Raw genomic sequence first — 57,671 nt, 5'->3', positions numbered from 1 at the left:
CCGTCATCGCTCGCCAAAAACAACGATCGAAATTCTGACACCTGATTTCCTGAAATGTGATGACTCTGTTTTGGAAACCGTCGTTGCTGCAAAGCCAGACGTGTTTAACCACAACCTTGAAACCGTTCCGGGCCTCTATCCAGAGGTACGCCCGGGTGCGCGTTATTTCCATTCTTTGCGGTTGTTGCAGCGCGTGAAGGAGCTGGACCCATCCATTTTCACCAAATCCGGTATCATGGTTGGCTTGGGCGAGGAACGTCAGGGCGTGTTGCAAGTCATGGATGACATGCGCGCCGCAGACGTGGATTTCATGACCATCGGTCAATATCTACAGCCAACACCAAAGCACCATGCGGTTGCGCGTTTTGTAACGCCAGACGAATTTGCGTCCTATGAAAAGGCTGCTTGGGGCAAGGGCTTCTTGATGATTTCCTCAACACCGCTGACGCGTAGCTCGTTCCATGCAGGTGATGATTTCGCCAAACTGCGTGACAATCGGATGCAGAAACTGGGCAAAGCCTAAGTCATCTACGACGTTTTGAAAGATCAACCGCGCAGGCGATCCCTTGCGCGGTTTTCTTTTGTTTGCAGATGTTTAGGGCAGGGCCTTAATGTAGGCCGCAATCGCTGCGCGATCCGTTTCAGGAAGCCGCGCCATGTTTTCAACGACATGGGTCATCGCGCCACCCGCACTGTCAAAATCAGGTGTGAACCCAGTTTCAAGGTAATAGGCCAAGTCTTCGACAGACCAATCCAACTCACTCGGCGCTATGCCGGGAACTTTGCCTTCTCCGGGTAGAAACGCACCCGTCAGCCACGCGTTTTTCTGCAATCCGCCCAATGCATTTCGGGGTGTATGGCATTCACCACAATGCGCCAAAGCCTCAACCAAATAGCGGCCTCTGTCCAGTTCTGGTGTGTCTACGGATGTGACAACCCAATCGTCAGATGCAAATAGGAACTTCCAGCCACCTAATGTCCGGCGGATGTTAAACGGAAAGCCAACTTGATGGGGCTGGCTAGGCGTATCCGACGCTGGCAACCTATCCATGAACGCTTTTAAATCCGCCACATCTTGCGGCGTCATATGGGCGTAGGCTGTATAGGGAAAGGCCGGATAATAATGCGCGCCGTCTGGCGAGACGCCTTTTTGAATCGCATTGGCGAATTCGATTAACGTCCATCCACCAATACCATGTGTCGGATCGGGCGAGATATTAGGCGCAACAAACGTCCCGAAATCAGATGGAAATGTTTGGCCCCCCGTCAGAATAGGATGATCCACGGCCTCTGCTTTTGGTGCCGCGTGACAAGACGCACATCCAGCGGCGTGAAAAACCAACGCGCCGTTGTCCGCATTACTTTGCAGATCGCGAAACAGTTCCGCCTCGACAGATTTCGGGGCGGTGACAAAATAAAACGCTGCAAGGCCCGCAAGGACCAATACACAAAGAACACGAATAATGCGGGCCATGCAGCTATCCTACGCGTAGGATTACTTGCTGCGATAGGCTTTGTGGCACGCGCCACATGCACCGCCAAGCGGACCCATTGCCGCCTGAAGCGACGCTAAATCCGATCCGGCCGCCGCCGCCATCGCTACCGATGCTTCAGCCATGGCACCCGCTTTTGCGCCGACATCCGGGAAATTAGACCAGATTTCCGCCTTGGCTCGTGTTCCTTCCATGCTTGTGCTGTCAGAGCCTTGCGGCCACATGGTCATGGCATTCAGCCCAGACACTGCAACAAGGTTATCCGCCGCAGCCTGAGCCGCCGCCGCGTCATAGGCCACATCGCCTTTTGCCATGGCACCAAGAACACCAAGATTGTGCGCATAAAGCTGCATTTGGCCCTGACGTGCTTTGACAGCACCCATCAAAGCTTTGGAATGGCCATCGGCCATAACGGCGCTTGCACCTAATGCAACAACCAGCGCTGCAGTCGAAATCAATTTGAAGGTCATAATCGCTCTCCCAGATAAACTGTTGTTTGTATAATGCCTGTGCTAATTTAGAAGTACATTTATCATTATCGAAGAAACCCCTGCGATTTATGCACAATAAGAACTGGGATGATATCCGCTATGTTTTGGCGGTTGTTGATGCGGGCACCGTCAGCGGTGCCGCGCGCGCGCTTGGCGTCAACCATGCAACGGTTTTGCGTCGCATCGCGAGCTTTGAACAGCATCACGGCGTGCAGATATTTTCCAAATCTGCACAAGGATATTCCGTTTTGCCCGAATATCTGCCCGTCACCGAAGCGCTGCGCAGCGTGCAGCACGCGATGGAATACGTGGATACCTCGTTGATAGGGCAATCCTCTGGCATGAAAGGCGTCTTGCGAGTCACCTCAACCGACACAATCTGCGAACGGATTCTGCCAGAGGTCTTAGGCAAGGTCGCAGAAGAGCTGCCCGATCTTAGGATCACGGTGATCAGCGCGAACAATCACCTAGACCTCGCACGCTCACGCGCCGATCTAACAGTGCGCCCGACAACAAAGCTACCGGATGAGCTTTTCGGCCAAATGGTCGGCTTCATGCCCTTCGGTGTCTATGAACGCGAAGGCGGACGCGACGCTTGGATTGGCATGACAGGTGATGTCGGTCGCGGCCCCATAGGCCAACGCATATTGAACATTATCGGAAATGACACCCTGTCAGCCAAAGCCGATACCTTTGTTGTTGCCGCTGCCTTGGCCTCGCGCGGCATCGGACGCGCGGTTTTGCCCTGTTTTGTCGGGGAAACCAAATCCGACTTAAAACGCGTATGCTCAGAAACAGAATGGCCGTCCGTTCCAATCTGGGTGGCCAGCCACGTTGACCTCGCAGATTCCCCCCGCGTGCGAACGCTGCAGAAAAAACTGGCAGAGGAACTCGAAAAGGTGATCTTGGACCACCCCGGACTAACACCGCGCATGGGCTAGGGGCGCAGCCCCTTGCGCTCCATTCCATTGGTTGTCGCCCAGTCAGGCCAGCCCACAAAATACTCATAGGCCAGCAAAGCCGTACACATCCCTAAAACCGTCAAAACCAGATAAACCCGTTTCTTAGACGGCGGATTGCGCGCCCATAACGCCGCACGCCAAAGCCAACGCAGGTTCATTCCGTGAACCGAACCTTGCCGATATAGGGCAGGTTGCGATTGCGCTGCGCGTAATCGATCCCGTAACCCACCACAAATTCATCCGGGATTTCAAACCCAATCCAATCCGCGCGAATATCCGCCTCGCGACGGCTCGGCTTATCCAGCAAGGCAATCGTCTTCATCTTACGGGGCGAGCGGCTTTCCAACAGATGCGCCACATGGCTCAGCGTGTGACCCGTGTCCACAATGTCCTCAACAACCAGCACGTCACGATCATGAATTTCGCCCCGCAGGTCCTTTAGAATACGCACCTCGCGGCTGCTTTCGGTCGAATCCCCATAGGAAGACGCCTCTAGGAAATCGACCTCAACGGGCATGTCCAGCTCGCGCACAAGGTCCGCAATAAACACAAACGACCCCCGCAACAGGCCAACCACAATCAGCTTTTCAGTATCCGCAAACTCCTGACGAATGTCATCGCACAGCTCTTCAATACGGGCTGCAATGCTCTTGGCCGAAATCATTTTGTCGATCACATAGGCTGGTTGTGACATGCTACCCCCTTGATTTTCCCTGCGTACCATACGAAATGGTCGCCTTGTGTCCATGCGAAAACGACCAAACCAAGAACGAGCAGCCAAATATGCCCACGCATTCCGAAACACGCGCTTTGCCGTATAAAGCCCAACAGATGTACGATCTGGTAGCGGATGTGGCGTCTTATCCGCAGTTCCTGCCGTGGTGCTCGGCCGCCCGCATCCGCTCACGCGAAGCACAAGACGAGGCCGAAGTCATGCTGGCCGATCTTGTGATCTCCTTCAAAGTCTTCCGCGAACGCTTTGGCTCTCGCGTTGTGTTGCATCCCGCGGACATGAGCATCGACACAGAATACCTAGACGGCCCGTTTAAGTTCCTAAAATCCACCTGGGATTTCAAAGACACAGAGGACGGCTGCGAAGTCTCTTTCTTCGTCGACTTCGAATTCAAAAACGCGATCCTACAAGGCATCATCGGCGTGGTCTTCAACGAAGCCATGCACCGCATTGTCCGGGCGTTTGAGACACGCGCGGCGGAGTTGTATAGCTGACGGGGGGCGAGTGGTTTTAAGGGGGCGGTTGGCAGGATTGAGCCCATTTTACGGAATGCTGCGGTTCGCGCCAGCGGCATCGAAGCGCAGAAAGCGTACTTTGCAAAATTCTGTGATCGGTTAAAATCCGACTCTTAAGACACGTTCAACAAAAAACTGATCTTAGGAACAAAGCCAATTTTAAAAATAGATACTAGATCTACAATTTTACTGAAGCTCATGGATTTCGCACGTTGAAGTTGCATGTATATGGTTCAATGAGACCTCAACTTTGAGGCTTGAGCTGGAGAGGTGTGGAAAAACACTATGACGCGAATTATCGATTTGGACGCGAAGACTGCAAAGGCCTACTTAAAGAAGCCAGAATGTTACTTTCGGTCTGATTTCCCGCCATACATTAGCTTTGAGACAATTTTGAAAGACACAGCCACCGCCATGGGTGGACAAGCCTACACAACTTTTCAAAAGGCTAAACCAGAGCGTGCAATGGATATGGCTGGAGTCAATTACGAACTTCTTAGTACAAAAGACGGACGCTTTGCGTGGCGACCGTTTGAACTCATTCATCCAGCGATCTATATGACGATGGTGCAGCTAGTCTGCGAGCCGGTCAATTGGGAGCTGCTTCAGAAGCGTTTGAAAGAACTGCACGAAGGTGTGGTGGAATGTACCAGCTTTCCGATGGCATCTGGCGACGATGACAAACATGACGCAGTTCAGGTGCGGAATTGGTGGCTGCGTTACGAACAGCGCTCCTTAGAATTATCGATGGAGTACACTCACCTTCTGAAAACTGACGTTTCGAACTGTTACGGTTCGCTATACACACACAGCATTCCGTGGGCCTTGCATGGGTATGAAACAGCCAAAGAAAAACAACACGACAAAAACCTTCTTGGGAACCAAATAGATTTTCACATCAGGAACAGCCGTTATGGTCAAACGAACGGAATAACCCAGGGTTCCGTTTTGATGGACATTATTGCCGAACTAGTTTTGGCCTACGTCGATCATCAGATCACCGATCATCTAGCAGACGATAAGGATTTCCACATCCTAAGGTATCGAGACGACTATAGTATTTTCACATGCAGTGACCAACATGCGTCTGAGATTGTCCGAGTAATTAGTGATTGCTTAAGAAAGGTTGGCATGCAGTTAGGGGCAGCAAAAACTTCCGTAAGTACGAACATCGTTGAGGGAGCAATAAAGCCCGAAAAGCTGGCGGGAATTCAACTTCAAGATATGGATATCACGCAAGCCAAGACCATCCAAAAGCAGCTTCTTCGCCTACACTCTTTTGCCCGTGAATATCCAAACACAGGGGCCGTCAAGCGACTAGCTGACAACGCATTTCAGAAAATATCGAAGATCACCGAGGTGCCAGACGATCTGGGTGTGCAGGTGGCGATTGTTTGTGATATCGCGGCGATTTCGCCAAGCGCATTTCCGGCATTGTCTGGTATCCTTGCCAAGCTGATTTCATTGGCCCAAGAAGATGCTCGACCTGAGATGTGGAAAAAGGTGGCTGAAAAGATGAAGCGGATACCACACAACGGCCATCTTGAGGTTTGGTTGCAACGCGTGACTAAAGCAAAAGATGTAAACTTGAACTTCGAGAGTTCGGAGCCAATCTGTCAGGTTGTGAATGGGCAGGATACAAAGCTGTGGAACAATGACTGGATCAGTAGTCAAGCACTAGTGCAAGCGCTGGATGTGGCTAAGCTCGTTATCAGTAAACCAGAAGATCTCGACCCTGTTCCTAAAACCGAGGAACTGTCCCTTTTTCGAGAGTATGCCGAATTCTCATAATGTGGCAGTCACCAACGTTTGGTTCCCACCTGACGTATCGAAAGATCATGTCTGCTCAGTGCTGTGTGCAGCTTTTGCTCCCCCAACAGGCGATGGACAACTCCTAACACCCAAAACCCCACCCACTCTTCATCTTTCCAAAAATACTCTGGGGGAATTGCCCATCCCGTAGGGTGGGCAAGGGGGCAAAGCCCCACACAAATCCAACCGTACGTTTCAACCCGTGAATCGTACGAATTTCCACATTAACCAGATGTTCGGTATCCGTGCGCAGGACGCGCAACCGTTTCGTGGCGAAACCTGAACGAAAAAAGGCGACCCGTGGGGCCGCCTTTGAGATCAGTTATGGGATCCGCTTATGAGCCGAAATCGTAAGCCCGCTCGCCGTGAACCGTTAGGTCCAGACCATTGGTTTCTGTCTCTTCGTCAACACGCAGCGGTGTGATCATGCCAACGACTTTGATCAGGATCAGCGTCACAACAACGGTAAAGATACCAACGATTGCAAGCGAACCAAGCTGCGCCGCCCAAGTGCCCGCGCCGAAGACTGCGATCATGATGGTCCCAAAGATACCGCCCACACCGTGAACCGCGAAAACGTCCAAAGTATCGTCGATTTTCAAGCTGTTACGGATCAAGTTCACGCATTCTTGGCACAAGATGCCTGCGATTGCGCCGATGGCCAAAGCCTCAACAGGACCAACAAAACCGGACGCCGGCGTAATAGATGCCAGACCCGCAATTGTGCCGGTAACCATGCCAACCAAAGAGGCTTTTCCGTATTTGAACTTTTCCCAAAGCGCCCAAGTCAAAGAGGCTGTCGCCGCAGAGATGTGCGTTACGGTCAACGCCATCGCCGCACCACCGTCTGCTGCTAGCTGAGAGCCGCCGTTAAAGCCGAACCAACCAACCCAAAGCATCGCCGCACCAATCATCACCATCCAAGGCGCGTGTGGCGGGGTCGTTTTGTTTTTGCGTGGACCAAGCACAACAGCAATCAACAACGCTGCAATACCCGCAGTTTCGTGAACCACGATGCCACCCGCAAAATCTCTGACGCCGGTTTCCCCAAAGATACCGCCATCCGCCAAAAAGCCACCGCCCCAAACCCAGTGAACGACAGGTGCGTAGCACACCAACATCCAAAGTGCAGAGAAGAGAAGAACAAAACCAAAGCCAATACGCTCAACATAAGCACCCACAATCAAAGCCGGTGTGATGATCGCAAAGGTCATTTGAAAGGCAAAGAATAGAACCTCGGGCAGAGTACCCGACAGGCTATCAACAGTGACGCCAGCAAGGAACATCTTGCCCAGACCGCCCCAATACCCAGAGCCACCGTCGCCAAAGGCGATGGAATAGCCAAAGATGAACCACAAAACGCTCATCAAACAAGCGATGGCATAGCAATGCATGAAAACGCTCAGCACATTGCGTGCGCGTACGAGGCCGCCGTAGAACAATGCCAAACCTGGCAATGTCATAAATAGCACGAGTGCTGTGGCAACGATGATCCAGGCGGTGTCCGCTCCGTTCATTGTCCCTATCCTTTTCCTGTTGTCCGTTGGATAGGGGTCAAAGCGGATGGGCTGCTTAAAACAAAGCCATACGTGTGCGAAAGGCGCTTAATTAGTGGTCAAAATACGAACTGATTAAAATTTAGGCGCGAAAGATGGTTGAGTGATGAATTTAGCGTCACAGTTTAGAAAGTGCAGTCTTTAGCATCGAAAGGGCATGATTCTGGGCTGCCACACGCACATTTTTTCGGCCCAACGCCCCAAATTCGACCGTTTCGGTAAGTGTTTCGGTTTTGCTTTTGATGCCAAAACAGACGCGGCCTTCGGGTTTGAACTCTGATCCGCCGGGGCCTGCGATGCCTGTGATCGAAACGGCGACATCGGCTTTGCTGTGTTTTAGGGCACCATTTGCCATTTCTGCGGCGACCTCTTCAGAGACCGCGCCGACCGCGTCTAGCGTGTCTGGGCTAACGCCAAGCATCTCTATCTTGGCGTCGTTGGTATAGGTGATAAAGCCGCGCTCCATTACGGCGGATGAGCCTGCGATGTCTGTCAACGCGGCAAAGACCATGCCGCCGGTACAGCTTTCTGCTGTCGCGATCCGAATGGATTTGGCTTTGGCTGCGTTCAAGACGTCCTCGGCAAGGCTCATAAGATCACCAGATGATAAAGCGCGCCTAGAATGCCGGTACAAATGGCGGCGTAAACACCTGCGATGACGTCATCCAACATTACACCAAGCGCATCGCCGCGACGGTCGGCCCAACCGATGAGGTTTGGTTTTGTGATGTCAAAGAAGCGGAACAGAACGAATGCTGCGATCCAACCAGGATACAATGCTAGCGGATCAAGCCCCATGCGGTAAGCGCCGTAGCTTGTGATCCAAAGGGCAATCCATTGGCCAGCAACCTCGTCGATGACAACTTCGCTGGGGTCATGGTCTGCTTGGCCGCGGGTCACGTTGGCTGTGGCCCACCAGCCCACAAAGAACACGACGAAGGTCGCGACAAACAACAGTGGAAACCCGCCGATATAGTGCAGGGCGAGCGCAAGGAGGACACCAACGGCTGATCCCCAAGTGCCCGGAGCCGGACGCATGTAGCCCGTACCGCAGACGGTTGCGATTAGGCGGCTCATGGTTTCACCAAGGTGGCTGTGGCGATAGAGGCGATGCCTTCTTCGCGGCCAGTGAACCCAAGGCGTTCGGATGTGGTTGCTTTGACCGATACTTGATCCATGCGCAGGCCCATGATCTCTGCCATGCGGGTCATCATTGCTTCGGCGTGCGGGCCGATTTTGGGGCGCTCGCAGATCAGCGTGCAATCGATGTTAGAGATTGCGTAGCCTTTTGATGTCGCCAGATCGACGGCATGTTTTAGGAAGATCGCGCTATCTGCGTTTTTCCATTCCATCTCGCTTGGTGGGAAATGGCGGCCAATGTCGCCCTCTGCCAATGCGCCATAAATGGCATCGGTGACAGCGTGCATGCCGACATCTGCATCGGAATGTCCTTTGAGCGCTTTGTCATGGGGGACGCTGACGCCGCAAAGTACGACGTGATCGCCGTCTTCGAAGGCATGCACATCAAATCCGTTGCCTAGCCGTATATCCATATGTCCTCGCAGGATTTTTTCCGCCCGAGCAAAATCTTCGGGGGTCGTGATTTTTAAATTGTCTTCGGAGCCGGGCACAATGGCAACCTTTAACCCAGCGGCGCGGGCGACTTCGACGTCATCTGCGGCGGGTGTGGTTTGCGCACGATGTGCGTCAAGGATCGCGGTAAACTTGAAGCCTTGTGGCGTTTGCGCGCGATAAAGCTGTTCGCGGGATTGTGTTCCTGTGACGTGGCCGTCTTGTCCGCGCCAAAGCGCATCTGTGACGGGCAGGGCAGGTGCCGCTCCTGTGCTGGTTTTTAGGGCGTTTATGACATCTGTTATGCAGTGATCCGGCACCGTGGCGCGGGCAACGTCGTGGATCAGAACGTTATCGAACCCTTTGCCAACCAACGCCTCTAAGCCATTGCGGACCGAGGCATCGCGGGTATCGCCGCCAAAAACCACATCTACATCTAATGTGTCGTAATGCGCTGCATCGTCTGGATGAACGACAAGCGCGACGTGATCAATGCCCGGGTGATTGCGAAAACGTGAGAGAGTCCAATCAGCTACACGCTTTCCAGCTAATGCACGCCATTGCTTTGGAAGGCCTGCCCCGGCGCGTGTGCCACGGCCTGCGGCGACAATCAGGGCGGCTGTTTTTTCAGCGGTTTGAGTCATGGGAACTGTCTAAGACCTGCCATGGAAAGACGCAATCTACCCCTTGTGTGTGATTAAAATTTAGGCATATGCGTAAATCTAGGACGATTTATTGGGTGATTTCGTTGTGGGTGCGACGTAATAGGCCTAATTTGACAGCACTGAACAAGGAAATGACCGTTGAGTATTCGACTCGGAGATTTGACATTAGACCCACCCGTGTTTCTTGCCCCATTGGCCGGAATCACGGACCTGCCGTTTCGCGAGCTTGTTGCACGATTCGGGGCAGGGTTGGTCGTGTCTGAAATGATCGCCTCGCAGGATTTGCTGAACGCAAAACCTGGTGTGCGTGAAAAGGCCGAGTTGGGCTTTGGCGTTGAAGGGACCGCAGTTCAGATTGCTGGATGCGAGGCCTATTGGATGGGTGAAGCGGCGCGCATGGCAGAAGCGAATGGCGCGCGGATCATTGACATCAATATGGGATGCCCTGCCAAAAAAGTGACCAGCAAGAGCGGGGCTGGCGCGTCTGGGTCAGCCTTGTTGCGCGACTTGGATCATGCATTGACCTTGATCGAGGAAGTCGTGGCCGCTGTTAAAGTACCCGTGACTTTGAAAACGCGCCTTGGTTGGGATGATAACCTGCTTAATGCAGCGGAGCTTGCGCATCGCGCCGAAGCCGCAGGTGTGCAAATGATCACGATCCATGGACGTACGCGGTGCCAGTTTTACAAAGGGCATGCCAATTGGAATGCCATTCGCGCCGTCAAGGACGCGGTGTCTGTTCCGGTGATTGCGAACGGTGACATCGTGGATACGGCGACTGCACGGAATGCTTTGGGGCAGTCAGGTGCGGATGGTGTGATGATGGGGCGCGGTGTTCAGGGGCGGCCTTGGATGCCTGCGTTGGTTGCATCTGATTTATATGAAACGGCCGCGCCATCTATTCCACAAGGAAGCGATTTTTCTGACATGGTTTCAGAGCACTACGAGGCGATGTTGGCGTTTTATGGCGTTGATCTTGGCCTGCGTGTCTCGCGAAAGCATTTGGGTTGGTACATGGATGTGGCCAACACGGACAAACCGCTGCGAAACGAAGTTTTAACCGCAAAGACGGCGCAGGATGTGTTGCGACTTTTGCCTGATGCATTGCAATCACAACCGGAAAGGTCTGTGGCATGATTAATGAAAACGCATTGTGGGCGTCCTTGCCAGTTCCGGCGGTTCTGGTGAACGCCGGTGACGAGATCGTGGATTTGAATGGCGTTGCAGAGAACTTTCTGAATGCCTCTGCACGGACCTTGCGCGGCATGCCGGTTTGGGATCGGATTGCCGTGGATGCGCCGCTTGAAGAGGCATTTGGCCGAGCGCGGGCCAATGGCACACCATTGTTTGTAAATGACGTTGATGTTGGCACGGGAAATGCACCGCCTATGCAATGTAACGTGCAAATTGCACCGGTCGTTGGGTCAGATGGGGACATGATATTCCTGATCTCTCCCAGAGAGTTAGCAAGCCGCGTTACGAAATCTGATAGCGTTAAGAGTGCAGCAAAATCCGCAATCGGTATGGCGGAAATGCTGGCACATGAGATCAAGAACCCACTGGCGGGGATCACGGGTGCGGCACAGTTGCTGTCGATGAACCTGTCACAAGAAGACTTGGAACTGACGGACCTGATCGTTGAAGAAAGCCGCCGCATTGTGAAGCTGCTTGAGCAGGTTGAGCAATTTGGAAACCTGCAACCACCTGCGCGCGAGGCGATAAACATCCATGATGTTTTGGATCGTGCACGCCGCTCTGCTTTGCTGGGGTTTGGCGCGCATATGACGATCATCGAGGATTATGATCCGTCGCTGCCACATGCATTGGGTGATGCGGATCAACTGCTGCAGGTTATTCTGAACTTGTTAAAGAACGCGTCAGAAGCCGCTGGTCGCAAAGGAACTATTCGAATTCGGAGCTATTTCGAACATAGCTTTAAATTAAAACGCAACGATGGCTCGGGCCTCGCGTTGCCGTTGCAAATCGAGATTATTGATGATGGTCCCGGATTACCGCAGGACATTAAGGGCGATATTTTTGATCCCTTTGTGTCAGGCCGAGAGAACGGCACGGGCCTTGGGCTCGCCTTAGTTAGCAAAATTATATCCGATCATGGTGGTTGGATTTCAGTCGATTCAGTGCCCGGACGAACTGTTTTTCGGATTTCCCTGTCGCGCGCACCCAAAGACCTAATTCCCGAAGAGGAGAATTGATTCATGGATGGAACCGTCCTTGTTGCGGATGATGACCGTACTATTCGCACAGTTCTGACACAGGCCCTGACGCGGGCCGGTTGCAAAGTGCATGCGACCAGCTCTTTGACGACTTTGATGCGTTGGGTAAATGAGGGCAAAGGTGATGTTGTCATCACCGACGTGATGATGCCGGATGGCAATGGTCTTGAGATGTTGCCAAAGATCTCAGAGGATCGGCCCGGATTGCCGGTTATTGTGATCTCTGCGCAGAACACAATCATGACAGCCATTCAGGCGGCCGAGGCCGAGGCCTATGATTATCTGCCAAAGCCGTTTGATTTACCGGATTTGATGAAGCGGACGGGCAAAGCTTTGAGCCAAAAGCGCCGTGTGGCTCCGTCGACCTCGTCGGATGAGGCTGATCGTCCAGAAGATCTACCGTTGGTGGGCCGTACACCTGTGATGCAGGCGCTTTATCGCGTTGTGGCGCGGGTTATGAATACGGATCTACCTGTTTTGATTTCTGGTGAATCTGGGACAGGTAAGTCATTAATTGCAAAAGAAATTCATGACTTTTCCGACCGCCGGACATTGCCATTTGTCACAGTAACTGGCGCTGATATTGCCGATATTGAAGGGCCTGCACGGGTTCTGGCACGTGCCAAGGGCGGTACGATCTTGTTCGATGAGATTTCTGATTTGGATGATGATGATCAGGCCCGCGTTGTGCGTATGATCGACAATCCCGGCGATCACGCACCGCGCTTTATGGCAACCAGTCAGCAGAACCTGATGGATTCCGTTGAAAAAGGAACGGTTCGGCAAGATTTGTTCTATCGCTTGAACGGGGCGGCTTTGCACGTTCCTTCGCTGCGTGAACGTGTCGATGATATTCCGCTGCTTGTTGATTACTTCCTTGCGCGCTCTGAACGAGAAGGCGGCCCATTGCGGATGTTTTCTGCAGAGGCACGTGAATTATTCCGCGCCTATAGCTGGCCTGGAAATGTGCGGCAGCTTGAGAACGCGGTGAAGCGTTTGATCCTGACTGCGCGTGGTGACGAAATCACACGATCCGAAGCCGAAGCGATTATCGGGAATCAGCCAGAGGCGGTTCCATTGCTTGGGGGTAACGAAAGCGAGAAACTTTCGGGGTCAGTAGAACGTCATTTGAAGCGTTACTTTGATTTGCACGGCAATATGTTGCCGCCTCCTGGTCTGTATTCGCGGATTTTGCGCGAAATTGAGCTGCCTTTGATCGAGATCGCATTGGACGCAACAGGCGGAAATCAGGCGAAATGTGCTGATCTTTTGGGAATCAATCGCAATACTTTGCGCAAAAAGATCACTGAACTAGATATTCACGTGACACGCCGCCGCAAGTTGATGTAAAACTGCCACAGAGCGTGGCGCGATGGTCGCAAGCCGATCTCGCGCCACTAAATAGGGCGGTCTGTCACGCGAGTGGCACAATATCAATTGGGGTCTGCGGGTGAGCACCCGGGCAAAAACAACACATTGGGTTCGGCTTCGGCGCTTGCAACGGCAGCGCCGCGTGCAAAATTTTGCGACGTTTGGGCTGGTTGTTCTTGGCCCCGTGCTTGCGATGGCGACATTTCTGGTTCTTGGTCCGTTAGATCAAAGCGCGTCGTCTGTTTCGCTTCGCGCTATTCTACTGGCCGATCTTGTTTACGTTCTATTGATCGCAGCCTTGGTCTTACAACGCGTGGTGCGCATGATCGCATCGCGGCGCGCACGCTCTGCAGGGTCACGGCTGCATTTACGGCTGACGGGTGCCTTTGCCTTCATGGCGTTGGTACCGGCTGTCACAATGGCAATCTTTGCCGGTCTGACCATTAATATCGGTCTTGAGGGCTGGTTCTCGGATCGCGTGAGTAAAGTTATCCGTAGTTCTGTCGCGGCGGCGGAGGCCTATGAGGCCGAGCATATTCGCGACCTTGAAACCGATACGATGTTGATTGCGAATTTCATCAACGCGAGTCGCGAAGCATCTTCTTCTATATTTGGTCCCGGTGATTTCCGAGAATTGCTGCAACGCGCACAGCCACAAATTCAACGTGGATTACGCGAAGCCTATATCGTTGATGGCAGCGGAGAAATGCGGGCCCGTGGTGATCGGTCTTATCTGTTCGATTTTGACCGTCCGACGGAAACCCAGCTTAAAGAAGCGGAAGAGACCGGTATTGTCTTTATTCGTGGGTTAGAGCAGGGCGAATTACGGGCCTTGGTTCACCTTGAGGCTTTTGTAGATCGGTTCCTTTATGTCAGCCGTGATATTGATGCCGATATTTTTGCTCTGCTTGATGAAACGCAAGAAACGGCAAAGCTATACGCGCAGCTGGAAAATGAACGTGGCGAAGTGTTGATCCGATTTGGCCTGATCTACATGGGCTTTGCCGTGATCCTAATCTTGGCAGCGACTTGGATGGGATTGTGGTTTGCGGAACGCCTGTCACGCCCGGTTGGCCGATTGACGGGGGCCGCGCAAATGGTTGGTGCCGGCGATTTGGATGTGCAGGTGGTCGAAGAAGAGGGCGATGATGAAATCGCCATGCTGGGCCGTTATTTCAACCAAATGACCAAACAGCTAAAGGTTCAGCGCGCCACCTTGTTGGAAAGCACAGAACAGATTGAGCGACGCCGCCGGTTGTTTGACTCGGTCCTTGGGTCGGTGACCTCTGGTGTTGTGGGCTTGGATGAGGATGGTCGCATTACATTCCTAAACCGTTCCGCACAGCGTTTGTTGGATCGGCCGGATGATCAGAACCTGATCCCGCTAGAAGTTGCCATTCCTGAGTTTGGCGGGATTTTCCATTTGCTTAAGCAAAGCGGCGATGAAGTTGCCCAAGAAGAGATCAAGGTGGTTCGAAATGGTCAGCTTGAAAGTCTACTGGTCCGCATTGCAACGCGTCGCAGCGAAGATGGTGATCTAGAGGGCTATGTGTTGGCCTATGACGACGTGACCGATTTGGTGACGGCGCAACGGATGGCAGCATGGGGTGATGTTGCACGACGGATTGCGCATGAAATCAAGAACCCGCTGACGCCGATCCAATTGTCTGCGGAGCGCATCAAGCGCAAATTCTCACCTCGCGTTGGCGATGACTCCGAAAAGCTTGATCAAATGACGGATGTGATTGTCCGTCAGACGAATGATCTGAGGCGTATTGTGGACGAATTCAGTAAATTCGCGCGCATGCCAGAACCTGAGCGGCGCAGTCTGAATGTAACGCAGTTGGTAAAAGATGCTGTGTTGTTGCAAGAGTCTGGTCAGCCAGATGTGACATTCAAGATTGATATTCCTGATCAGGACATCACGGCACACGCGGATGACACGATGCTGTCGCAGGCGTTGACGAACCTGATTAAGAACGCGGGCGAGGCGATCGAAAGCCTTGCGCAAAAGGGTTCTGTTGAAAACCTTACACCAGAAATTCGCGTTTCACTCGAAGCGCAAGAAGAGCGATGCGTTATTCGCATTGCCGACAATGGCATTGGTTTGCCAGAAGACAGGGCAAAGCTGTTTGAGCCCTATGTGACAACACGCGACAAGGGGACCGGACTTGGTCTGCCGATCGTGAAAAAGATTATCGAAGAGCATGGTGGCAGCCTTGGGCTGGTGGATGCTCCGGTGTTTGACGGAAATTCCCACTTTGGGGCAATGGCAGAGGTCACTTTGCCGGTAACAAGTACGGCGCAAGCCGGTGGTATTGAAAATTAATTGGGGGATATGGTGATGGGCGATATTCTAATCGTAGACGACGAACGCGACATCCGAGAGCTGATTTCGGATATTTTGGAAGACGAGGGATATACCACGCGTCTTGCCGGAACCAGCGATGATGCGATGCGTGAAGTGACGTCAGAACAACCCGCTTTGATGATTTTGGATATTTGGCTGAAAGACAGCCAGATGGACGGGATTGATATTCTAAAGGCTGTGAAACGTGATTACCCGGATGTGCCAGTGGTGATCATTTCCGGCCACGGGAATGTTGAGATTGCGGTCGCCGCCATTAAACAAGGCGCTTATGATTTCATTGAAAAACCATTCAATATTGATCAGCTGCTTGTTGTTATCCGCCGTGCGATGGAAACCAGCCGTCTGCGTCACGAAAACCAAGCGCTGAAACGTCAGGACGTGAAAGCGACCGAGATGATCGGGCAAAGTTCGGCTTTCCGCACTTTGGTGTCGCAGTTGGACAAGGTGACCAAATCCAATGGTCGCGTGATGCTTTTGGGGGCTGCTGGTTCCGGTAAAGAAGTTGCCGCACGTTATATCCATGCGGATTCCAACCATGCGAATGGTCCGTTTGTGTCTGTGAATTGCGCGGGTGTTGAACCTGACCGGATGGAAGAGGTGCTATTTGGGCGCGAAACCTCTGATCGCGGTGTTGAGCCGGGCTTGTTAGAGCAAGCGAACGGTGGCGTTGTTTACTTTGACGAAGTCGCTGACATGCCGCTTGGCACGCAATCAAAAATCCTGCGTGTCTTGGTTGATCAGCGGTTTACGCGCGTCGGCGGATCGGAAAGTGTCAGCGTTGATTTCCGGGTGATTTCGTCGACCAGCAAAGATTTGGATGCAGAAATTGCAGCCGAGCGGTTCCGTCAGGAATTGTATCACCGCTTGGCTGTTGTTCCGATTGCTGTGCCTTCGTTAGAAGAACGCCGCGAAGACATTCCGATGCTGGCGAGCCATTTCATCAATGATTTCAATCAAAGTCAGGGCTTGCCGATGCGCGAGCTGTCTGACGAAGCGATTGCATTGATGCAAACGATGACATGGCCGGGCAATGTTCGACAGCTTAAGAACTTGATCGAACGTGTCTTGATCCTTGGTGATGGGACTGGCCAGATCGAAGCAAAAGAATTGCCTGGGGATGAAAGCCCTGCATCTGAAGACGGACGCGTTGTTTTGTCTGGCGCTTTGGCGACGTTGCCATTGCGGGAAGCGCGCGAAGCTTTTGAGCGGGAATATCTGTTAACACAGATCAACCGCTTTGGCGGCAACATCAGCCGGACGGCCTCATTTGTTGGGATGGAACGGTCAGCGTTGCACCGTAAGCTAAAGTCCCTGGGAGTTGTCACATCGAACAAGGCGGGAAGCCGAGTTGCGAGTGTGGATGCCGATTGATGTCTGCGGATAGTATTTGACGCTGTTTAACAGTTCTGCCACACCAAAGTTCGGACGAATGCGGAGACATCCATGAAGGTCATCATTTGCGGCGCAGGGCAGGTCGGTTGGCAAATTGCGCGTCATTTGTCGAGTGAACGCAATGACGTAACTGTCGTCGACAACAATGCCGATTTGGTGCGCCGGGCAACAGACACGCTTGATGTGCAAGGGGTTTCTGGGTTTGCGAGCTATCCTGATGTGCTTGATCGGGCTGGTGCGCGCGATGCAGATATGATTATCGCGGCCACGCATTCTGACGAGGTCAATATGGTGACCTGTCAGGTGGCCCATTCTGTTTTTGATGTACCTCGCAAAATTGCGCGATTGCGGGCGCAATCTTATTTGGATGTGATTTATTCCGATCTTTATCGCCGCGATCATATGCCGATCGAGGTTGTGATCAGCCCCGAGCGCGAAGTCGCGGCAGCGGCATTGAAACGTTTGGCAGCGCCAGCTGCATTTGATACGGAATTTTTCCTCGACGGTAAGTTGCAGCTTTTGGGCATTATGCTGGATGAAGAATGCCCCGTGGTGAACACGCCTTTGCGGCAACTGTCAGATTTGTTTTCTACATTGCGTGCTGTTGTTGTCGGCGTTCGCCGTGAGGGGACTTTGTTTGCGCCAGAGCCGGGCGACCAGCTTTTCGTCGGTGACGACATTTATGTCATGACCAATATCGAAGACGCACAGCGTGCGCTTGAGATTTTTGGTAAAACATCTGCAAAGCAAGAACGTGTGATTTTGGTCGGCGGCGGGAATGTCGGCCGGATGGTCGCGCAGGAAATCGAAGCCCTGCCTGGGCGTACAATCCGCGCGAAAATGATCGAAAAGAACCGCAGCATAGCTGAGAAATCTGCCGAAGCTTTAGAGCGAACCATCGTTTTGCATGGTGACGGTTTGGATGCGGCGCTTTTACGAGAAGCGGGAATTGATCGCGCTGACGCGGTTCTTGCAGTCACAGATGACGATAAAACCAATATTCTGTGTGCTGTTCGTGCGAAATCACAAGGTTGCCCATTGGCCATCGCGTTGATCAACGATCCGACATTGGTGCCTTTGATGGCGCCGTTGGGCATTGATGCCTACATCAATCCGCGCGGTACGACAGTTAGCTCGATTTTGCGGCATATTCGACATGGTCGCGTGCGTGATGTGTATTCACTCGGCGATGCTGAAGCCGAAATTATCGAAGCCGAAGTGCTTTCGACCTCTCCAATTGCAGGCCAAGAAGTGCGCGACATCGACTTCCCAGAAGGCGTTTTGTTGGGGGGATTGTTGCAAAACGGAGAGCTGGTTAAGCCTGTTGGCTCAACGCGTATCAACGAAGGTGACATTATTGCGTTGTTTGCTTTGGCCAAGGATATTGGCGAAGTCGAACGGCTACTCCAAGTCTCAATAGATTATTTCTAGGTTTAGATGTTATACCGCATCCAAAACATGTCTTTGTTCCTGCAACTCTCTGGAATTGCAGGATTTTCCATGTTTGTCCCGTCGGTATATGCGCTGTCACTTGAGGACTTTCACACCTCGCGTAGCTTCCTTTATGTGGGTGTTCTAACGCTTCTTGCGGTGATGTTGATTGGTATTGCAACAGCGGAAAGTGAAAAGAAACAGTCGGTTAGGTTGCAACGTTACCTTCTTGCGTTACTTGGCGCCTTTACGCTTTTGCCCGCACTGCTGGCATTTCCTTTCTACGAGGCATTGCGCACCACTAGTTTTGTAAATGCCTACCTAGAGATGGTCAGCAGTCTGACAACAACGGGCCTGATCCTGTTTGAGGACCCAAATCGGTTATCTCCGGCACTTCATTTGTGGCGCGCGCAAGTGGCTTGGTTGGGTGGTCTTGTCATGTGGATTGCCGCTGTTGCGGTGTTTTCGCCGCTCAGTTTGGGCGGGTTTGAGGTATCCGCGCGGGCAGACTTTGGCCAATTCAAAGATGATGCCACGCGCCTTGGGCAACTTGACCCCGCCCGCCGTTGGCGGCGCACGGCTGCCTATTTAACCCCAGTTTATGCAGGTCTCACCCTGGTTTTGTGGATTTTGCTTGTCATGATTGGCGAGGATTCACTGACGGCTCTTACACATGCGATGTCAGTTCTCGCGACCAGTGGTATTTCAGCGGTTGGTGGCGTGGAAAATGCCCAAACGGGTCTTGGCGGCGAAGTCCTAATCTTTCTGTTTTTGTTTTTCGCTTTATCTCGCCAGACCTTTGCAACGGACTTAGGGGCAACACGGCGCGAGGGGTTGCTCGACGATCCTGAATTTCGATTTGCTATGCTGCTATTGCTGACTGTGCCCGTGTTCTTGTTCACGCGGCATTGGATCGGCGCAATTGATGTGAACGAGGACGATAACATTTTCGCCGGTTTGCGCGCGGCGTGGGGGTCTTTGTTCACGGTACTTTCATTTCTTTCGACGACTGGCTTTGAAAGTGCAGAATGGGAAACGGCTCAAAACTGGTCAGGGTTGGGAACATCGGGTCTTATTCTAATGGGGCTTGCGATGATTGGGGGCGGCGTTGCCACGACGGCTGGCGGCGTAAAGCTGTTGCGCGTTTATGCGCTGTATCTTCAAGGTCTTCGTGAAATGGAACGCTTGGTTCATCCGAACTCTGTAAGTGGCGCTGGAAGTAGAACGCGCCGCATTCGCCGTCAGGGTGCGATTATCGCATGGGTCTTTTTCATGCTCTTTGCGCTTTCGATGACAGGCGTCACATTGGTTCTGACTGGGCTTGGGATTCCGTTTGAAGATGCGCTGGTTCTTGCAATTTCCACGCTCTCAACAACCGGACCGCTTGCACATACCGCCGTTGCTGTTCCCATCGAAATTCTGGCCGAAGGCGCAGCAGTTAAGCTGGTGCTTTGTGTGGCGATGGTTTTAGGCCGCCTAGAGACCTTGGCGATCATCGCGCTTTTGTCACCGAACCTTTGGCGCCACTAGCCGAAAAAATGGCGAACTAAGTGCGATTGCAGTCTTTTTTGGGGTGGAAACTTGCGCCAGAGCATTCCATACTTGCGATAAGATACCATACACCCGTGGCAATAATTAAGAAAAAAGGCGAACAAGCAATGGCTTCGGATCGACAGAACCTTCAGGACGCATTCCTGAATCACGTACGTAAGACCAAGGTTCCGGTCACAATCTTTCTGATCAACGGTGTAAAGCTGCAAGGCGTTATCACTTGGTTTGATAACTTCTGTGTATTGCTGCGCCGCGATGGGCAAAGCCAATTGGTGTATAAGCACGCGATTTCTACAATCATGCCAGCACAGCCGATCAGCCTATACGAGGGTGAAGACGCCCAGTGATGGAGCATGAAACGCATGTCACCCGCGCATGGGTGCTGCGACCTGAACTGAAAAATCCGAACGCTCGACGTGAGGCCTCTTTCGCATTGGAAGAGGCCATTTCCTTGGCGGACGCGTTACCGAACCTAGAAGTTGTCGGCGCGGATATTGTAAAGCTGCAGAAATTGCTGCCCGGCATGTTGTTTGGCAAAGGCAAAATCGAAGAGCTGAAAACCAAATTCAAAGCCGAAGAGATCGAGTTGGTCTTGATTGATGGCTCGGTCACGCCCGTACAACAGCGCAACCTTGAAAAAGAGTGGGGCGTTAAGCTGTTGGATCGCACAGCTTTGATCCTAGAGATTTTCTCGGATCGTGCGCGGACCCGCGAGGGTGTTTTACAAGTCGAGATGGCGGCGTTGTCTTATCAACGGACCCGCTTGGTGCGGGCTTGGACCCACCTTGAACGTCAAAGAGGTGGATTAGGTTTTGTTGGCGGTCCGGGTGAAACCCAGATCGAGGCTGACCGCCGTGCCATTGACGATCACTTGGTTCGATTGCGTCGGCAATTGTCCAAAGTCGTTAAGACGCGCGAATTGCATCGCGATGCACGTGCAAAGGTGCCTTATCCGATTGTCGCGCTTGTCGGCTATACCAACGCCGGTAAATCCACGCTGTTTAATCGGGTGACCGGTGCAGATGTCATGGCCAAAGACATGCTCTTTGCCACATTGGATCCAACAATGCGACGGCTGGAAATCGAAGAAGGGCCAGAGGTCATTTTATCTGACACCGTTGGTTTCATTTCTGACCTACCAACAGAGCTGGTGGCCTCCTTCCGTGCGACATTAGAAGAAGTGCTGGCGGCTGACCTTATCCTTCATGTCCGCGATATTTCGCATTCTGAATCTGATCTGCAGGCAGAGGATGTGAATGAAATCCTGTCATCTCTTGGTGTGGCCGAAGATACGCCACAGCTTGAAGTCTGGAATAAGATCGACCTGCTAGAGGGTGATGACGCCAAGGCCAAACAAGCAACGGCTGAACGCAGCGAAGACATCTTTGCGATCTCAGCGATCACTGGCGTTGGCATCGAAACCTTGATGCAGGAAATCACCACGCGTTTGCAGGGCGAAATCATGACAGATAGCTTTGTCTTGCCCTTCGCCGCGGGAAAAGAACGCGCATGGCTCTTTGCTGAAGGTCTTGTTGAATCTGAAGAGCAGGCCGAAGATGGCTTTGCTTTGACGGTACGTTGGACCGCAAAACAAGCGGCTCAATTTAAGCGCCTCTAATCCAAAGTATTCCGTGGAAATGACCCATCCCATTGGGGTGGGCAAGGGCGCATGACCTTAAAATGAATCGTACGTTTCAGCCCGTGAATCGTACGAATTTCCACATTAACCAGATGTTCGGTATCCGTGCGCAGGACGCGCAACCGTTTCGCCGCGAAACCTGCGCATTAAAAAGCGCCCCTCCATTTCCCTCACTATGGCAACAGTCGTGTCACACCCACGGCTGCCGCGCGTGCTAATTCTTCATCCAAGGACATCGGCACATATTCACCCCGACGCCAAAGCTGTGCCATGTCGTCATAGTAGCGGCTTAAGAAATGCCCTGATTGACCGGTAGAGATAATAAACACCGAGCTGTCCGGATCAGCAAAGTCATAGACGCCACGATACCCAGCGGCATGAACGTTCTGAAACGGATCGTCCCCGCGGCCAGAGGTTTTGCCGCGTTGCAATGTGTTGTCACCACCGCTTGTCGATTGGCGGATGTTCACGAAATGCTTTAAAAACGGCAGTTTTCCAAGGACTTGGTGATCATGTGTCGCTTGGTGCGCATCGCCCCAGCGTAAGGATTCCAGGTTGCTGCCGTATTTCTCTTCGATCCAGATCAGCGCGTCATCTAAGGCAAGGCGCGCGACATCTGTACAGGTCTCAGTCGGGGCGCTTTGTACAATGTCACACCAGACAGAAGCACCATCAACATCGCGGAATACACGTTCCACAAACAATGCGTCCACATGTGAGAACTCTGGTGCCAATGGGCCCAGTTCATCTTGGATCAAACGCGTTTGCAGTGCACGCATCCATGCAGAGTAAATTAATGGCTCTGGCAAATGCTCATTCATTTCGCCATTCCACTCTGCCAACAGGGCAAGTGCTCTTTGGCGCTGGCGTTCCCGCGTGCCTTCAGCGGTTGTTTCCCCGGTGTACCAGAGGTCAGCCGCAACAAGCGGCAATAGGCTACGAGCGGTAAAGCTAACAGTATCAAGCTGTGCTTCAATAAAGCTGTCGCGTGTATGCACCTGACGGCCTTGCATCAAGCGTTGCCAACGTTGCACACGTTGGCTGTCACCCCAGTTAAACGAGATATGCAAAGGGAAAGGGCGATCCACTGTCTTGTTATTGGTGTTCCCCAAAATGCCACCCACGGGCGCTATGAACTGCGGGTTGCTTGAATAGGGCAACCGTCCTTGCCAACGGTTTTCACGGCGCCAGCCTAAGCTTGGCATGCGGCCTTGGCTTTGATGTAATGACGCACGACGCGGGACGGCGCCAACGGTTTTCATGGCAATTGTATCTGCATCCACAAGGGTCAGATTTTGCGCAGGTGACAAATAGCTTTCCGCGCCTGCAATCGCTTCTTTGACAGAGCCGGCATACATCAAGCTGATGGCTGCATTCATAGATGTGTCTTGAGGCGACAGCGCGGTCCAACTGATCGCCGCAACATGCCCCTTTGGCGTAACAGTTTTTAGATCATACTGAGAACCGGGTAGAATGGGGCCATTGTCGCTCCACCGCAGTGTCAAAGTAATCGGCGCATCGTCTTTGATCTGGATGATCGACTTGCGCGATGTGAACTCTTTGAACCCAGTTGGCGTGCGATATTCGTTTGGGTTTTCAGGGTTTAACTCTTCGATAAAGATGTCTTGGTCATCCACATAAGCTGATGTGATACCCCATCCCAAAGAGTCACTGCGACCTGTCAAAATTGCCGGAATACCGGGAATTGTGCCGCCGATAACACCACCGGACGAAAGGCTCATACGTGCCAGATACCAGATACCAGGTGCAGACAATCCAAGATGTGGGTCATTGGCCAGTAACGTGCCGCCAGAGGCTGATCGGGCAGGGGCCGCAGCCCAGGCATTCGATGCGCCGGCAAGACCACGACGATTGACCGGGGATAAGGCATGCGGTTCTGCATTTGCCGTTTGAACGAACTTTGGAACGCCGGGAACCAACGCTGCATACTCAGGAAGTGCCGCAATACCAGCACCGGGATGTTCTGGCAGAATATCCGACAAGCGGTTTTCATCCGGCACCACCAGTGAAACACGTGCGCGAAGCACTTCGTCTTGCAAGTGGTCGGTTAGTTGCAGTGCCATAACTTTTTGAATTGAAATGGAGTCTGCCACACGCCACGGCGCAACTGGCGCTGAAAACATGAACATCTCCGGCGCGCCACGCCCAAGGGCTTGGCTGTTCACCTCGTTAATGCGAGCGTTCACGCCATTCGCATAGGCGGTCATCATTTCTTTGGTTCTAGGATCAAGCGCATCAACAGATTGCACGGCCAATGTGTAGATATCAAAGCGCCGGATCAGTCGATCAATTTGAACGGTCGAGGCGCCGAAAACCTCGCTAAGTCGACCTTGAGCCGTGCGCCGTAGAGTGACCATCTGCCAAAGACGGTCTTGGGCGTGGGCATATCCCAATCCAAAAAAGACATCAGCGTCTTGTTCCCCAAAGATGTGGGGCACGTTGGCATTGTTGCGCACAATTTCGACAGGGGCACTGATGCCCGCTGTTTGCAGCTCTTTATTGTATTCAGGTAGCGACCGAGAGGCGAAGAAATAGATCAGACCAATGGCAAAGGCGCCCAAAAGTGTGAGGCCGCCCGCTATGCGCAGAAGCCATTTGAAAATTACTGCCATTAGATGCCTTTATTTGCCTTGCACTCTGTACCGGGTGAGGTGAACTACTTAGGCAGACTTTACTGCTAAAATTCTCGAGGGGAAAGCACATGGCGAAAATTGCATTTCTTGGATTGGGCGTGATGGGTTACCCCATGGCTGGCCACCTAAAAGCAGCTGGACATGACGTTACTGTTTTCAACAGAACCGCAGCAAAAGCAGAGGCTTGGGTTGCAGAACACGGCGGCGAAATGGCGCTTACGCCAAAGGCTGCTGTTTCTGGTGCTGACTTTGTGATGGCCTGTGTCGGCAATGACGATGATCTGCGTCACGTTTGCGTTGGCGACGAGGGTGCGTTCCACGGAATGAAGCCCGGTGCGATCTTTGTTGATCACACGACGGTATCTGCAAAAGTGACGGCGGAACTTTATGCTAGTGCCAAAGACAAGGGTCTGGCTTTTGTCGATGCGCCCATTTCGGGCGGTCAGGCCGGGGCTGAGAATGGCATTCTCTCTGTGATGTGCGGTGGCGATCAGGCTGATTATGATGCGGCAGAGCCAATCATTCAGGCCTATGCACGTATTTGTCGTCGTATCGGTGAAACTGGTGCAGGTCAGATGACCAAAATGTGCAACCAAATCGCGATTGCCGGTTTGGTCCAAGGTCTGTCCGAAGCTTTGCACTTTGCGGAAAAGGCGGGCCTTGATGGCCGCGCGGTGGTTGAGGTCATTAGCCAAGGTGCTGCTGGTAGCTGGCAGATGCAGAACCGTCACGAGACGATGTTAGATGATCACTTTGATCACGGCTTCGCGGTTGACTGGATGCGCAAAGATCTCGGTATTTGCCTCGCAACGGCGGAGGAAACTGGCGCGAGCTTGCCAGTGACAGCTTTGGTTGACCAGTTCTACAAAGATGTCCAAAAGATTGGCGGAAGCCGCTGGGATACATCTAGCCTTATCAAACGGTTGCGCGCGTTAGATTAAGTGATGCACTAAACGAAAACGCCGCCCAATGGGCGGCGTTTTTGTGTAATCTCGTTATATCCATTATGGAATGATGCGCGTGTATTTGGTGCCTTCCAGCGTCGCGCCAATACGCAGACCGGCGCGGCCAAATACAACCGCCAATACTGGGGCGGTCAAAGTTGTTGTCTCTGTCGCCAAAGAGTCGCCTTGATCTGAAATTACATATTCCAGATCCGCGCCAGCAGCCCAACCGCTTGAACGGCGGAAATTCAACAAGGCGTCTTGTGTCATAAAGAACAGAACATGTGCGTATTGTTGTGCACCGATCTGCAAGCCAAAGTTTGCCTTTGTTGTTGAATAGTAATCAACAGTGATCCCATCCACCAACAACGCACCACGCCCATAAGCACCGCCGAACCCAAGGCCCGCTTCGGTAACAAGTGGCATCACTAACAAGCCGGTTGCTTTTTCAGCCAAGCCTACGGTGTTGGGAAAAGTGTTATACATGTGGTTCAGCGTGGTATCGACGCGTGCGTCGATGGTTTCTGCGCCTTGACCGCCAATGCCATTCCCGCATGCTGCAGTGACTGACGCACCAGCAAGGGCTGACAAGGCGAAAGATCGTCTCGTGAGGTTTTTCATATTAGGTGCCTGTTCATCAAAAAAGGTTCTGCTCTGCCGACTTTGTCGGTCTTGAGAGGTTTATAAACCATTGTCCGCGTTATGTCATCCTTGACCGTTGTATCGGCAAGTTAGCGCCCAGATAATACCTTAGCGACAGCTGGTGCAAAATACGTGAGGATCCCGTCGCAACCTGCACGTTTGAATGCCAAAAGGCTTTCAAACATGGCTTTGTCACCATCAATCCATCCGTTTTGTGCCGCCGCTTGTATCATCGCGTACTCACCTGACACTTGATATGCAAAAGTTGGAACGCCAAAGGTGTCTTTCACCCGTCGACAAATATCCAAATACGGCATGCCCGGTTTGATCATCACCATATCCGCGCCTTCTTGCAGGTCGCGTTCCACCAACAGCAACGCTTCGTCAGAATTACCGGGGTTCATCTGATAAGTCGTTTTATCACCTTTAAGCGCGCCAGAGGCGCCAACAGCATCGCGGAACGGACCATAAAAGGCGCTCGCGTATTTCGCAGAATAAGACATCAGCATTACGTTCTGGTGCCCCGCAGCTTCTAAAGCATTGCGGATTGCGCCAATACGTCCATCCATCATGTCTGATGGGCCAATAATATCGGCACCAGCTTCCGCTTGGCTTAGCGCTTGTTTCACCAAGGCCTCAACAGTGCGGTCATTTACGATCTCGCCATCTTCGACAAAACCGTCGTGGCCGTTGATGTTGTAGGGGTCCAACGCGACATCGGTCATGACAGCAATGTCGGGAACGGCCGCTTTGATCGCGCGCGTGGCGCGGTTCGTCAGGTTGTCGGGGTTCCATGCTTCGGCGCAGTCTTCGGTCTTTAGCGCCGGATCCGTATAAGGAAACAGACAGATCACTGGGATGCCTAGGTCATGCGCCTCAATCGCGGCTTTGACGACGCGATCTACGGAATATCGAAACACACCAGGCATAGACGCAATCGGCTCTACAACGTTCTCACCGTCGCGCACAAATACCGGCCAAATCAGGTCAGAGACATCTAGCCTATTTTCTTGAACAAGACCGCGAACAGCAGCAGATTGCCGCGTACGACGCAGACGAGCGACGGGAAATGGAGCAACTGTAGGTTTCATCGTGACCTCATAATTCGTTGTTACCGAGGTGCCATGGATATTGTCGCGCCACAAGGGTAGGAATTGCCGCGTTGCCGCGTTATGTGGGGACATTACGAACAAGGATGCAGTCGTGGACTGGTATACAACTATAATCGAACTTATCGATCTGCGCAGCTTTTCAAACCTTTGGTTCTGGATCATGCTTGCTGTGATCTGGTCTTCTGCGACCCATTGGATTTTGGGTGTTCCCTATGACTTGGTGCTGCGCGCGCGCCGCCAAGGAGGGCAGCACGAGGCGGATTTCGAAGATCTCGTACGGATCAACGTCAGCCGGTTGATGTTTATCAGCAATACCTCTGGGCTGTGGATGACCTCATTTGGCTGTTTCGTTTTGGCGATCTTATCCGTGCTTGGGTTTTACTACCGCGTTGAATTTGCGCAGGCTGTGTTCCTGATCTTCTTTCCGATGAGTTTTGTTGGCTTGCTGACGCTTGCTGCCGCACGTGGCATTCAGGCTGATGATGTGCATGGAGATGAGCTGTATCGCCGTTTCGCGCGCCATCGGGTGTATGTTCAACTGATTGGTATCATTGCAATTTTTGTAAGCTCCCTTTGGGGTATGTATCAAAACTTCTCTTTCTCGCCATTGAATTGACAGGACGACTAAATGCAGCTCTCGCATGTGACCATCGGCGGTGCGCCAGAAGGCTATGACGCCAAGCTGATCCTTGAAGAGGCTGCAAAGACGGGCAAGCCCGTTATTCACGTGGCGCGTGATGACAAGCGCCTTGCTGCGATCAAAGCGGCGCTCGCGTTCTTTCGCCCCGATATGCCGGTTATCACATTCCCCGGTTGGGATTGTTTGCCTTATGACCGTGTGTCGCCCAATGCGGATATATCTGCCGCGCGCATGGCGACCTTGGCAGGCATTGTGCATGGCAGCTTGCCAAAACAGTATATTCTGCTGACAACATTAAACGCCGCCACGCAACGCGTTCCCGCGCGCAACACGTTACAGGATGCCGCTTTTCGCGCGCAGGTGAATTACCGCGTTGACGAAGAAGCACTTCGTAAGTTCTTGGTTCGTATGGGATTTACCCAAGCGCCAACTGTGATGGAGCCGGGGGATTACGCGATCCGCGGGGGGATCATTGATATTTTCCCGCCGGGTGATGGTGGGCCAGTACGGTTGGATTTTTTTGGCGATGTCCTAGACGGGGCGCGCCGGTTTGATCCTGTCAGTCAGCGTACCACTGAAAAACTTGAATATATCGAACTTGCACCCGTGTCCGAAGTTATTTTGGATGAGGCCGCGATTACGCGTTTCCGCCAAAGTTATCGGATCGAATTTGGTGCGGCGGGCACGGACGATCCGCTGTACGAAGCGGTCTCTGCTGGTCGTAAGCACCAAGGTGTCGAACATTGGATGCCGTTTTTCCATGAGACGTTGGAAACCCTGTTTGACTACCTGCCAGATGCTACGATTTGTCTAGACGATCAAACCGATCCGATCCGCCTTGCACGCTGGGAATCGATCGAAGATCAGTATGAAACGCGCAAACACGCACTCGCCCAGAAAAAGCGTTTGGATTCCGTGTATAAACCCGTCCCGCCGGGTTTGCTGTATCTGAATGACGAGGCATGGGATACGGTCGTTGGCGAACGCCGTGTGTTGAATTTCAAACCGCTACCACAGGCGTCTGGTCCGGGTTCGATTGATAGTATGGGCCGCATCGGGCGTAATTTTGCACCGGAGCGCCAGCAGGAAAGTATCAGCCTTTTCGGTGCTTTAGCAGATCATGTTAAAGCAAAGATGCGGGATGGTCCGGTTGTTATTGCGTCCTATTCCGAAGGCGCGCGCGAGCGTCTTTCTGGGTTGATCGAAGACGAAGGATTGGTCGAAACAATCCTGATCAATGACGCCGGCGCGATTGGAAAATCCGGTTTGCATTTGGTCGTGTGGGCATTGGAAAATGGCTTTGAAGCACCCGGCCTAACAGTCATTTCCGAGCAAGACGTACTCGGCGATCGTTTGATCCGAGCGCCGCGCAAACGCCGGAAAGCCGAGAACTTTCTGACAGAAACACAATCGCTGTCTCCCGGCGATTTGATTGTACACGTTGACCACGGTATCGGCCGTTATCAGGGCCTAGAGGTGATCACGGCAGCAGGTGCCGCACATGAATGCATCAGCCTAGAATATGCTGAAAGTTCAAAGCTTTACCTGCCAGTTGAGAATATCGAACTTCTCTCCAAATATGGCCATGACGAGGGGTTCCTTGATAAACTGGGTGGCGGTGCATGGCAGGCCAAGAAGGCGCGTCTAAAAGAGCGTATTCGCGAAGTTGCGGAAAAGCTTATTCGCGTTGCAGCAGAACGAACCCTGCGCAAAGCCCCGGTCCTTGAAGCACCGCACCATGCGTGGGAGGCCTTTTCTGCTCGGTTCCCATATCAAGAAACCGATGACCAGTTGCGTGCAATTGAGGATGTGCTTGGAGACCTGACCGCTGGTCAACCGATGGATCGCTTGGTCTGTGGCGATGTTGGATTTGGCAAAACTGAGGTCGCAATGCGCGCGGCTTTTGTTGCCGCCATGACCGGAATGCAGGTCGCTGTTATCGCACCAACCACGCTTTTGGCGCGTCAGCATTACAAGAGCTTTGCAGAGCGCTTCCGTGGTTTTCCATTAGAAGTCAGATCATTATCGCGTTTTGTTAGTGCAAAAGAAGCAGAGCAAACACGCGATGGTTTATCGCGTGGTACCGTCGATGTCGTGATTGGTACGCATGCGCTTTTGTCCAAAAATGTGCGTATCAAGAACCTCGGCCTTTTGATCGTTGACGAAGAACAACACTTCGGCGTGTCCCACAAAGAGCGCCTAAAGCAGTTGCGCTCTGACGTGCACGTACTGACGTTAACTGCGACACCAATTCCAAGAACGCTACAGCTTAGCCTGTCTGGTGTTCGTGACCTGTCTATTATCGGCACGCCTCCGGTCGATCGCCTTGCGATCCGCACTTATGTCAGTGAATTCGATGCGGTCACCATTCGCGAAGCGCTGCTGCGTGAACGCTATCGTGGTGGACAAAGCTTCTACGTCGTTCCTCGTATTTCTGATTTGCCTGAAATCGAAGAGTTCCTGAAAGAACAGCTGCCCGAACTGACCTATGTCGTTGCGCATGGCCAAATGGCAGCTGGCGAACTCGATGATCGGATGAACGCCTTTTACGACGGCAAATATGATGTGCTTTTGGCAACGACTATTGTTGAAAGCGGTTTGGATATTCCAACAGCCAACACCATGGTTGTTCATCGCGCCGATATGTTCGGCCTGTCACAGCTTTATCAAATTCGTGGTCGCGTCGGGCGCTCCAAAACCCGTGCGTATGCCTATCTAACGACCAAACCACGTATGAAGCTGACCGCGACAGCAGAAAAGCGGCTACGTGTGCTCGGATCGCTCGATACATTGGGGGCGGGCTTTACGTTGGCGTCGCAGGACCTTGATATTCGTGGCGCGGGTAACCTGTTGGGCGAAGAGCAATCAGGTCAAATGCGGGATGTGGGCTATGAGCTGTATCAATCCATGCTCCAAGACGCGATTGCTAAAATTAAATCGGGCGAGCTTGAAGGTCTTACAGAAACTGATGATCAATGGGCACCTCAGATTAACCTAGGTGTGCCGGTTCTGATTCCAGAAACCTATGTGCCTGATCTTGATGTGCGCCTTGGCCTGTATCGTCGCCTAAGCGGTTTGACGACCAAAGTAGAGCTAGAAGGGTTCGCAGCGGAGCTGATTGATCGCTTTGGTAAATTGCCACGCGAAGTGAACACGTTGCTGTTGGTCGTACGCATTAAAGCGATGTGTAAAAAGGCAGGTATCGCAAAGCTGGATGGTGGCCCAAGAGGCGCGACCATTATGTTCCACAATGATAAGTTCCGCTCACCCCAAGGTCTGGTCGAATTCATGACAGAACAAAAGGGTAAGGCGAAAATCAAAGACAATAAGATCGTTGTGCAACGTGATTGGAAATCTGACGCGGACAAGATCAAGGGTGCCTTTGCAATTGCCCGTGATCTTGCCCATAAGGCCCGCGTTTAGACCGCGGGGCGCGGTCCTAAGCGCAGCATCAGGATCAGTGAAATAACCCAGCAGATCAATGCGCCGATCAACAACGCTTGGGGCGTCCCATCAAAGCTTAGGCTGATAGGGATCGCCAATAGCGCAGAGACCACCGTTGCCAGTGAGCTGCTGATTGACGAGGCCATGCCTGCGATATGCCCCAATGGCTCTAGCGCAAGGGCGTTCAAGTTGCCAAATATGAAGCCAATCGAGAACAACAGACTAGTGGCCCAAACAAAGAAGACCCACACCGTCATATTGCCTGTGTACCAAAGGCTGATTGCGATTGTTGAAACAAGGATCTGCCCAATCAGAGCTGACTTGATCAGCTTTCTCATTCCCAGTCGTAAAACCATACGGCCGTTAATGATACTCGCCGGAATGGACAGCAGCGCAGCAGCGGCAAAGAAAAGTGGAAACTTCTCTTCGATACCAAAGCTTTGTGCATAAATGGGCTGAATCAACGAAATCATCGCGAACAGGGCTGTATAGGCCATTGTCTGTGTCGCGACAGAATAGCTGAAGACCCGATTAGAGAAACTTTCGATAACTGCGCGCCAAACTTTACTGATGGAAAGAGGGCGGCGATCTTCGGGTTTCAGCGTTTCGGGTTGGCGAAAGGCGACCCACAGTCCGACCATCACGCCAAAGATGGCAAAGGCAAAGAAAATGGCCCGCCAACCTGCGGCAATCATAATGGCCTGACCAATAACCGGCGCCACCGCAGGGACGAGCGCAAAGACGGTCATGGCAAATGACATAATCGAAGCCATCCGTTCACCGGAATAAAGATCGCGCACCATTGCAACTCCGGCAATTCGCGGACCAGCAGCTGCAAGACCCTGAATGAACCGACCAGCAAGGATCCAATTTAGATCATTAGATAGTCCTGCCCAAAGCGCGCCAGCCAAGTACAAGGCAAAGCCGCCAAGGATGACGGGCTTGCGCCCAAATGCATCTGATAGCGGACCCGTAAAAAATGTGCCCACGCCCATGCCCAAAACAAAAATACCGACGATAAGTGTCGCGTTTTCTGGGGCGTTTGGGCTAAGTTGCTCACCAATTTCTGTGAGTGCGGGGAGCATTGCATCGATCGAAAATGCGATTGTTGCGAATAACATTGCGACAAGCGCAATAAATTCCGGTTCGGCGATACGCCGCGGGCTGTTCATCGTCATATCCTAATGAGAGGAGAGCGGCCTAAATCGAAAAGCCGCTCAAAATGTCGCCGTAGGTTACATTAGTAACCATTAAGCGCAAGATGAAAGCATCTTGCGATTATGCATTTTGGCTTTCACGAAATTCCGCAATAACTTTGCGCCACAATTCAGGTGGCTGCGCACCCGGAACAGCGTGTTGTCCACCGACAATAAATGTTGGAACAGAATTCACACCCATTTCACGCGTTAGCCGGTCGCGTTCTTGAATGTCTGCAACGTCAGAATCCGTTTTCAACAGCCGTGTGACAACTGCAGCATCCATACCAACGCTATCGGCTATATCCGCCAATACCTCATGGTCACCAATGTCACGACCATCGATGAAATAAGCCTGAAACAGCATATCAACCAGATGGTTTTGCTTTCCTTCCAGCTTTGACCAATGGATCAAACGATGCGCGTCAATTGTGTTTGGTGTCCGCTTGATCGCTTCGACGTTAAGCGGGATACCGGCGTCTTCAGCGTGTTTTACGATTTGGCCGTACACGCGCACTGCACCATCCTTGCCACCAAACTTACGCTCTAGATAATCGGCACGATCCATGCCGCCCGCAGGCATATCTGGGTTCAATTGAAAGGGATGCCATTCAATAATAAAGGGATGTTCATCTTCTTCAGCCAAGGCGCGATCAAGAAATGTCTTTCCAATATAGCACCAAGGGCAAATTGGATCAGACATAATGTCAAGCTTTAGGGGTTCAATGCTCATGGTGGGCCTCATAGATTGCGCGTCGTTTCATGCAAGGCGTTTGTCGTTGGCATAAGCCGACAATGATGTCACTCGCTAGACTAGTTAGTGCCGCTTGTAGCGAGCCAACACCGCATTGGCAAAGTCTTCAAGCTCTTAAGGCGTCAATTCTTGTTGAATTGAGTAATTTAGGGCAACCCATTGCGTGGCTGACTTGCAGTTTGCATATCAGCCACTTAAGACTAGCTCATGACTGACCAAGAACCAAAAACATTGATCCAAGTCGCCCGCGAAAATGGTGCCCAAGAAATGGGCGAGCCGCTTGATCTGGGTCAACGTGTACGTGACTTACGCAAGGCGCGGAATTGGACACTAGAGCAAGCGGCGAACCAAGCTGGGCTTGCACGGTCAACACTGTCCAAGATTGAAAATGGTCAGATGTCGCCAACCTATGATGCCTTGAAAAAATTGGCTGAAGGTCTGGAAATTTCCGTGCCTCAATTGTTTACGCAGCCTTTGCGTGACCAAGTGAACGGCCGTATGTCGATCACCAAAGAGGGGCAGGGCGCGCGCCGTCCGACGACCACCTATGAGCATGAATTGCTTGCGGAAAACCTGACAAAGAAAGACATGTTACCGTATCGCGCGCGCGTGCGGGCACGGAATATGGATGAATTTGACGGCTGGGTCCGACATGACGGCGAGGAGTTCCTCTATGTCCTGACTGGTGTGGTTAAGCTTTATACAGAATTCTACGAACCCGTTGAAATGCGTCGTGGCGACAGTGCCTATTACGATGGTAGCATGGGGCATAATTTGATTTCGGTCAGCGAAGAGGATGCGAATGTCCTCTGGGTAACGTCACTGACTTAATCGGCCGCAACGGCTTTTAGCGCGTCTTCTAGATCGCCGTATCCCGTGAAACGATGCTCAAAAGCCAGCCCAAGACGGTCAGCGCAGTCGCGCGCTTTTTCCACCAGTGCAGGGTCATTTGTCTGCGCTTGGTAAATTAGCTTTTCGTAATTCCCAAAATACATATCTCGCAATTCGGGGTGGCGGTCCAAACCCATTGGTTTCCAAACAAACGCATCAAATTGCCGAACCAGAAAATCCGTCAGATAAAACGATGTGAATTCATGCTCTGCCAGTTCTGCAAAGCGATCATTGCCTTCATAGAAGCTATAGCAATGCGGACCGGCAACCATCTCTACGCCAAGCTCTGCGCATGTGTTCTGTAGCAAACCACCTGTGCCGCAATCCGCATAAACCACGAAGATTTGGTCAAACTGATCACGCCGCTCTTTGACAACAGTCTTTACCGCATCCGGAATTTTTTGCGGCTGAATGTGGTAGATCGCGGGCAAACAGGTCAAAACCATATGGTCCCAACCATTCTGCTCTTTTAGGGCCAGAATTTCGCGGGCCAAAGCACCGCAGGCAATCAACAAGATACGACCAGCATTCGCCTCTGGTGCAAGCCCGCCTTGGGTAAGGTCAGTATCAGAGATCTGGGTCATACTTGGTTCCTTAACGGCAAAAAGGCCCGTAACAAACGGGCCTTTGCGAAACACCTGTAAGCTAAGCGACGCTTAAGCTGATAGGGAGTTATGTTTGCGACCCATGAAATCTTTGGCCATCTCAACAGCAACCGCTGCATCACGGCAATAGGCATCTGCACCAATGGCTTTGCCGAACTCTTCGTTCAACGGCGCACCACCGACCATGATGACATAGTCATCGCGGATGCCTTTCTCGACCATAGAGTCGATCACGATTTTCATATACGGCATCGTTGTCGTTAGCAGTGCAGACATACCAACAATATCCGCATCAAATTCTTTTGCAGCATCAATGTAGTTTTCAACTGGGTTATTGATCCCAATGTTCATGACTTCAAAGCCTGCGCCTTCCATCATCATGGTCACAAGGTTCTGACCAATATCGTGGATGTCGCCTTTGACTGTGCCAATAACCATTTTGCCAACACGTGGCGCACCAGTTTCTGCAAGCAATGGTTTCAGAATGGCCATGCCGCCCTTCATTGCGCCAGCCGCAAGTAGAACCTCTGGAACAAACAGAATGCCGTCCCGGAAGTCCGCGCCAACAATGGTCATGCCACCAACCAGCGCTTCGGTCAGAATGCGATAGGGTTCCCAGCCACGCTCGAGAAGGATGTTAACACCCTCTTCGATTTCCTCTTTCATGCCGTCGTAAAGATCGTCGAACATCTGTTCGACAAGTTCTTCATCATTAAGTTCAGACAGGATGATTTCTTGTTCGTCCGACATGTGTGTTTCCTTACGGATAGGCTAATAGGATAATACCGTTGTCAGTATTCTGTGTTTTCTTGCTGCTGAACTGTCAAATTTGCGACCAGCCCGCAATCGGTTCCGACTTATAGAGCGAAAAAAAGCATAATTCTTTTGAAAAAGATTCATTGAGATCATGTGGTAGATTGCAATTGTTCACTATTTGTTCTTATTATTCGGTATGGATGCACCAGACACGATCAAAATAGACCAAGAACGCCGCCGCGCGCGTGGCGCCGTGACCAATCATACGGGCCGATTTGAATCGACCACACGAGTCGAAATCAGCGATGATTGGGCTATTGAAGAAGAGCGTTCGATGTTTCGAACGCAGGTCAGCCTTGAGACTGCCAAGTCCATCATCACACGCAATACGTCGCCTGATCTGCCTTTTGATCGGTCCATCAATCCATATCGTGGCTGCGAACATGGGTGCATTTACTGTTTTGCGCGCCCAACTCACGCCTATCTGGGATATTCGCCAGGGTTGGATTTTGAAACCAAACTCATCGCGCGTCCCAATGCGCCCGAGTTATTGGAGAAAGAACTGCGAAAGCGGGGATACGCGGTTGCGCCAATCGCCATTGGCACGAATACCGACCCTTATCAGCCCATTGAAAAGACCCACAAAGTGATGCGCGGGTGTCTAAAGGTTTTGCAGGCCTTCAACCATCCCGTCGCCATCGTGACAAAGGGAACACTGATCGAGCGTGACATCGACATTTTATCAGACATGGCAACCCGCGGTCTTGTACAGGTCGGTGTCTCAATCACCTCGCTGGATGCCCGAACGTCGCGCCTGATGGAGCCGCGCGCACCTGTTCCAGCAAGGCGCTTGGCCTTGATAGAGCGGCTCAGCAAAGCAGGCATTCCCGTGCGCTTAATGATTGCACCGGTTGTACCGTGCATTACGGATCATGAAATTGAACGCATCATTGGCGCAGGTGCGAACGCAGGTGCCAAAGCCGCCACATGGATCATGCTTCGCTTACCACTTGAGGTTTCAGAGCTGTTTCAAGAATGGCTATCCGCCCATTATCCCGATCGAAAGTCGCGGGTCATGGGGCATATTTGCGATATGCACGGCGGAAAACCATACGACGCAGAATGGGGCAAACGGATGCGAGGTGAAGGCCACTATGCCGAACTGATCGCGCATCGGGCCGCCTTGGCTATACGGCGACACAAACTGTTAAAACAGCTGCCAGCCCTGCGCACGGACCTCTTCGAAGTCCCTTATGCGCAAGGCAATCAGCTTAGCCTGTTTTAGTCTTCTGCCATACGGCGACGTCGTGTTTTGCGCACGTTTGATCCAGCACCTTCTTCGGTGCCATCGTTGGCGGATGAAAAGGCACCCAAGGCATCCGTGATTTTTTCAGGGGATGGGCGTTCACCGCGTGGACGTGTTTCCAGCGCTTCGCGCATCGCAACCAAATGCTCTGCCATTGTACCACAGCAACCACCGATGATTGTCGCACCAGCGTCACGCGCCATAACGGCGTAATCAGCCATCAGTTCTGGCGTGCCATCATAGTGGATGTGACCTTCGTGGTATTTTGGAATGCCTGCGTTTCCTTTGGAAATCACTGGGCGTTCTGTACCTTGCGCAGAGAAACCCAGAATGGTGCGTAGCAAATCAGACGCACCGGTTCCGCAGTTGGCGCCAAAACCAATCGGTGGGTTTGGCAGCTCTTCAACCAGCTTCACCAGATCAGCAGAGGTAACACCCATCATTGTGCGGCCCGCTGTGTCAAAACTCATAGTGCCACACCAGTCCATACCAGCCAGCGCAAATCCTTCGGCCGCCGCGCGGAACTCTTCAGGAGCGGAAATCGTTTCTAGCCACAGAACGTCAGCACCGCCTTCTTTTAGGCCTTCTGCTTGCTCGTGGAACATTTCAACTGCATCTGCGTGGCTCAATGTGCCGACAGGCTCCATGATGTCGCCCGTCGGGCCAACAGACCCTGCAACGATCACAGGACGACCCGCTTTATCCGCAACTTCACGACCAAGTTCTGCGGACATACGTGATAGCTCGCGCGCACGATGTCCTGCATTGTGCAGGTTCAAGCGGGACGCATTGCCGCCAAAAGAGTTCGTTAAAAATAGATCACTACCGCTATCGACGGCAAATTGATACAATTTCTTAATACGATCAGGATGTTCTTCATTCCAAAGCTCTGGTGCATCGCCAGATGTCAAACCCATGTTGAAAAGGTTTGTGCCAGTGGCGCCATCCGCCAAAAGCCAGTCGCGCGTTTCAAGCAGGCGGGAGAGGGCGTTGGTCATATTAGAATCCTTTGGGCAAATGCAAGCAAGACGTCCCCCCTTGCCATGTCATCACCCAAAGGACAAATGTAAATTCTGCAAAATGATTATGAGCGTGGGTTGTGATCCACAGCTTTCACTGTTGCAAATTGCGGTGTACGCAGCGGCTCGGCACGATTGACCGACCGGATCAAATCCATTGCGGCAAAGGTCAACTGTGTCCAGCTTGGTGCTGCCATATACAACGGCTGCCAGCGTGGATTAAAGCACGCCTTGAATTGACGCAAACCTGCGCCACCCGCTTTGGCGAAAAAGATTTTACGCATCCAGGATTCAACTTTTCCATGCCGAACAGGACCCGCAGGGGCCGCGGCTAAGGATAAGCAAGGTACATCGACGTCTTTCGCAGATTCAATAGCGATATGGACAAGCTGATGCATGGTTCCGTCCGGCGCGTCAGGTGTGACGCGCATGAGATCCAAGCACCATTCATGTCGCGTTGTGTGAAAGGTGACAAAACCAACAAGCACGTCATCCAAATAAGCCAAAAACACACGCTGATGCGTCACATAGGACTCTTCGAACTGCCCCATAGACAAACCACGCGCTGCGCCATGAGATGCTTCCCAAGCTTCAGAAACGCGGGACATTTCATCAAACGGCAGTTGCGTTGTGCCACGGCGGACATCAATTCCTGCTTTTTCTGCATGCCGCAGCTTCCGGCGCAATTGGCGGAATTTAGAGCCCTCTAACGAATGAGTTGTAGGGCAAATCAGCGCCTCATCAGATACATGTAACACCGACCATCCCGCCGCGCGGGCCCGCAACGCATGGCGCGCTGTGATCTTATATTTGCAGATGATGCGATTTTGCTCACGGGCGATGCGTTTCAATGGGATCGCCAAATCGGCGGAATGCCCTTGAACCGGATCAAAGATCGTGGTGAGCGTTTGTCCCGTACGAACAACCCCGCAGACACCGCCGGTGCAATGTAGAATAGCGCCGCCATTTTGACGTACTACGCCCAATTCTGCACGTGCCGTACCATATTCTAGCGCTGTATCAAGGCATCCATTGGTCTGGGATAGCCATTGTCCCTGAGTTGGTTCAGCCGTTGGACGCAACAGTGAAATACCGCCGATAATTGCGGGCAACGCGTAATACATCATCCGAAATGCCAAAATCGCCGCCATCAAATCGCCCTCAGGCATCTGTGGCAACAATGCGAGGATTGTTAACTCAAACGGACCAACACCACCGGGTGTGCCGGATAGAATAGCGGCCCCCAATGCAATCAAATAGACCGGAAAGAGCTGCGCCAACGTTAAATCAATGCCATCTGGTAGCAAAACCCAAAACGCGAACGCCGCAGCCAATGTGTCCAGCAAGCAAAAGCCAGCCAGCGCACCCATGGCGGGCAGGGTAGGTAGCTCAATCTCGCGGCCCCAGCGTTTGAAAACAGGATTGAAAAAAGCCAACCCCAGCATGATTGCTGCAATTGCTAAGACAGAGCATGGAATAGACGCATGCACACCGGCTGTCGGCAAGATCAATACCGCTAAAGCGGTAATGACCGCCCAGGCGGCCAAAAAGGCGAATGTGACAAAGGCAGTGATTTTTGCAGATGTCACTAACCCCAAAGAGGGCTGCAATCGCCAACGGATAAAGGCGCCCACAACGGCACCCGCGCCGACAGTCTGCCCAACAGCAATGGCAGTAGCCCCTGTGGCCGTCGCGCGGCGATCAGGTAAACCTGTTTGAAAATGGCGATGCGCAATAACGTCATAACGCGCGATGGCCCAGAAACTAAGAGCGGTGGCTAAAATGGAGACAGCCCATTGCCAAGGCTCAACTTGCATGACGGTTTGCCAGAGTTGTCCAAAGTCAATGTGCTGAAGTTGATTATATAGTGCCCAACAGCATGCGATTCCGATAGCTATCGGAATCCCATGACGAAGCACTGCCCGTGCGCGTCTTATGGTCTGCCCCAAGATCTCACCCTCAATAAACGTTTTTATCCCACCATAACCAGCTTATGGCTCAGTGGGTTTCCAAAACCTTAACAAGGGGTGGTTAAAAAAAAGATAAAGCGAGCAGAATGACTTAACAGCCCTGCTCGCCCTGTGGTTGTTTTGCAACAGCCTAAATTGTTAAGCTTCGTTAGAAAGCTGTTCTTTGGCCGCCACCACGCATTCACGGCGCTTTGCGCGGATTTCGTCAGAGTCCACTTTGCCTTCCAGATCGGCAGTCACTTTGCGAATTACGTCTTCGTCGCCAGCTTCTTCCATGTCAGAAGCAATAACGGTCTTTGCATAAGCATCCGCATCTGCACCAGAAATGCCCATCAACTCAGCAGCCCATAGGCCCAATAGCTTGTTTGCGCGGGCTTCTGCTTTGAACACCATTTCTGCATCATGCGCGAATTTTGCCTCGAATGCTTTTTCGCGGTCGTCAAACGTCGTCATAAGTTGATCCTTTGTCTAACTTGCTCTCACTACATGATATGCCCAGCTAGACGCTATGTCGCAAGGGGGCAGCGTGGCTTGCGACAATCTCGCCCATGGATTAAGAGAGCGCTAAGTGAAGCGGGGAGTCGGTTCCCCCTGTATAGAAAGAGCTCCCATGGCGCGTGGTAAAAAACTCTACGAAGGTAAAGCAAAGGTCCTTTATGAAGGTCCAGAGCACGGTACAATCATCCAATACTTCAAAGATGACGCGACCGCTTTTAACGCCGAGAAAAAAGATGTGATCGACGGCAAAGGCGTGTTGAACAACCGTCTCAGCGAATATTTCATGGTTGGCCTTGGTCAAGTCGGTGTGCCGACACACTTCCTAAAACGCTTGAACATGCGCGAACAGCTTGTGCGCTCTTGCGAGATCATTCCACTCGAAGTGATCGTGCGCAACTTTGCAGCGGGTAGCATGGCAAAGCGTTTGGGCATGGAAGAGGGCACGCAATTGCCGCGCCCAATCGTTGAGTACAGCTACAAAGACGACAGCCTAGGCGATCCACTGGTGCCCGAAGAATACATCGCAGCCTTTGGCTGGGCGAGCCAACAAGACATGGAAGACATTCTCAGCATCGCGCTGCGTGTGAATGATTTCCTATCCGGTGTTATGTATGGCGTTGGCATCAAACTGATTGATTTCAAAATCGAAATCGGCCGCGTCTATGATGGTGACTTTCAGCGTTTGGTTGTGGCTGACGAAATCAGCCCAGACAGCTGCCGTTTGTGGGACATCGAAACAGGTCGGAAGCTGGACAAAGACGTGTTCCGCCAAGACCTCGGCAGCCTGACGGATGCGTATTCCGAAGTGGCAAGCCGTCTTGGTGTTATGCCAAAGACCCCGACACCGATTACCAAACCGACCCTGATCAACTAAACGAACGGCCCCGCAGCACGCGGGGCTTTTTGAGTATTTTTTGAAAGATGAAGCCAAAGGTGGCTTTGACTTAAACGAGCTGGAGAAGATCGACATGAAAGCACGTGTCTACGTGATGCTGAAGAACGGCGTACTGGACCCACAGGGTGAAGCGGTACGCCACGCGCTTGGTTCGCTTGGTTTTGACGGCGTCGAAGGTGTGCGTCAGGGCAAAGTGATTGAGCTCGATCTAGCCGAGGGCACCACCGAGGCAACCGTGACCGAGATGTGTGAAAAGCTTTTGGCCAACACAGTTATCGAAAGCTACCGGGTGGAGCTGTCCTAATGAAAGCGGCAGTCATCGTATTTCCGGGTTCAAACTGTGACCGCGATCTAGCGGTGGCATTTGAACGGGCCGGAGCTGATGTGACCATGGTTTGGCACAAAGACAGCACATTGCCTGCAGGCGTCGACATTGTTGGCGTACCGGGCGGCTTTTCTTATGGCGATTATCTGCGTTGTGGCGCAATTGCTGCGAATTCCCCAATCTGTAAGGCTGTTGTGAAACATGCCGAGGCAGGCGGGTACGCAATGGGCATCTGTAACGGATTTCAGATCCTGACAGAAACCGGCCTGTTGCCAGGCGCGCTGCGTCGCAATGCGGGTCTAAAGTACATCTGCCGCACAGTTGGTTTGCAGGTTGCGACGTCTGATTCTGCGTTTACCTCGGCCTATGCCAAGGGCGACACAATCGACATTCCAATCGCGCATCATGACGGCAACTACTTTGCGGATGATGAAACTCTTGCACGTTTGCAAGGGGATGACCGCGTTGCCTTTACCTATGCCGAAAATCCAAACGGCTCTGTTGCGGACATCGCGGGTGTTCTGTCTGCCAACCGTCGGGTGCTTGGTATGATGCCACATCCAGAGCGCGCTGCGGATGCGGGCCACGGTGGCACCGATGGAACGGCAATGTTTAGCGCATTGATGGAGCAGGTAGTAACAGCCTGACTTGAGTGCGCCGCTTAGGCGGCGTACCTTAACCGCTATGAGCGGGGAAAACGTGACACAACGCAAGCAACTACGACTGCGCACCATCAGTTGGCGCGTACGCCTGATGCTATTGGCGCTTTGCATTATTGCGGGTTCCACCATTTGGATCACCAACAGTCTTTTGACGGATCGGTTTACGCAAAATACGCGTAACCGGGCCGAGCTGCGCCTCGCGCTTTATTCCGGTAACCTTCAGTCAGAACTACGCCGCAGCGCGATTGTACCCCAGCTTTTGGCACGTGACCCGGAATTGATCCGGGCACTTGAAACCAGCGACTTTAGCCAATCCACAGCCCGCCTGATTTCTTTTGTCGAAGAGATTGGTGCCGCGTCATTGGTTCTGCTCGATACAAGTGGCCGAACAGTGGCGGCGACGGACCGCAATCGTTTGGGTGAAAACCACCGCCAAGCCGCTTCTTTTGTTGAGGCGATGCGCTCAAATGCAACGGTCTTTACCGTCGAATCCCGTGAAAGCGCGGGCTATAGCTTTACCTATTCCCGCCGATTAGATGACCAAAACGTTGCCTTAGGTGTGATCGCTGTCGAAGTCGATTTGCAAAAGTTTGAACGCGCTTGGGCAGGCATTTCTGACGCCGTCTTGGTGACCGACAGCGAGGGCACGATTATCCTTGCCACAGAACCACGCTGGCGTGGTTTGACAGAGGGCGAGGCGCTTGTGCGCCAACCGGCCCAAGGCGCCATTGAACGCGCGATCCAAGCGACCTCGGATTGGACGGCATTACCTGCGGATGCCTACCTGCAGGGCGAGGCCGTGATGCGCAAAGAGGCGCGTATTCCGTTTCGCGGATGGCAGATCGCTAGCTTTACGACCTATGCCAATGTCCGCGAACGCGTGAATGCAGTTCTTGCGCTCGAAATCATGGGATTCGCCATTCTGCTTGCGCTGGCCTTCTATTTCCTCAGCCGAAAGAACGCGTTGCGCATGGCGTTGTTTCAACGAGAGTCGGCGAGCCTTCGCGCATTGAACCATCGCCTCCAGCGAGAAATTGCCGAACGTGAGCGCATGCAAGCGAGCCTAGAAGTGGCCGAACAAACCCTTGCCCAAAGCTCTAAATTGGCCGCCCTTGGCGAGATGTCAGCCGCCGTTTCACACGAGCTAAATCAGCCGCTCGCCGCCATGAAAACCTATCTGGCCGGCGCGCGTCTTTTGGTGCGGCGCAATCGCTTCGAAGAGGCTTTGTCGTCCTTCAAACGCATCGACGATTTGATCGAGCGCATGGGCGCCATCACCAAGCAGCTAAAAAGCTACGCCCGCAAAGGCGGAGAGGACTTTCACCCAGTAGAAATGGGGGATGCGCTAGCCTCAGCTGTGTCCATGATGGAACCGCAACTGCGTCAAAGCCAGACGAAAATCAGTCGTATTATCCCCGATGACTCTGTCCGTGTGATGGGCGATCGCGTGCGGATCGAACAGGTTATGATCAACCTTCTACGCAATGCCCTAGATGCCACCAAAGGCGTCGACGAACCCGAAATCGAAGTCCTGCTTGCCGCCGGTGAAACCGCCACCCTAACAGTGCGCGACAATGGCGACGGTATTGATAACTTTGATAACCTCTTTGAACCTTTCTACACCACCAAACAGCCCGGCGACGGTGTTGGGCTGGGCCTTGCCATTTCCTCTGGGATCGTAAACGACCTAGGGGGAAGGCTGACCGCACGAAACGGTCAGAACGGGGGGGCTGTATTTGAAGTACAGTTACCTATCTTGAGTGGTGAGATTGAAGCTGCGGAGTAAACGATGGCTCAGGCTATGAAAATCGCGATTGTGGATGACGAAAAAGACATGCGTCAGTCCATCAGCCAATGGCTGGCCCTGTCTGGCTATGACACTGAAACCTTTGGCAGCGCCGAAGAGGCGCTCAAGGTCTTGGGGCCTGACTATCCAGGGATCGTCATTTCCGACATCAAAATGCCGGGTATGGACGGCATGCAATTCCTGAAAAAACTGATGGGCAGCGACAGCGCTTTGCCTGTGATCATGATCACAGGTCACGGCGATGTCCCCATGGCGGTCGAGGCGATGCGCGTTGGGGCGTTTGATTTCCTCGAAAAACCGTTCAACCCAGATCGCATGAGCCAACTGGCCAAAAAGGCCGCCAATGCGCGCCGCCTGACATTGGACAACCGCGTATTGCGTAAAGAGCTGTCAGATGGCAGCCAGTTGATGAAAAAACTCATTGGCTCATCCCCGGTTATGTCTCGTCTGAAAGAAGATATTCTTGATCTGGGTCAGGCCGATGGTCACGTCCTGATCGACGGCGAAACTGGCACCGGCAAAACCCTTGTGGCCCACGCATTGCACGCTGTTGGCAGCCGCGCAGGCAAGAAGTTCGTTCTGATCAGCTGTTCTGCGCTGGAAGAGGATGCGCTGACCAAACGCCTGTTTGGCCCGATGCAACCCGAAGACACGCAATTGCCCGCCGTCGAGGAAGCCCGCGGCGGTACGCTTGTCCTCGAAGATATCGAAGCACTCAGCGACACGCTTCAGGCGCGCTTGCTTAGCTTTATCAACGATCAAGGCACACCTGCAGAAACCCGCATCGCAGCAATCTGTAACCTACAAGAACAGAACCGCACCTGCGAAGACGCCTTGCGCTCTGATCTCTTCTACCGCCTTGCGGCGCTGCGCATCACCGTGCCACCGCTGCGCCAACGCGGCGAAGACATCTTGTCCTTATTCACACGCCATGCAGAACAATTCTCTGACGAATATGGCTGCGACACACCACAAGTCAGCGCCCAAGAAGCAGCACAGCTTTTGCAAGCACCGTGGCCTGGCAACGTGCGTCAGTTGATCAACCTAGCTGAACGCGCCGTTCTGCAATCCCGCCGGGGTGGGGGCACCATTGCGTCGCTTCTGATGAACGACCACGAAGAAATGCAGCCCGTCATGACGACCGAAGGTAAACCGCTCAAGGAATACGTCGAGGCGTTTGAGCGTATGTTGATCGACAACACCATGCGCCGTCATCGCGGTTCCATTGCCAGCGTAATGGAAGAACTCTGCCTTCCACGTCGAACACTGAACGAGAAAATGGCCAAATACGGCCTGCAACGCGCAGACTATTTGTAAGCCACCAGTTTTCAGACTGTGAAATCAAGTGAACGCCGCACGTCTAATAATGGCTTGTGGCGTTTTCTTATCTCTGTGATGGATACGTACATCAATTATCCCATTCTTTAGGACCATTTTGATGACCTATGTTCAACGGCCCAAGGCTTTTCTATTCGATATGGATGGGCTGCTTTTGGACACCGAGCGGATGTTTCTGGATGCGTTCCTTGAAATAACGGCAGAGATCGGAATTCCGGAACCATCTGCAAAGTCGTTTTTCTTAGATTTGGTAGGAACCTCTAGCAAAGTGACAACTGCCAGACTGGATGCGTTTTTGCCAACGGATATTGATAGGGATGCATTCGATCACGAATGGCGCAACCGTCATGCAAAGAATGTCGAGAATGGTATTCCGGTAAAGCCATACGCTGTGCAGCTACTCACTGCCATTCAGGCAAAGGGTGTACCAATAGCGGTTGTGACCTCAACCAATGCTGCGCCAGCCCATCATCACCTTGATCACGCGGGTCTATTATCGTTCTTTGAAACCATCTGCGCAGGCGATGAAGTACCAGCAAACAAACCCGATCCAGCACCATATCTAATTGCCGCCAAATGCTTGGGTGTCGAGGCAACGTCTTGCGTCGCGTTCGAAGATAGCGATCTTGGCACAACAGCAGCGGTGCGTGCTGGTTGTAAAACATTTCAAATTCCAGACTTGCGTCCTGTGGATAAGTCTTTGCCTGACTTAGGGCAGGTGGTGGTTCAAAACTTGGGGCAGGCGGGTGTGAAACTAGGGCTATTTGACCCGGCATTAACCAGTTCGGAGCAACTGTAAGCAGATTCCCCATTGTGTTTTCCACAGGGGTGGTCTTATGTAGAGATGATGGATTGCGAATAATCGCTCCACATGAGTTTCGCTGATCGAAAGCCGAGAAGGACGCAACTGCGCCCGGTTTTCCCTCAGACCGATTGAGCCTTTAGGGGCTAGACAAACGCCCGGACCGCGACAGCGCGGCGGGCATTCAACAGGCGCTACGGCGTCGGAGAAGAACCGCGATGAAGCGCGCGCAAATATTGAGAACCCGAGCAGAGGCCGCAAGCGGCCCCCTCGGCTGCGCGCCTAACCTCGCCTTTACAAGACACCCCCCTCAAACACTTGAACCGCCCGGAGTGACACCCCGGCGCGTCAGTTATTTGCGCGGGTGCAAACGGAAAACATGGCTAAGAAAATGCTCATCGATGCCACCCACGCGGAAGAAACCCGCGTTGTGGTGGTCGACGGAAACAAGGTCGAGGAATTCGATTTTGAATCTGAAAACAAACGTCAGCTTGCTGGCAACATCTATCTAGCAAAAGTTACACGCGTAGAACCGTCCCTACAGGCGGCTTTCGTGGACTATGGCGGAAATCGCCACGGCTTCCTTGCGTTCTCGGAAATTCACCCGGATTACTATCAAATCCCGGTCGCTGACCGCGAAGCGCTTATGGAAGAAGAGCGCGCATATGCAGAGGCTCAAAAGTCTCGCGATGAAGAAGACGAAAAACCAAAACCGACCCGCACCCGCCGGTCCCGTTCCCGTAGCCGCAAACCAGCAGCCGCAGATGTAGCAGAGACGTCAGTTGAGGCGGAAAAGCCTGCGGAAACCGTCGGCCAAATCGACGGCATGGAAACCATTGATCTGGATGAAACATCATCTGATCAAGCGGATACTGTTGGTCTGGTTGACGAAGACGCCCCAAAACCTGTTGAAACCGCAGAAGCTGCTCCAGCCGTTGAAGATGCGCCAGAAGCAACACCTGCCGAAACAGAAGTAGCCGCAGTAGAAGATGCACCCGTTGCAGAGGACGCTCCTGCAGAAGACGTGGCCGAAACTGCTGCTGAGGATGAGACACCATCTGATGACGGCGCAGGCAAACCAGGTCAAACAATGGCTGCAAAGTCTGAGTCTGACAAAGACGACGCTGTCGCCACACAAGACCCAGAAACCGGCGAAGAAACAGAAAGCAATGGCGCAGCAGATGCTGAGCCAGAAGCAGTCGAAGCGCCAACAGAAGAAACCCCAGTGGAAGCCACCGAAGAAGCATCGGCAGATGCTTCTGACGACGCTCAAGCAGCGGACAAAGAAGACACAGCAGAGAAACCTGCTGAAGAGGTTGAAGCACCATCCGAAGAAACCGCGAAACCTGACGAAGAAGACGAAAAACCGCGTCGTCGCCGTAAAAACCAAAAAGCTAGCGAAAAAGACGATTCCATTGAATCCGTAGCTGACGAAGATGACACCGACGACATCCGTCCGCCACGCAAACCACGTCCGCGTCGCTATAAAATCCAAGAAGTGATCAAGGTTCGCCAGATCCTTCTGGTGCAGGTCGTGAAAGAAGAGCGTGGCAACAAAGGCGCGGCTCTGACAACTTACCTAAGCCTTGCGGGTCGTTACTGTGTTCTTATGCCAAACACCGCACGCGGTGGTGGCATCAGCCGTAAAATTGTGAACGTCACAGATCGCAAAAAACTCAAAGAAATCGCGACAGAGATCGACGTGCCACAAGGCGCGGGTCTGATCATTCGGACAGCGGGCGCCAAGCGCACCAAAACCGAAATCAAGCGCGATTACGAATATCTACAGCGTCTCTGGGAACAGATCCGCGAGCTGACGCTGAAATCGTCAGCACCTGCAGGCATCTACGAAGAAGGCGATCTGATCAAACGCTCGATCCGCGACCTTTATAACCGCGAGATTGACGAAGTTTTGGTCGAAGGCGACCGCGGTTACCGCATCGCCAAGGACTTCATGAAAATGATCATGCCGTCCCACGCCAAGAACGTGAAAAACTACCAAGATCAACTACCGCTCTTCGCCCGCTATCAGGTCGAAAGCTACTTGGGTGGCATGTTCAACCCAACCGTACAGTTGAAATCCGGTGGTTACATCGTAATCGGCGTGACCGAAGCCTTGGTTGCCATCGACGTGAACTCTGGTCGTGCCACCAAAGAAGGCTCGATCGAAGACACCGCAACAAAGACCAACCTAGAAGCCGCCGAAGAAGTCGCGCGTCAACTCCGTCTGCGCGACTTGGCAGGCCTGATCGTCATCGACTTTATCGACATGGACGAGCGTAAGAACAACGCTGCCGTCGAAAAGCGGATGAAAGACAAACTAAAAACCGACCGCGCCCGCATCCAGGTGGGTCGCATCTCGGGCTTTGGTCTGATGGAAATGTCCCGTCAGCGTCTGCGTCCTGGCATGATCGAGGCGACAACGCAGCCTTGCGCACATTGCCACGGTACTGGCTTGATCCGCTCTGATGACAACCTTGCTCTGAACATCCTGCGCCAAATCGAAGAAGAGGGCACACGCCGTCGTTCTGGCGAAGTTCTGATCAAAGCACCGGTCTCTATCGCCAACTACCTGATGAACCAGAAACGCGATCACGTTGCCCAGATCGAGGCACGCTATGGCCTGTCCGTTCGTATCGAAGGTGACCCGCATCTGATTTCGCCTGACTTTACTCTTGAAAAGTTCAAGACCGCGTCACGCGTTGTGCCCGAACCAACCGCTGCCGTTGTTTCTGTTGACACCATGCTGATGGATCAAGTCGACGAAGAGATCGAAGACGCAGAAGTCATTTCCGAAGATGCGCCTACGCCGGCACCAGCTGATGACGAAGGCGCCCCAAAGAAACGTCGTCGCCGTCGTCGTCGCCGGAAACCCCGGACTGGCGAAGAAGGTGAACAGACAAACGGTGACGAAGACAACGGTTCAGACGCTGAGAATGCGGATGCACCTGCGGAAAAATCTGAGGAAAAAGCAGAAGAGGCTCCAGAAGCCGCTGAAGCAACCGAAGAAAAACCAAAGCGTCGTCGTCGCTCACGGTCTCGTAAGAAGCCAGCAGAAGAAACAACCGCAGCACCAGAAGAGGCCGCAACGCCATCCGAAGATGCTGTCGCCGCTGAACCTGCACAGGCGCCTGAACCAGAAGCACCAGTAGAAGCTGCCGCTGAAACTGCCGAGCCAGAGGCACAACCTGCCAAGGTTGAAGAGGTAGCAGAGGTCGCAACACAAGAAGCACCTGCCGCCGAACCAACCCCAGAGCCGGTCGTCGAAACACCGGCACCTGAGGGTGACGTTCAAGTTCTGGAAAAAGCACCGGAACCAGAGGTGAAATCAGATGAACCACCCAAGCCGAAACGCCGCGGCTGGTGGTCGATGAAATAAAACAAAACGCCGGGCAATCGCCCGGCGTTTTTGTTTTTAGCAGTGGTGAAGAACTCAGCCCTTTTTCACGACAAAGACAATCGCCCCATCAGCCTCGTGGCTCGACACCAACTCATGTCCTTGCTCATTACAGAAATGCGGCACGTCCACGATGGACGCCGGATCATCAGCAATCAATCGAATACAATCACCAGCCTCCAAAGGCTGCATTCGCTTGCGCAGCTTTAAAACGGGCAGGGGGCACAACAGCCCAATCGCGTCAATTTCTGGAATAGTATCAGTCATGTATACGCAAATAGTCGTGATGTTTCACTCTGTCCACAGGGTTGTGATCATCTGTCGCGTGACGCGCCAGCCCAGATCACTTATGTGAGTCATATGTTCGGATTTGAAATCATAGACGCAGCTCTGCTGCCCGCCATGTTCATCGCGCTTGCCGCTGGGTTCATCTCGTTCCTCAGCCCCTGCGTGCTGCCCATCGTGCCACCGTATCTGGCTTACATGAGCGGCGTCTCCGTCACGGACCTGTCCGAAGGCAAAGCCAAAAACAAAGCCATGATGCCCGCGATCTTTTTTGTACTGGGCCTGTCTACCGTCTTCTTGCTGTTAGGATTCACCGCATCCGCCATCGGAACGTTATTTCTTGAATACCAACAATGGTTTAACACCCTTGCCGGTATCCTCGTGATGATCTTTGGTGCGCATTTCATCGGCGTCTATCGCATTGGTTTCCTTGACCGCGAAGCACGCATTGACGTGGGCGACCGTGGCGGCAGTGCCTTTGGCGCTTACATCCTTGGTCTCGCCTTTGCCTTTGGCTGGACGCCCTGCATCGGCCCACAGCTTGGCGCGATCCTATCCATGGCCGCCTCAGAGGCATCCATCACCCGCGGCACACTACTGCTCGCCATCTATGCCTTTGGCCTTGGCGTGCCGTTCCTATTGGTCGCGGCCTTCCTGCCACGCCTCACCGGTGTCATGGGCTGGATGAAGCGCCACATGGAACAAATCGAGCGCATCATGGGCTTGCTTCTCTGGACAATCGGCCTCTTGATGCTGACCGGCGGCTTCGCAGCCTTCTCCTATTGGCTGCTCGAAGCATTCCCAGCCTTGGCGCTGCTCGGATAAGGCGTTAGTCTCTTCTCAAACTGCCGCATCTATAACGCGCAGGAGAGAGCAGAGAGTATGGCCAAGCCAATGTCTAACGTTACACGTCGCCGGGTGTTTTACATTCCCGGATATGATCCGATCCACCCGCGCCGCTACCGCGAGCTGTACCGCAAAGAAGGTGCAGCCCAAGCCGCGATTTCGGGATATGACATTGCTCTGCAACCCAAACAGACCAAGGGAACTTATGGCTGGCGAGTCCAAGGCCAAATAGACGGCACCGACACAACGGCTGATGTCGAAGTCCTGGTTTGGGCCGACATCGTACGCGACAGTATGGAGGTTGGCGTGTTAGCCACCTACATGCAACTCGCGCGCACAGCGTGGTGCTACATTGGGTCGGGCGCGCTCTGGCGGTTGATGAAACTGCGCAAAGGTCCAGTTATTGCCGCACTCTATCCTGTTGTTTTCCTTCTGGTTCAACTGATCCTGTCACTGCTCGCGGCCTATGGCCTTGGCAAGCTGATCACCATGTTTCTCCCATGGTGGACAGGCTTTGCGGGCCTCGTAATCGTTCCCGGCCTACTGAATTGGTTCAAGAAAAAGGACAACAAGTTCTTTGCCTATTACCTCATGCACGACTACGCCTATTCCGCCTCCACCAAAGGCGCGAACCCGCCCGAGCTAGAGGCGCGCATGGCCGAATTTACCGCCCGCATCGCTGACGCTCTGACCGAAGATGTCGACGAGGTGCTTGTCGTTGGCCACAGCTCCGGCGCGCATCTCGCAGTATCAGTGCTCTCTGATCTCATCCGCGCAGATCACGTAAAACCAGACGGCCCCGTACTGTCATTCCTGTCCTTAGGGCAGGTGGTCCCGATGGTGTCCTTTCTGCCAGAGGCAAAGCGCCTTCGTCGCGATCTGGCTTTTCTCAGTCAACGCGATGAACTCTCTTGGGTTGATGTCACGGCCCCCGGCGATGGCTGCGCCTTCGCGCTATGCGATCCAGTCGCCGTTAGCGGTGTCGCGCCAAGTATCGGAAAACGTTGGCCTTTGGTCATCTCTGCGGCCTTCACCCAGACGCTAAGTGCCGAACGCTGGAAAGAACTCCGCTGGAAATTCTTCCGCCTACATTTTCAATACCTCTGCGCCTTCGATAACCCCGGCAGCTACGACTATTTCCAAATCACCGCAGGCCCCCAAACTCTTGGCGATAGGTTCCAAGGCCGCAAACCATCCAATTCCATGATCACAGATCCGGTCAATAAATTCACCGAGATGGCCGCATGATCCCGCCAAAGCCACCCACACGGCCCAACAAAGTCTCGCTCCGGCAATATGCCAAGCTGTTCAAACAGGATTTGTTATCGGCCCAACCCCAACGGCTGTATCGCGCGTGGATGGCAGAATTCCGAACGCCGTTTTTCCGGTCCTACCTGATCAACCAGCCAGACCTTGTAAAAACGCTGCTCAAAGATCGCCCCGACGATTTCCCAAAATCCGGCCGTGTCTCCGAAGGGCTGCGTCCGCTCCTAGGCAATTCCGTCTTTCTAACCAACGGCGACGTATGGAAACGTCAACGCCGCATCATTGATCCCGCATTCGAAGGCGGACGCCTACGCGATACATTCCCCGCCATGTGGGACGCGGCAGAGGCCAGCGTGGCAAGACTGGCCAATCACACCGGCAAAGATTACGAGATAGAGGAAGAAACCAGCCATACGGCAGCGGACGTGATCTTTCGCACGTTGTTTTCGATCCCAATCGAACATGAAATCGCCAGTCAGGTCTTCACCCAATTCCGCGACTATCAACGCAGCCAACCTATCCTAAACATCGCAGCCTTTGTCCCGCTGCCCAAATGGATGCCGCGTTTTTTCAGCCGTCGCACCAAAGAAACAGCCAAAACCATCCGCGCATTGATCAAGCAATTGACCGATGACCGCATGGCAGAAATCAAAGCAGGCACCGCACCGGATGATCTGGCTACTAAGATCATGACAACGGTCGATCCCGAAACAGGCGAGACGTTTTCAGCAGATGAAATGGTCGATCAAGTCGCGATCTTCTTCCTCGCAGGCCATGAAACAAGCGCCTCTGCCTTGGCCTGGACGCTGTATCTGATGGCGCTATTTCCAGACTGGCAAGAGAAAGTCGCAGAAGAAGCCAAGGCACTGACAACTTGCGATTTTTCCGTAATCAGATCGCTAAAACTCAGCCGCGATGTCTTTCGGGAATCCCTGCGTCTCTATCCACCAGTGCCCATGATGGTACGCCAAAACAGTGCCCCCGAAACCTTTCGCGAGCGCGACATCAAATCCGGCTCGCAAATGGTGCTGTCGCCTTGGCATCTCCATCGGCACGAGCGTCTTTGGGACAATCCAGATGGGTTTGACCCAACCCGCTGGGACACCGAAAACGGCAAAACCTGCGCGCGGGATGCCTATATGCCATTCTCAGCAGGGTCGCGCGTTTGCACCGGGGCAGGGTTTGCGATGGTCGAAGGGGTGTTGATCTTGTCGATGATCCTACGCGATTACAAAATCACGGCGGTGAAAGGCAAAGATCCGGTGCCCGTCGCGCATCTGACTGTACGTAGTAAAGATGGGATTTGGCTGCGCCTAGAGAAACGCAAATAACCGGGAAGAAGAGGGGCGCTGCCCCTCCGGCTGAAGCAAGTTCAGCCTCCTCCCCGGAGTATTTCTGGAAAGATGAAGCTTAGAACCACCCAGACACGCGCCGCGCGCCGCCTGAAATATCATCGCCTATGCCTTCGACCGTTGCACAGCCCGCGAGGGCTGCGCATAGGGTTAGAATGAGAGCTGTCGCCTTCATTTATTTATCCTCATACCACCAACTGTGCGGCATCCAATCGACGCCATCGCCATAGATTGGAAGGGTTTCCGGATACTTGATTTCCTTCACATGAGCAATCCGGCCTACCGCGAAATTCCAGAACGGGATCACATAACGACCAGCCGTCAGCGTACGATCCAGCGCCTTGGTCGCTGCGACAAAGTCCTCTTGGTCCTTGGCGTTCAGCATTTCGTTGATCAGCCCGTCAATCGCCGGAGATTTTGCACCCATCTGGTTACGTGACCCCGGTTGATCCGCAGCCGCAGAGCCCCAATAAAGGTTCTGTTCATTGCCAGGGCTTAACGAAACCGCGCGACGATAGTAGGCCATATCAAAATCAAAGCTGTTTGTGCGTTCGGTATGCTGTGCTCCATCCACCACATCAATGTTCAGTTTGATCCCCAACCGATCCAGCGCACCTTGGTAAATATCAACAACCGTAGCGGTTTCTGTGTCGCCTTGGCGTAGCAGAACGTTCAACTCAAACGGTTTGCCATCTGCCGAGGTCATTACGCCGTCTTGCACCGTATAACCGGCCTCTGCCATCAGGGCAGTGGCCTTTCGGATGTTGCTGCGATTGCGCGCAGTGCCGTCAGAAACGGGCAGGGTGTAGCCCTCAATCGCGCCTTCAGGCAGGACATCCGCATAAGGTGCTAAGAAGTCAGCAACGCGCCCTTCGGCGGGGCCATGATCCATCGACAAGATAGAATTGCTGAAAAACGAGGTGATACGTGGCTGGCGCCCACCGGTCAGCGTGTCGTTGATGAACTCAAAGTTAAACGCATGGGTCAGTGCATCGCGCACGCGGATGTCATCCAGCGGCGCATTACGTGTATTCAACACCAAACCCGTAATGCCAGATGGCTTTTGATGCGGAATTTCAGCCTTGATGATGTCGCCGTTTTCTACGCGGTCAAAGTTATAATTGCTCGCCCAGCTTTCCGCATTAAATTCGCGGAAATAGCTGAATTCACCGGCTTTAAACGCCTCAAACAGAACCGAACCATCGCCGTAAAAATCAATGCGAATTTCGTCAAAGTTATGGGTGCCGCGACGGAAAGGCACGTCTTTGCCCCAATAATCTGGGTTCCGCGTTAGGGTGACATAGCGGTTGGCCTCAAAGTCAGTGACCATATAGGGCGAGGTGGTCATCGGCACATCTTGCAACGTGCTGTCGTTGATGTCCTTGCCCTCCCACTGTGCCTTTTTCAGGATCGGACGCAGGCCAGCGATCAGTGCCAACTCGCGGTCTTCAACATTAAAGGTCAGGCGCACTGAACGGTCACCGGTCTGTTCAATCTTATCGACTTTTTTCCAGAACCCCAGATAGCGCGGGTGCCCAACCGTGCCCAACGTTTCGTAGGACCAGATCACATCCTCGACAGTCACAGGGGTGCCATCCCAAAACTTTGCCTCTGGGCGCAGGGTAAATTCAACCCATTCGCGATTCGGTCCTGTCTCAATTGTCTCGGCCAAAAGCCCATAAAGACCAAAAGGTTCGCCCCGGCTGCGGCCCATAAGTGATTCTGATGCAAAGAATCTAAGCTGCCAAGGCACTGATCCTTGGCGGATATATGGGTTAAGCGAATCAAAGCCACCATTGTTCCCGGTGACGAATCGCCCACCTTTGGGTGCGTCCGGGTTGGCATAGGGCAAGGACACAAAATCCGGTGGCAAGGCGGGTTCGCCATACATAGCTATGCCATGTTTGGGCTCGGCAAGGGCCGAAGTGCCCAAGAAAATAAGAGCCAAAGCGGCTCCTTTTTGTAACTGTCTTCGGAAACTAATTGATCTCATGCTCTGAACAATCCCTCTTTGCCCTTGTTTCTTTGAATGAACCGTAACGAGGGATTCCAGCCTTATCAAACTTTTAGCTTGGACTCTCGGCGCGACATTGCTTATAAAGATGTCACTGCTCGATAGGTTTCTTGCCTGTATGAAACCTGCCTCAATAACTTTACGCCCGCTTCGTGCGGGCGTTTTTTTTTGGCAGAACGGCTCTTCACAAGGTGCTGACTTGTTTGATTTCCCCTTATTTTGCGAGTGCAGCATGCTATGTTCCCCCAGCATTAAATCAGCAAGGGATTGAGCATGAGTTTGCAAGGTAAGACAGCTGTCATCACAGGTTCTAATTCGGGAATCGGTCTGGGCGTTGCTCGGGAAATGGCCCGCGCTGGCGCGTCTGTTGTGTTGAATTCTTTCACGGATCGCGACGAAGACCATGCATTGGCCGCCAGTATTGCCGAGGAATTTGGCGTAGTTGCGCGATATATCAAAGCAGACATGTCCAAAGGCGACGAATGCCGCCAACTGATCACCGATGCAGGTGGCTGCGATATTCTGATCAATAACGCAGGCATCCAGCATGTCGCGCCGATTGATGAATTCCCAGCAGACAAGTGGGACGCGATTATTGCCATTAATATGAACTCAGCCTTTCACACCATGGCAGCCGCTTTGCCCGTGATGCGTGAACGGGGCTGGGGCCGGGTGGTGAACATCGCCTCTGCCCACGGTCTGACTGCATCCCCCTATAAAGCGGCCTATGTCGCGGCCAAACACGGTGTTGTCGGCATGACCAAAACGGTTGCCCTAGAAACGGCACAAGAGCCGATCACATGTAACGCCATTTGCCCGGGCTATGTTTTGACGCCACTGGTTGAGGCGCAGATTCCTGACACGATGAAGGAATATGACATGAGCCGCGAAGAAGTGATCAAAAACGTCATGCTCAAGCGCCAGCCATCCAAAGAATTCGCCACGGTTGAGCAAATGGGCGGCACAGCCGTGTTCCTATGTTCTGATGCAGCGGCTCAGATCACGGGTACGACGATCAGCATTGATGGCGGCTGGACCGCGCTTTAGGGCGCGTGTGCTTCACTACATTTGAGCACTTGGGGGCTTTGCCCCCAAACCCCCAGAGTATTTTTGGAAAGATGAAGAGGTGGGCCTGTGATTAAGATCAATCTGGCGCTGCAAGGCGGCGGTGCGCATGGGGCTTTTACCTGGGGCGTATTAGATGTGCTCTTGCAGGAGCCAGACATCGAGATTTCAGCGGTCTCAGGCACATCAGCTGGCGCTCTAAACGGCGCGGCCTTAAAGGCAGGCATGCTAAGTGGCGGTCACGAGGGCGCGCGCGAAAACCTTGATTGGCTATGGAAGAAAATGGGCGCGCAATCCGGGGCAGGGTTCCCAGAATGGTTAAGCTCTTATGGCCCATCCTTTGTGTCCAAAGCGCTTGAATATTCCATGCCATTCATGATGGCAGATATGGCGAGCCGCTTGATGTCGCCCTATGCCTATGGGCCGTTTTATAGCAATCCTTTGAAGTCTATTGCGCAGGAGTTTCACTATGAAAAGGTCTGCTCAGATGATGGGCTAAAGCTGTTCATTTGCGCAACAAACGTCCGAACTGGCAAAGCCCGCGTCTTTCGTGGTGCCGAGATCAGCACAGATGTGCTCTTGGCCTCGGCGTGTTTGCCCACCGTTTTCCAAGCTGTGGAAATAGATGATCTTAAAACCGGTCGTCGCGATGCGTTTTGGGATGGCGGCTATACAGGCAACCCAGCGCTTTGGCCGTTGTTTGATCAAAGCTTGCCGGATGATCTGGTGATTGTGAATATCAACCCGATTGAACGCGAAGCCACGCCCGTGACCCCGCAACAAATCCAATCGCGGATGAATGAGATCAGCTTTAACAGCGCGCTCTTAGGCGAACTCCGCGCGATTTCCTTTGCGCAGCGGTTGATCAAAGACGGCGCCATGAAGCCCGGCCAGATGAAAGACGTCAAAGTGCATATGATTGCCGATGACGATCTGATGAACGATCTGTCGGCCACCACCAAAATGGTACCCATCCCCGCCATCCTGAACGAGCTTAAGGCCGCAGGCGAACGCGCGGCCAAAGGCTTTTTAGAACAGCATCGCGCAAAGCTAGGGCGCGAAAGCTCTGTGAATTTGACGGAAATCTACGGCTGAGATCACTCAGCCGCTTTGGCTGTTTCAACCGGCTCGCTGGGGTCTTTGGAATTTGGGTACACAAGCCCGGCCGAGATCACCAGCTTTGCAGCATCCTCAACCGACATGTCCAATTCGATCACATCGCTTTCAGGGAAATACAGCAGAAAACCCGATGTCGGGTTTGGCGTTGTCGGCACAAACACAGACAACAGCTGGCCATTGTCCGGCGTGCGCGCGCTGATTTCACCTTTGGCCGGGGTCGAGATAAAACCAACCGCCCAAATCCCTTTGCGCGGGTATTCGATCAAACACGCCTTTTCA

At 52.9% G+C, this 57,671-nt stretch carries 52 protein-coding genes (2 of these 52 running past the window's edge); 30 read left to right on the top strand and 22 right to left on the bottom strand.

The window, feature by feature from the left end:
• On the top strand, positions 1-523 hold the 3' portion of the coding sequence (lipA, locus tag Q4544_RS00840; protein ID WP_303503258.1) for a lipoyl synthase. Its footprint begins 428 nt before the window's first position; only the last 523 of its 951 coding nucleotides appear in the window; its start codon lies beyond the left edge, outside the window; it ends in the stop codon at positions 521-523.
• Positions 524-595: 72 nt separating this feature from the next.
• Here the strand turns inward: lipA and Q4544_RS00835 are convergent, their stop codons facing one another.
• Both Q4544_RS00835 and Q4544_RS00830 read right to left on the bottom strand, forming a co-directional pair.
• On the bottom strand, positions 596-1,474 hold the full coding sequence (locus tag Q4544_RS00835; protein ID WP_303503255.1) for a cytochrome c: 879 nt from the start codon (positions 1,472-1,474) through the stop codon (positions 596-598).
• Between the two features lie 21 nt (positions 1,475-1,495).
• Positions 1,496-1,963 (bottom strand): cytochrome c, encoded by a 468-nt coding sequence (locus tag Q4544_RS00830; protein ID WP_303503253.1) that lies wholly within the window; start codon positions 1,961-1,963, stop codon positions 1,496-1,498.
• Between the two features lie 89 nt (positions 1,964-2,052).
• Here Q4544_RS00830 and Q4544_RS00825 point away from each other — a divergent pair, with 89 nt between their 5' ends.
• Positions 2,053-2,925 carry a LysR family transcriptional regulator gene (locus Q4544_RS00825; RefSeq protein WP_303503251.1) on the top strand — a complete coding sequence of 291 codons (873 nt, stop codon included), beginning with the start codon at positions 2,053-2,055 and terminating at the stop codon, positions 2,923-2,925.
• On the opposite strand, the gene Q4544_RS00820 is transcribed toward Q4544_RS00825, so the two are convergent.
• A complete protein-coding gene (locus Q4544_RS00820; protein ID WP_303503249.1) occupies positions 2,922-3,104 on the bottom strand; it encodes a hypothetical protein in 183 nt (60 codons plus the stop codon). The genes Q4544_RS00825 and Q4544_RS00820 overlap by 4 nt on opposite strands.
• Positions 3,101-3,640, bottom strand: coding sequence for a hypoxanthine phosphoribosyltransferase (gene hpt, locus Q4544_RS00815; protein WP_303503247.1), 540 nt, complete (start codon positions 3,638-3,640; stop codon positions 3,101-3,103). The genes Q4544_RS00820 and hpt overlap by 4 nt, the downstream gene beginning before the upstream one ends.
• Positions 3,641-3,729: 89 nt before the next feature.
• Between hpt and Q4544_RS00810 the strand changes: the two genes are divergently transcribed.
• Positions 3,730-4,173, top strand: coding sequence for a type II toxin-antitoxin system RatA family toxin (locus Q4544_RS00810; protein WP_303503244.1), 444 nt, complete (start codon positions 3,730-3,732; stop codon positions 4,171-4,173).
• A 306-nt stretch (positions 4,174-4,479) separates the two neighbouring features.
• Positions 4,480-5,985 carry an RNA-directed DNA polymerase gene (locus Q4544_RS00805; RefSeq protein WP_303503241.1) on the top strand — a complete coding sequence of 502 codons (1,506 nt, stop codon included), beginning with the start codon at positions 4,480-4,482 and terminating at the stop codon, positions 5,983-5,985.
• 356 nt (positions 5,986-6,341) lie between these two features.
• On the opposite strand, the gene Q4544_RS00800 is transcribed toward Q4544_RS00805, so the two are convergent.
• The 4 genes from Q4544_RS00800 to Q4544_RS00785 form a co-directional block, all read right to left on the bottom strand.
• Entirely contained in the window at positions 6,342-7,523 is a 1,182-nt protein-coding gene (locus tag Q4544_RS00800; RefSeq protein WP_303503239.1) for an ammonium transporter, read from the bottom strand.
• A 157-nt stretch (positions 7,524-7,680) separates the two neighbouring features.
• On the bottom strand, positions 7,681-8,154 hold the full coding sequence (locus Q4544_RS00795; RefSeq protein WP_303503236.1) for a CinA family protein: 474 nt from the start codon (positions 8,152-8,154) through the stop codon (positions 7,681-7,683).
• Positions 8,151-8,639, bottom strand: a complete 489-nt coding sequence (locus tag Q4544_RS00790) for a phosphatidylglycerophosphatase A (protein WP_303503234.1) — start codon at positions 8,637-8,639, stop codon at positions 8,151-8,153. Before Q4544_RS00790 ends, Q4544_RS00795 begins: the two co-directional genes overlap by 4 nt.
• Complete coding sequence (locus tag Q4544_RS00785) at positions 8,636-9,778, bottom strand: bifunctional 2-C-methyl-D-erythritol 4-phosphate cytidylyltransferase/2-C-methyl-D-erythritol 2,4-cyclodiphosphate synthase (protein WP_303503232.1); 1,143 nt, start codon at positions 9,776-9,778, stop codon at positions 8,636-8,638. Before Q4544_RS00785 ends, Q4544_RS00790 begins: the two co-directional genes overlap by 4 nt.
• Before the next feature lie 159 nt (positions 9,779-9,937).
• On the opposite strand from Q4544_RS00785, the gene dusB reads away from it, so the two are divergent.
• The 9 genes from dusB to hflX all read left to right on the top strand — a co-directional run bounded on the left by dusB (position 9,938) and on the right by hflX (position 21,767).
• On the top strand, positions 9,938-10,936 hold the full coding sequence (dusB, locus tag Q4544_RS00780) for a tRNA dihydrouridine synthase DusB (protein WP_303503230.1): 999 nt from the start codon (positions 9,938-9,940) through the stop codon (positions 10,934-10,936).
• Entirely contained in the window at positions 10,933-12,012 is a 1,080-nt protein-coding gene (locus Q4544_RS00775) for a nitrogen regulation protein NR(II) (protein ID WP_303503228.1), read from the top strand. The genes dusB and Q4544_RS00775 overlap by 4 nt, the downstream gene beginning before the upstream one ends.
• A 3-nt stretch (positions 12,013-12,015) precedes the next feature.
• Positions 12,016-13,383 (top strand): response regulator, encoded by a 1,368-nt coding sequence (locus Q4544_RS00770; protein ID WP_303503225.1) that lies wholly within the window; start codon positions 12,016-12,018, stop codon positions 13,381-13,383.
• Positions 13,384-13,597: 214 nt separating this feature from the next.
• Positions 13,598-15,733 carry a PAS domain-containing sensor histidine kinase gene (locus Q4544_RS00765; RefSeq protein ID WP_303503985.1) on the top strand — a complete coding sequence of 712 codons (2,136 nt, stop codon included), beginning with the start codon at positions 13,598-13,600 and terminating at the stop codon, positions 15,731-15,733.
• 15 nt (positions 15,734-15,748) lie between these two features.
• Positions 15,749-17,146: a sigma-54 dependent transcriptional regulator gene (locus Q4544_RS00760; protein WP_303503223.1), complete on the top strand. Its 1,398-nt coding sequence runs from the start codon at positions 15,749-15,751 to the stop codon at positions 17,144-17,146.
• A 72-nt stretch (positions 17,147-17,218) separates the two neighbouring features.
• Positions 17,219-18,598 (top strand): Trk system potassium transporter TrkA, encoded by a 1,380-nt coding sequence (trkA, locus tag Q4544_RS00755; protein WP_303503222.1) that lies wholly within the window; start codon positions 17,219-17,221, stop codon positions 18,596-18,598.
• 69 nt (positions 18,599-18,667) lie between these two features.
• Positions 18,668-20,128, top strand: a complete 1,461-nt coding sequence (locus Q4544_RS00750; RefSeq protein ID WP_303503220.1) for a TrkH family potassium uptake protein — start codon at positions 18,668-18,670, stop codon at positions 20,126-20,128.
• A gap of 128 nt (positions 20,129-20,256) precedes the next feature.
• Entirely contained in the window at positions 20,257-20,496 is a 240-nt protein-coding gene (gene hfq, locus Q4544_RS00745) for an RNA chaperone Hfq (protein WP_058314310.1), read from the top strand.
• A complete protein-coding gene (gene hflX / locus Q4544_RS00740; RefSeq protein ID WP_303503213.1) occupies positions 20,496-21,767 on the top strand; it encodes a GTPase HflX in 1,272 nt (423 codons plus the stop codon). Before hfq ends, hflX begins: the two co-directional genes overlap by 1 nt.
• Before the next feature lie 194 nt (positions 21,768-21,961).
• Here the strand turns inward: hflX and Q4544_RS00735 are convergent, their stop codons facing one another.
• Positions 21,962-24,421: a penicillin acylase family protein gene (locus Q4544_RS00735; protein ID WP_303503211.1), complete on the bottom strand. Its 2,460-nt coding sequence runs from the start codon at positions 24,419-24,421 to the stop codon at positions 21,962-21,964.
• Positions 24,422-24,510: 89 nt separating this feature from the next.
• Between Q4544_RS00735 and Q4544_RS00730 the strand changes: the two genes are divergently transcribed.
• A complete protein-coding gene (locus tag Q4544_RS00730) occupies positions 24,511-25,383 on the top strand; it encodes an NAD(P)-dependent oxidoreductase (RefSeq protein WP_303503210.1) in 873 nt (290 codons plus the stop codon).
• Between the two features lie 63 nt (positions 25,384-25,446).
• Here the strand turns inward: Q4544_RS00730 and Q4544_RS00725 are convergent, their stop codons facing one another.
• Positions 25,447-26,007 (bottom strand): YSC84-related protein, encoded by a 561-nt coding sequence (locus tag Q4544_RS00725; protein ID WP_303503209.1) that lies wholly within the window; start codon positions 26,005-26,007, stop codon positions 25,447-25,449.
• A gap of 110 nt (positions 26,008-26,117) precedes the next feature.
• Positions 26,118-27,119, bottom strand: coding sequence for a porphobilinogen synthase (gene hemB, locus Q4544_RS00720; protein WP_303503207.1), 1,002 nt, complete (start codon positions 27,117-27,119; stop codon positions 26,118-26,120).
• 112 nt (positions 27,120-27,231) lie between these two features.
• Between hemB and Q4544_RS00715 the strand changes: the two genes are divergently transcribed.
• Positions 27,232-27,756 (top strand): component of SufBCD complex, encoded by a 525-nt coding sequence (locus Q4544_RS00715; RefSeq protein ID WP_303503205.1) that lies wholly within the window; start codon positions 27,232-27,234, stop codon positions 27,754-27,756.
• Positions 27,757-27,768: 12 nt separating this feature from the next.
• Positions 27,769-31,203, top strand: a complete 3,435-nt coding sequence (gene mfd, locus Q4544_RS00710; RefSeq protein WP_303503204.1) for a transcription-repair coupling factor — start codon at positions 27,769-27,771, stop codon at positions 31,201-31,203.
• Here mfd and Q4544_RS00705 read toward each other — a convergent pair.
• Both Q4544_RS00705 and Q4544_RS00700 read right to left on the bottom strand, forming a co-directional pair.
• Positions 31,200-32,396, bottom strand: coding sequence for a multidrug effflux MFS transporter (locus Q4544_RS00705; RefSeq protein ID WP_303503202.1), 1,197 nt, complete (start codon positions 32,394-32,396; stop codon positions 31,200-31,202). The genes mfd and Q4544_RS00705 overlap by 4 nt on opposite strands.
• Before the next feature lie 106 nt (positions 32,397-32,502).
• Entirely contained in the window at positions 32,503-33,153 is a 651-nt protein-coding gene (locus tag Q4544_RS00700; protein ID WP_303503201.1) for a DsbA family protein, read from the bottom strand.
• Between the two features lie 228 nt (positions 33,154-33,381).
• Here Q4544_RS00700 and Q4544_RS00695 point away from each other — a divergent pair, with 228 nt between their 5' ends.
• Positions 33,382-34,005, top strand: coding sequence for a helix-turn-helix domain-containing protein (locus Q4544_RS00695; RefSeq protein ID WP_303503199.1), 624 nt, complete (start codon positions 33,382-33,384; stop codon positions 34,003-34,005).
• Here the strand turns inward: Q4544_RS00695 and Q4544_RS00690 are convergent.
• A complete protein-coding gene (locus Q4544_RS00690) occupies positions 34,002-34,649 on the bottom strand; it encodes a DUF1638 domain-containing protein (RefSeq protein WP_303503197.1) in 648 nt (215 codons plus the stop codon). The genes Q4544_RS00695 and Q4544_RS00690 overlap by 4 nt on opposite strands.
• Positions 34,650-34,721: 72 nt before the next feature.
• Entirely contained in the window at positions 34,722-35,420 is a 699-nt protein-coding gene (locus Q4544_RS00685; RefSeq protein WP_303503195.1) for a B12-binding domain-containing protein, read from the bottom strand.
• A gap of 202 nt (positions 35,421-35,622) precedes the next feature.
• Between Q4544_RS00685 and Q4544_RS00680 the strand changes: the two genes are divergently transcribed.
• Entirely contained in the window at positions 35,623-36,711 is a 1,089-nt protein-coding gene (locus tag Q4544_RS00680) for a PA0069 family radical SAM protein (RefSeq protein ID WP_303503194.1), read from the top strand.
• Here Q4544_RS00680 and bmt read toward each other — a convergent pair.
• From bmt to Q4544_RS00665, 3 genes are all read right to left on the bottom strand, one after another.
• Complete coding sequence (gene bmt, locus Q4544_RS00675; protein ID WP_303503193.1) at positions 36,708-37,730, bottom strand: betaine--homocysteine S-methyltransferase; 1,023 nt, start codon at positions 37,728-37,730, stop codon at positions 36,708-36,710. The genes Q4544_RS00680 and bmt overlap by 4 nt on opposite strands.
• An 86-nt stretch (positions 37,731-37,816) precedes the next feature.
• Positions 37,817-39,568: a phosphatidylglycerol lysyltransferase domain-containing protein gene (locus Q4544_RS00670; protein WP_303503192.1), complete on the bottom strand. Its 1,752-nt coding sequence runs from the start codon at positions 39,566-39,568 to the stop codon at positions 37,817-37,819.
• 291 nt (positions 39,569-39,859) lie between these two features.
• Positions 39,860-40,174, bottom strand: a complete 315-nt coding sequence (locus Q4544_RS00665) for a DUF1476 domain-containing protein (protein ID WP_303503191.1) — start codon at positions 40,172-40,174, stop codon at positions 39,860-39,862.
• A 157-nt stretch (positions 40,175-40,331) separates the two neighbouring features.
• Between Q4544_RS00665 and purC the strand changes: the two genes are divergently transcribed.
• From purC to Q4544_RS00630, 7 genes are all read left to right on the top strand, one after another.
• Entirely contained in the window at positions 40,332-41,093 is a 762-nt protein-coding gene (gene purC / locus Q4544_RS00660; protein WP_303503189.1) for a phosphoribosylaminoimidazolesuccinocarboxamide synthase, read from the top strand.
• A gap of 94 nt (positions 41,094-41,187) precedes the next feature.
• A complete protein-coding gene (gene purS / locus Q4544_RS00655) occupies positions 41,188-41,418 on the top strand; it encodes a phosphoribosylformylglycinamidine synthase subunit PurS (protein ID WP_303503984.1) in 231 nt (76 codons plus the stop codon).
• Entirely contained in the window at positions 41,418-42,086 is a 669-nt protein-coding gene (purQ, locus tag Q4544_RS00650; RefSeq protein WP_303503188.1) for a phosphoribosylformylglycinamidine synthase subunit PurQ, read from the top strand. The genes purS and purQ overlap by 1 nt, the downstream gene beginning before the upstream one ends.
• Before the next feature lie 37 nt (positions 42,087-42,123).
• Positions 42,124-43,887, top strand: coding sequence for an ATP-binding protein (locus tag Q4544_RS00645; protein ID WP_303503186.1), 1,764 nt, complete (start codon positions 42,124-42,126; stop codon positions 43,885-43,887).
• A gap of 3 nt (positions 43,888-43,890) precedes the next feature.
• On the top strand, positions 43,891-45,225 hold the full coding sequence (locus Q4544_RS00640; RefSeq protein WP_303503185.1) for a sigma-54 dependent transcriptional regulator: 1,335 nt from the start codon (positions 43,891-43,893) through the stop codon (positions 45,223-45,225).
• 121 nt (positions 45,226-45,346) lie between these two features.
• Entirely contained in the window at positions 45,347-46,045 is a 699-nt protein-coding gene (locus tag Q4544_RS00635; RefSeq protein ID WP_303503183.1) for an HAD family phosphatase, read from the top strand.
• 382 nt (positions 46,046-46,427) lie between these two features.
• Entirely contained in the window at positions 46,428-49,427 is a 3,000-nt protein-coding gene (locus Q4544_RS00630; protein ID WP_303503180.1) for an Rne/Rng family ribonuclease, read from the top strand.
• 54 nt (positions 49,428-49,481) lie between these two features.
• On the opposite strand, the gene Q4544_RS00625 is transcribed toward Q4544_RS00630, so the two are convergent.
• Positions 49,482-49,712, bottom strand: coding sequence for a sulfurtransferase TusA family protein (locus Q4544_RS00625; RefSeq protein WP_303503179.1), 231 nt, complete (start codon positions 49,710-49,712; stop codon positions 49,482-49,484).
• Positions 49,713-49,805: 93 nt separating this feature from the next.
• Between Q4544_RS00625 and Q4544_RS00620 the strand changes: the two genes are divergently transcribed.
• Genes Q4544_RS00620 through Q4544_RS00610 form a run of 3 tightly spaced genes read left to right on the top strand, consistent with a single transcriptional unit; the run spans position 49,806 to position 53,173 of the window.
• The gene (locus tag Q4544_RS00620; protein WP_303503177.1) at positions 49,806-50,555 is read left to right on the top strand and encodes a cytochrome c biogenesis CcdA family protein; all 750 of its coding nucleotides are present in this window, start codon (positions 49,806-49,808) and stop codon (positions 50,553-50,555) included.
• 57 nt (positions 50,556-50,612) lie between these two features.
• Positions 50,613-51,824 (top strand): hypothetical protein, encoded by a 1,212-nt coding sequence (locus Q4544_RS00615; protein ID WP_407063019.1) that lies wholly within the window; start codon positions 50,613-50,615, stop codon positions 51,822-51,824.
• Positions 51,821-53,173 carry a cytochrome P450 gene (locus Q4544_RS00610; RefSeq protein WP_303503175.1) on the top strand — a complete coding sequence of 451 codons (1,353 nt, stop codon included), beginning with the start codon at positions 51,821-51,823 and terminating at the stop codon, positions 53,171-53,173. The genes Q4544_RS00615 and Q4544_RS00610 overlap by 4 nt, the downstream gene beginning before the upstream one ends.
• 79 nt (positions 53,174-53,252) lie before the next feature.
• On the opposite strand, the gene Q4544_RS00605 is transcribed toward Q4544_RS00610, so the two are convergent.
• Both Q4544_RS00605 and Q4544_RS00600 read right to left on the bottom strand, forming a co-directional pair.
• On the bottom strand, positions 53,253-53,369 hold the full coding sequence (locus Q4544_RS00605) for an entericidin EcnA/B family protein (RefSeq protein WP_303503173.1): 117 nt from the start codon (positions 53,367-53,369) through the stop codon (positions 53,253-53,255).
• Complete coding sequence (locus Q4544_RS00600) at positions 53,370-55,187, bottom strand: extracellular solute-binding protein (RefSeq protein ID WP_303503171.1); 1,818 nt, start codon at positions 55,185-55,187, stop codon at positions 53,370-53,372.
• Positions 55,188-55,481: 294 nt separating this feature from the next.
• Between Q4544_RS00600 and Q4544_RS00595 the strand changes: the two genes are divergently transcribed.
• Together Q4544_RS00595 and Q4544_RS00590 are read left to right on the top strand one after the other, a co-directional pair.
• Positions 55,482-56,255 (top strand): 3-hydroxybutyrate dehydrogenase, encoded by a 774-nt coding sequence (locus Q4544_RS00595; RefSeq protein ID WP_303503169.1) that lies wholly within the window; start codon positions 55,482-55,484, stop codon positions 56,253-56,255.
• Between the two features lie 87 nt (positions 56,256-56,342).
• Entirely contained in the window at positions 56,343-57,368 is a 1,026-nt protein-coding gene (locus Q4544_RS00590; RefSeq protein ID WP_303503167.1) for a patatin-like phospholipase family protein, read from the top strand.
• Positions 57,369-57,370: 2 nt separating this feature from the next.
• Here the strand turns inward: Q4544_RS00590 and Q4544_RS00585 are convergent, their stop codons facing one another.
• Positions 57,371-57,671, bottom strand: partial view of a DUF502 domain-containing protein gene (locus tag Q4544_RS00585; RefSeq protein ID WP_303503165.1) — the 3' end only. It continues 449 nt past the right edge of the window; the window shows 301 of its 750 coding nt (coding positions 450-750); its start codon lies off the right edge, out of view; its stop codon occupies positions 57,371-57,373.

It is taken from the genome of Cognatishimia sp. 1_MG-2023 (assembly GCF_030548175.1).
Classification (GTDB): Bacteria; Pseudomonadota; Alphaproteobacteria; order Rhodobacterales; family Rhodobacteraceae; genus Cognatishimia.
The sequence above is the reverse complement of the archived record's forward strand: the minus strand, read 5'-3'. Positions and strand labels throughout refer to the sequence as shown.

Bases quoted from the DNA above. Each gene is read 5' to 3' on its own strand.
- Q4544_RS00600 (WP_303503171.1), bottom strand. From the start codon at position 55,187: ATGAGATCAATTAGTTTCCGAAGACAGTTACAAAAAGGAGCCGCTTTG.
- Q4544_RS00785 (WP_303503232.1), bottom strand. From the start codon at position 9,778: ATGACTCAAACCGCTGAAAAAACAGCCGCCCTGATTGTCGCCGCAGGC.
- Q4544_RS00665 (WP_303503191.1), bottom strand. From the start codon at position 40,174: ATGACGACGTTTGACGACCGCGAAAAAGCATTCGAGGCAAAATTCGCG.
- Q4544_RS00790 (WP_303503234.1), bottom strand. From the start codon at position 8,639: ATGAGCCGCCTAATCGCAACCGTCTGCGGTACGGGCTACATGCGTCCG.
- Q4544_RS00680 (WP_303503194.1), top strand. From the start codon at position 35,623: ATGGATGCACCAGACACGATCAAAATAGACCAAGAACGCCGCCGCGCG.
- Q4544_RS00595 (WP_303503169.1), top strand. From the start codon at position 55,482: ATGAGTTTGCAAGGTAAGACAGCTGTCATCACAGGTTCTAATTCGGGA.
- Q4544_RS00835 (WP_303503255.1), bottom strand. From the start codon at position 1,474: ATGGCCCGCATTATTCGTGTTCTTTGTGTATTGGTCCTTGCGGGCCTT.
- Q4544_RS00645 (WP_303503186.1), top strand. From the start codon at position 42,124: ATGAGCGGGGAAAACGTGACACAACGCAAGCAACTACGACTGCGCACC.
- Q4544_RS00800 (WP_303503239.1), bottom strand. From the start codon at position 7,523: ATGAACGGAGCGGACACCGCCTGGATCATCGTTGCCACAGCACTCGTG.
- Q4544_RS00795 (WP_303503236.1), bottom strand. From the start codon at position 8,154: ATGAGCCTTGCCGAGGACGTCTTGAACGCAGCCAAAGCCAAATCCATT.
- Q4544_RS00820 (WP_303503249.1), bottom strand. From the start codon at position 3,104: ATGAACCTGCGTTGGCTTTGGCGTGCGGCGTTATGGGCGCGCAATCCG.
- hpt (WP_303503247.1), bottom strand. From the start codon at position 3,640: ATGTCACAACCAGCCTATGTGATCGACAAAATGATTTCGGCCAAGAGC.
- hfq (WP_058314310.1), top strand. From the start codon at position 20,257: ATGGCTTCGGATCGACAGAACCTTCAGGACGCATTCCTGAATCACGTA.
- Q4544_RS00705 (WP_303503202.1), bottom strand. From the start codon at position 32,396: ATGAACAGCCCGCGGCGTATCGCCGAACCGGAATTTATTGCGCTTGTC.
- Q4544_RS00630 (WP_303503180.1), top strand. From the start codon at position 46,428: ATGGCTAAGAAAATGCTCATCGATGCCACCCACGCGGAAGAAACCCGC.
- Q4544_RS00690 (WP_303503197.1), bottom strand. From the start codon at position 34,649: ATGACCCAGATCTCTGATACTGACCTTACCCAAGGCGGGCTTGCACCA.
- Q4544_RS00750 (WP_303503220.1), top strand. From the start codon at position 18,668: ATGTTTGTCCCGTCGGTATATGCGCTGTCACTTGAGGACTTTCACACC.
- Q4544_RS00635 (WP_303503183.1), top strand. From the start codon at position 45,347: ATGACCTATGTTCAACGGCCCAAGGCTTTTCTATTCGATATGGATGGG.
- Q4544_RS00685 (WP_303503195.1), bottom strand. From the start codon at position 35,420: ATGTCGGACGAACAAGAAATCATCCTGTCTGAACTTAATGATGAAGAA.
- bmt (WP_303503193.1), bottom strand. From the start codon at position 37,730: ATGACCAACGCCCTCTCCCGCCTGCTTGAAACGCGCGACTGGCTTTTG.
- Q4544_RS00770 (WP_303503225.1), top strand. From the start codon at position 12,016: ATGGATGGAACCGTCCTTGTTGCGGATGATGACCGTACTATTCGCACA.
- Q4544_RS00730 (WP_303503210.1), top strand. From the start codon at position 24,511: ATGGCGAAAATTGCATTTCTTGGATTGGGCGTGATGGGTTACCCCATG.
- purS (WP_303503984.1), top strand. From the start codon at position 41,188: ATGAAAGCACGTGTCTACGTGATGCTGAAGAACGGCGTACTGGACCCA.
- Q4544_RS00620 (WP_303503177.1), top strand. From the start codon at position 49,806: ATGTTCGGATTTGAAATCATAGACGCAGCTCTGCTGCCCGCCATGTTC.
- Q4544_RS00725 (WP_303503209.1), bottom strand. From the start codon at position 26,007: ATGAAAAACCTCACGAGACGATCTTTCGCCTTGTCAGCCCTTGCTGGT.
- Q4544_RS00765 (WP_303503985.1), top strand. From the start codon at position 13,598: ATGGCGACATTTCTGGTTCTTGGTCCGTTAGATCAAAGCGCGTCGTCT.
- Q4544_RS00605 (WP_303503173.1), bottom strand. From the start codon at position 53,369: ATGAAGGCGACAGCTCTCATTCTAACCCTATGCGCAGCCCTCGCGGGC.
- Q4544_RS00825 (WP_303503251.1), top strand. From the start codon at position 2,053: ATGCACAATAAGAACTGGGATGATATCCGCTATGTTTTGGCGGTTGTT.
- Q4544_RS00695 (WP_303503199.1), top strand. From the start codon at position 33,382: ATGACTGACCAAGAACCAAAAACATTGATCCAAGTCGCCCGCGAAAAT.
- Q4544_RS00810 (WP_303503244.1), top strand. From the start codon at position 3,730: ATGCCCACGCATTCCGAAACACGCGCTTTGCCGTATAAAGCCCAACAG.
- Q4544_RS00805 (WP_303503241.1), top strand. From the start codon at position 4,480: ATGACGCGAATTATCGATTTGGACGCGAAGACTGCAAAGGCCTACTTA.
- trkA (WP_303503222.1), top strand. From the start codon at position 17,219: ATGAAGGTCATCATTTGCGGCGCAGGGCAGGTCGGTTGGCAAATTGCG.
- Q4544_RS00760 (WP_303503223.1), top strand. From the start codon at position 15,749: ATGGGCGATATTCTAATCGTAGACGACGAACGCGACATCCGAGAGCTG.
- Q4544_RS00775 (WP_303503228.1), top strand. From the start codon at position 10,933: ATGATTAATGAAAACGCATTGTGGGCGTCCTTGCCAGTTCCGGCGGTT.
- purC (WP_303503189.1), top strand. From the start codon at position 40,332: ATGGCGCGTGGTAAAAAACTCTACGAAGGTAAAGCAAAGGTCCTTTAT.
- Q4544_RS00700 (WP_303503201.1), bottom strand. From the start codon at position 33,153: ATGAGCATTGAACCCCTAAAGCTTGACATTATGTCTGATCCAATTTGC.
- Q4544_RS00830 (WP_303503253.1), bottom strand. From the start codon at position 1,963: ATGACCTTCAAATTGATTTCGACTGCAGCGCTGGTTGTTGCATTAGGT.
- Q4544_RS00670 (WP_303503192.1), bottom strand. From the start codon at position 39,568: ATGCAAGTTGAGCCTTGGCAATGGGCTGTCTCCATTTTAGCCACCGCT.
- Q4544_RS00615 (WP_407063019.1), top strand. From the start codon at position 50,613: ATGGCCAAGCCAATGTCTAACGTTACACGTCGCCGGGTGTTTTACATT.
- purQ (WP_303503188.1), top strand. From the start codon at position 41,418: ATGAAAGCGGCAGTCATCGTATTTCCGGGTTCAAACTGTGACCGCGAT.
- mfd (WP_303503204.1), top strand. From the start codon at position 27,769: ATGCAGCTCTCGCATGTGACCATCGGCGGTGCGCCAGAAGGCTATGAC.
- Q4544_RS00640 (WP_303503185.1), top strand. From the start codon at position 43,891: ATGGCTCAGGCTATGAAAATCGCGATTGTGGATGACGAAAAAGACATG.
- Q4544_RS00625 (WP_303503179.1), bottom strand. From the start codon at position 49,712: ATGACTGATACTATTCCAGAAATTGACGCGATTGGGCTGTTGTGCCCC.
- hflX (WP_303503213.1), top strand. From the start codon at position 20,496: ATGGAGCATGAAACGCATGTCACCCGCGCATGGGTGCTGCGACCTGAA.
- hemB (WP_303503207.1), bottom strand. From the start codon at position 27,119: ATGAAACCTACAGTTGCTCCATTTCCCGTCGCTCGTCTGCGTCGTACG.
- Q4544_RS00610 (WP_303503175.1), top strand. From the start codon at position 51,821: ATGATCCCGCCAAAGCCACCCACACGGCCCAACAAAGTCTCGCTCCGG.
- Q4544_RS00735 (WP_303503211.1), bottom strand. From the start codon at position 24,421: ATGGCAGTAATTTTCAAATGGCTTCTGCGCATAGCGGGCGGCCTCACA.